Annotated in this window: 42 protein-coding genes (2 of these 42 running past the window's edge); 21 read left to right on the top strand and 21 right to left on the bottom strand. The window is 38.3% G+C overall.

Translation table 11 applies throughout. From position 1 onward, the window contains the following. The 4 genes from H5115_RS00920 to H5115_RS00905 form a co-directional block, all read right to left on the bottom strand. Window positions 1–906, bottom strand: partial view of a lysine N(6)-hydroxylase/L-ornithine N(5)-oxygenase family protein gene (locus H5115_RS00920; protein ID WP_182753133.1) — the 5' portion only. 414 nt of this gene lie to the left of the window's left edge; the window shows 906 of its 1,320 coding nt (coding positions 1–906); its start codon is at window positions 904–906; its stop codon lies off the left edge, out of view. Next, window positions 906–2,444, bottom strand: coding sequence for an aspartate aminotransferase family protein (locus H5115_RS00915; RefSeq protein WP_182753131.1), 1,539 nt, complete (start codon window positions 2,442–2,444; stop codon window positions 906–908). The genes H5115_RS00920 and H5115_RS00915 overlap by 1 nt, the downstream gene beginning before the upstream one ends. 340 nt (window positions 2,445–2,784) lie before the next feature. Next, a complete protein-coding gene (locus tag H5115_RS00910) occupies window positions 2,785–3,462 on the bottom strand; it encodes a haloacid dehalogenase type II (protein WP_182753129.1) in 678 nt (225 codons plus the stop codon). An 80-nt stretch (window positions 3,463–3,542) separates the two neighbouring features. Next, window positions 3,543–4,319, bottom strand: coding sequence for a class III extradiol ring-cleavage dioxygenase (locus H5115_RS00905; protein ID WP_182753127.1), 777 nt, complete (start codon window positions 4,317–4,319; stop codon window positions 3,543–3,545). A 105-nt stretch (window positions 4,320–4,424) separates the two neighbouring features. Between H5115_RS00905 and H5115_RS00900 the strand changes: the two genes are divergently transcribed. Both H5115_RS00900 and H5115_RS00895 read left to right on the top strand, forming a co-directional pair. Continuing rightward, window positions 4,425–5,330: a LysR family transcriptional regulator gene (locus tag H5115_RS00900; RefSeq protein ID WP_182753125.1), complete on the top strand. Its 906-nt coding sequence runs from the start codon at window positions 4,425–4,427 to the stop codon at window positions 5,328–5,330. A gap of 1 nt (window position 5,331) precedes the next feature. Further along, a complete protein-coding gene (locus H5115_RS00895) occupies window positions 5,332–5,505 on the top strand; it encodes a LysR family transcriptional regulator (RefSeq protein WP_259396301.1) in 174 nt (57 codons plus the stop codon). Between the two features lie 86 nt (window positions 5,506–5,591). On the opposite strand, the gene H5115_RS00890 is transcribed toward H5115_RS00895, so the two are convergent. Continuing rightward, entirely contained in the window at window positions 5,592–6,473 is an 882-nt protein-coding gene (locus H5115_RS00890) for a LysR family transcriptional regulator (protein WP_182753123.1), read from the bottom strand. 115 nt (window positions 6,474–6,588) lie between these two features. Here H5115_RS00890 and H5115_RS00885 point away from each other — a divergent pair, with 115 nt between their 5' ends. Continuing rightward, window positions 6,589–7,320, top strand: coding sequence for an aspartate/glutamate racemase family protein (locus H5115_RS00885; protein ID WP_182753121.1), 732 nt, complete (start codon window positions 6,589–6,591; stop codon window positions 7,318–7,320). 727 nt (window positions 7,321–8,047) lie between these two features. Here H5115_RS00885 and H5115_RS00880 read toward each other — a convergent pair. From H5115_RS00880 to H5115_RS00860, 5 genes are all read right to left on the bottom strand, one after another. Beyond that, the gene (locus H5115_RS00880; protein WP_024596528.1) at window positions 8,048–8,239 is read right to left on the bottom strand and encodes a DUF3185 family protein; all 192 of its coding nucleotides are present in this window, start codon (window positions 8,237–8,239) and stop codon (window positions 8,048–8,050) included. A gap of 50 nt (window positions 8,240–8,289) precedes the next feature. Continuing rightward, window positions 8,290–9,756, bottom strand: a complete 1,467-nt coding sequence (rmuC, locus tag H5115_RS00875) for a DNA recombination protein RmuC (protein WP_182753119.1) — start codon at window positions 9,754–9,756, stop codon at window positions 8,290–8,292. A gap of 878 nt (window positions 9,757–10,634) precedes the next feature. After that, window positions 10,635–13,781, bottom strand: coding sequence for a DEAD/DEAH box helicase (locus H5115_RS00870; RefSeq protein WP_182753117.1), 3,147 nt, complete (start codon window positions 13,779–13,781; stop codon window positions 10,635–10,637). A gap of 406 nt (window positions 13,782–14,187) precedes the next feature. Continuing rightward, window positions 14,188–15,150, bottom strand: coding sequence for a transcriptional regulator (locus H5115_RS00865; RefSeq protein ID WP_182753115.1), 963 nt, complete (start codon window positions 15,148–15,150; stop codon window positions 14,188–14,190). A gap of 15 nt (window positions 15,151–15,165) precedes the next feature. After that, window positions 15,166–16,404, bottom strand: a complete 1,239-nt coding sequence (locus H5115_RS00860; protein WP_182674620.1) for an AAA family ATPase — start codon at window positions 16,402–16,404, stop codon at window positions 15,166–15,168. A gap of 773 nt (window positions 16,405–17,177) precedes the next feature. Here H5115_RS00860 and H5115_RS00855 point away from each other — a divergent pair. Further along, window positions 17,178–18,392 carry a hypothetical protein gene (locus H5115_RS00855; RefSeq protein WP_024596523.1) on the top strand — a complete coding sequence of 405 codons (1,215 nt, stop codon included), beginning with the start codon at window positions 17,178–17,180 and terminating at the stop codon, window positions 18,390–18,392. A gap of 72 nt (window positions 18,393–18,464) precedes the next feature. Here the strand turns inward: H5115_RS00855 and H5115_RS00850 are convergent, their stop codons facing one another. Continuing rightward, window positions 18,465–19,340 carry a DNA replication terminus site-binding protein gene (locus H5115_RS00850; protein WP_182753113.1) on the bottom strand — a complete coding sequence of 292 codons (876 nt, stop codon included), beginning with the start codon at window positions 19,338–19,340 and terminating at the stop codon, window positions 18,465–18,467. A gap of 943 nt (window positions 19,341–20,283) precedes the next feature. On the opposite strand from H5115_RS00850, the gene H5115_RS00845 reads away from it, so the two are divergent. Beyond that, the gene (locus H5115_RS00845) at window positions 20,284–21,633 is read left to right on the top strand and encodes a class II 3-deoxy-7-phosphoheptulonate synthase (RefSeq protein ID WP_024596521.1); all 1,350 of its coding nucleotides are present in this window, start codon (window positions 20,284–20,286) and stop codon (window positions 21,631–21,633) included. Between the two features lie 62 nt (window positions 21,634–21,695). Here H5115_RS00845 and H5115_RS00840 read toward each other — a convergent pair whose 3' ends face one another. Next, complete coding sequence (locus tag H5115_RS00840) at window positions 21,696–22,505, bottom strand: pyruvate, water dikinase regulatory protein (RefSeq protein WP_182753111.1); 810 nt, start codon at window positions 22,503–22,505, stop codon at window positions 21,696–21,698. A 156-nt stretch (window positions 22,506–22,661) separates the two neighbouring features. On the opposite strand from H5115_RS00840, the gene ppsA reads away from it, so the two are divergent. Then, window positions 22,662–25,037, top strand: a complete 2,376-nt coding sequence (gene ppsA, locus H5115_RS00835; protein WP_182753110.1) for a phosphoenolpyruvate synthase — start codon at window positions 22,662–22,664, stop codon at window positions 25,035–25,037. Between the two features lie 70 nt (window positions 25,038–25,107). Here ppsA and H5115_RS00830 read toward each other — a convergent pair whose 3' ends face one another. After that, window positions 25,108–25,317: a PGPGW domain-containing protein gene (locus tag H5115_RS00830; RefSeq protein WP_165723774.1), complete on the bottom strand. Its 210-nt coding sequence runs from the start codon at window positions 25,315–25,317 to the stop codon at window positions 25,108–25,110. Window positions 25,318–25,462: 145 nt separating this feature from the next. Here H5115_RS00830 and H5115_RS00825 point away from each other — a divergent pair, with 145 nt between their 5' ends. Further along, window positions 25,463–28,510: an FAD-binding and (Fe-S)-binding domain-containing protein gene (locus tag H5115_RS00825; protein WP_182753108.1), complete on the top strand. Its 3,048-nt coding sequence runs from the start codon at window positions 25,463–25,465 to the stop codon at window positions 28,508–28,510. Between the two features lie 142 nt (window positions 28,511–28,652). On the opposite strand, the gene H5115_RS00820 is transcribed toward H5115_RS00825, so the two are convergent. Next, the gene (locus tag H5115_RS00820) at window positions 28,653–29,852 is read right to left on the bottom strand and encodes a sodium:proton antiporter (protein ID WP_182753106.1); all 1,200 of its coding nucleotides are present in this window, start codon (window positions 29,850–29,852) and stop codon (window positions 28,653–28,655) included. Further along, window positions 29,852–31,063 carry a tyrosine-type recombinase/integrase gene (locus tag H5115_RS00815; protein ID WP_007377559.1) on the bottom strand — a complete coding sequence of 404 codons (1,212 nt, stop codon included), beginning with the start codon at window positions 31,061–31,063 and terminating at the stop codon, window positions 29,852–29,854. The genes H5115_RS00820 and H5115_RS00815 overlap by 1 nt, the downstream gene beginning before the upstream one ends. 149 nt (window positions 31,064–31,212) lie before the next feature. Here H5115_RS00815 and H5115_RS00810 point away from each other — a divergent pair, with 149 nt between their 5' ends. Together H5115_RS00810 and H5115_RS00805 are read left to right on the top strand one after the other, a co-directional pair. Continuing rightward, on the top strand, window positions 31,213–31,776 hold the full coding sequence (locus H5115_RS00810) for a YSC84-related protein (RefSeq protein ID WP_024605345.1): 564 nt from the start codon (window positions 31,213–31,215) through the stop codon (window positions 31,774–31,776). A gap of 218 nt (window positions 31,777–31,994) precedes the next feature. After that, window positions 31,995–33,215, top strand: a complete 1,221-nt coding sequence (locus tag H5115_RS00805) for a hypothetical protein (protein WP_182753104.1) — start codon at window positions 31,995–31,997, stop codon at window positions 33,213–33,215. A 114-nt stretch (window positions 33,216–33,329) separates the two neighbouring features. Here H5115_RS00805 and H5115_RS00800 read toward each other — a convergent pair whose 3' ends face one another. From H5115_RS00800 to H5115_RS00780, 5 genes are all read right to left on the bottom strand, one after another. Next, a complete protein-coding gene (locus H5115_RS00800; protein WP_182753102.1) occupies window positions 33,330–34,373 on the bottom strand; it encodes a patatin-like phospholipase family protein in 1,044 nt (347 codons plus the stop codon). A gap of 138 nt (window positions 34,374–34,511) precedes the next feature. Further along, window positions 34,512–35,918, bottom strand: a complete 1,407-nt coding sequence (locus tag H5115_RS00795; RefSeq protein WP_182753100.1) for a sodium:alanine symporter family protein — start codon at window positions 35,916–35,918, stop codon at window positions 34,512–34,514. A gap of 440 nt (window positions 35,919–36,358) precedes the next feature. Further along, window positions 36,359–37,372, bottom strand: a complete 1,014-nt coding sequence (locus H5115_RS00790) for a patatin family protein (protein ID WP_182753098.1) — start codon at window positions 37,370–37,372, stop codon at window positions 36,359–36,361. A 283-nt stretch (window positions 37,373–37,655) separates the two neighbouring features. Further along, window positions 37,656–38,651 (bottom strand): LLM class flavin-dependent oxidoreductase, encoded by a 996-nt coding sequence (locus H5115_RS00785; RefSeq protein ID WP_182753096.1) that lies wholly within the window; start codon window positions 38,649–38,651, stop codon window positions 37,656–37,658. Window positions 38,652–38,908: 257 nt separating this feature from the next. Then, window positions 38,909–39,667 carry a rhamnogalacturonan acetylesterase gene (locus H5115_RS00780; protein WP_004334891.1) on the bottom strand — a complete coding sequence of 253 codons (759 nt, stop codon included), beginning with the start codon at window positions 39,665–39,667 and terminating at the stop codon, window positions 38,909–38,911. Between the two features lie 414 nt (window positions 39,668–40,081). Between H5115_RS00780 and H5115_RS00775 the strand changes: the two genes are divergently transcribed. The 11 genes from H5115_RS00775 (at window position 40,082) to H5115_RS00730 (ending at window position 54,004) form a co-directional block, all read left to right on the top strand. Beyond that, window positions 40,082–42,796, top strand: a complete 2,715-nt coding sequence (locus H5115_RS00775) for a TonB-dependent receptor (protein WP_182753094.1) — start codon at window positions 40,082–40,084, stop codon at window positions 42,794–42,796. A gap of 562 nt (window positions 42,797–43,358) precedes the next feature. Then, window positions 43,359–43,838 (top strand): TonB-dependent receptor plug domain-containing protein, encoded by a 480-nt coding sequence (locus tag H5115_RS00770; protein ID WP_259396300.1) that lies wholly within the window; start codon window positions 43,359–43,361, stop codon window positions 43,836–43,838. Window positions 43,839–43,846: 8 nt separating this feature from the next. Next, entirely contained in the window at window positions 43,847–43,981 is a 135-nt protein-coding gene (locus tag H5115_RS20100; RefSeq protein ID WP_259396299.1) for a hypothetical protein, read from the top strand. A gap of 242 nt (window positions 43,982–44,223) precedes the next feature. Further along, the gene (locus H5115_RS00765; RefSeq protein WP_182753092.1) at window positions 44,224–45,696 is read left to right on the top strand and encodes a glycoside hydrolase family 28 protein; all 1,473 of its coding nucleotides are present in this window, start codon (window positions 44,224–44,226) and stop codon (window positions 45,694–45,696) included. Window positions 45,697–45,709: 13 nt separating this feature from the next. Next, entirely contained in the window at window positions 45,710–46,333 is a 624-nt protein-coding gene (eda, locus tag H5115_RS00760; RefSeq protein WP_182753091.1) for a bifunctional 4-hydroxy-2-oxoglutarate aldolase/2-dehydro-3-deoxy-phosphogluconate aldolase, read from the top strand. A gap of 91 nt (window positions 46,334–46,424) precedes the next feature. Further along, the gene (gene uxaC, locus H5115_RS00755) at window positions 46,425–47,873 is read left to right on the top strand and encodes a glucuronate isomerase (protein ID WP_182753089.1); all 1,449 of its coding nucleotides are present in this window, start codon (window positions 46,425–46,427) and stop codon (window positions 47,871–47,873) included. A gap of 49 nt (window positions 47,874–47,922) precedes the next feature. Continuing rightward, on the top strand, window positions 47,923–50,472 hold the full coding sequence (locus tag H5115_RS00750) for a glycoside hydrolase family 88 protein (protein ID WP_182753087.1): 2,550 nt from the start codon (window positions 47,923–47,925) through the stop codon (window positions 50,470–50,472). A 110-nt stretch (window positions 50,473–50,582) separates the two neighbouring features. Continuing rightward, window positions 50,583–51,794, top strand: a complete 1,212-nt coding sequence (locus tag H5115_RS00745) for a glycoside hydrolase family 105 protein (RefSeq protein ID WP_182753085.1) — start codon at window positions 50,583–50,585, stop codon at window positions 51,792–51,794. 3 nt (window positions 51,795–51,797) lie between these two features. Next, the gene (locus H5115_RS00740) at window positions 51,798–52,664 is read left to right on the top strand and encodes a glycoside hydrolase 43 family protein (RefSeq protein WP_182753083.1); all 867 of its coding nucleotides are present in this window, start codon (window positions 51,798–51,800) and stop codon (window positions 52,662–52,664) included. Between the two features lie 47 nt (window positions 52,665–52,711). Continuing rightward, on the top strand, window positions 52,712–53,041 hold the full coding sequence (locus H5115_RS20095) for a hypothetical protein (protein ID WP_182753082.1): 330 nt from the start codon (window positions 52,712–52,714) through the stop codon (window positions 53,039–53,041). A gap of 6 nt (window positions 53,042–53,047) precedes the next feature. Next, window positions 53,048–54,004, top strand: coding sequence for an alpha/beta hydrolase (locus H5115_RS00730; RefSeq protein WP_182753080.1), 957 nt, complete (start codon window positions 53,048–53,050; stop codon window positions 54,002–54,004). 41 nt (window positions 54,005–54,045) lie between these two features. Here the strand turns inward: H5115_RS00730 and H5115_RS00725 are convergent, their stop codons facing one another. Then, complete coding sequence (locus H5115_RS00725) at window positions 54,046–55,503, bottom strand: polysaccharide lyase family 1 protein (RefSeq protein WP_182753078.1); 1,458 nt, start codon at window positions 55,501–55,503, stop codon at window positions 54,046–54,048. 191 nt (window positions 55,504–55,694) lie between these two features. Between H5115_RS00725 and H5115_RS00720 the strand changes: the two genes are divergently transcribed. Next, window positions 55,695–57,671, top strand: partial view of a TonB-dependent receptor gene (locus H5115_RS00720; protein WP_182753076.1) — the 5' portion only. It continues 993 nt past the right edge of the window; the window shows 1,977 of its 2,970 coding nt (coding positions 1–1,977); it begins with the start codon at window positions 55,695–55,697; its stop codon lies beyond the right edge, outside the window.

Genomic DNA, 57,671 nt, shown 5'->3' with positions numbered 1-57,671 from the left:
AGTCAGTTTGCTGTTCGTTTTAAATGTGGTAGAAATGGGCCCATCTAAGCTTTGCGCGTAAAGGGTGTCAAAAATGCCGTTAATTAAATCGCCATTTATGCCTTTAAATAAGTTTTTTTGATTTTGGTTAAGCCAATCTCGTTGCTCAGTTTTTAAATTATAAAAGTAATCAACATATTCAGGTGAGGTCATCTCAAGAGTGAGTTTGGTGTACTCCAGCGGAAAATAACGCGGCGAGCGAGCTATCCAATCTAGTTGCAAACCTTGCGGCACGGCTTGTTGTAATAAGGTGTGATAAATTTCGGCGGCACTTTGCCCAGCTCCTACAACCGTAACTCGTTTAGCGGATTTTAGCTCATCAAGGCGGTGGCAAAAGTCGCTACTGTGCATTACGTTATTAGAATTACTTTGCACTGCACAATCAGGAATATATGGGGCAGGGCCGGTGCCAAGCACTATGTGGCGCGTAACATAGTGTTGCTCCCCATTTGGGGTATTACAGGTAACGGTATAGCACTGAGTTTGCTGGCAAAATTCAACCTTAGTTACACTTTGCTCAAAGCTTACGTTACTCAACTGCGAGCACACCCATTGGCAATATAGGTTGTATTCTTTACGCAGTAAAAAAAAGCTCTCGCGAATATAAAATGGGTATAAGCGATTATTAAGCTTGGCATAATTTAAAAAACTGTACTGGCTAGTAGGATCGGCAAGGGTCACCAAGTCAGACATAAACGGCGTTTGCAAAGTAACACCTTCTAGCATCATGCCTGGGTGCCAATCAAATTGGCTACGTTGCTCTAAAAATAAGCTTTTAACGCCTTCTAGTGGTTCACTTAAACACGCTAACGATAAATTAAACGGGCCAAGGCCAATGGCTATAAAATCATAAGGTTGGTTACTCATTATTTTTGCTCCTTATACATTTGCCACGCAATAGTGCTAATTTGTTCAAGCACGGCGCGCACATCGCTCAATTGGCACTGCGCATTGAGTAACGTAAATTTAAGGTAGTGACGGCCGTTAATTTTGGTGCGCGCAATCATGGCTTCACCGGTATTTAAAAATGTTTGGCGAACATGTAGGTTTAGGGAGTCGAGTATATAGGGGTTATTTCTTAACCCCTCTGGTGCAAAGCGAAATACCAGCGCGCTAAGCTCTGGGTAATTTATAACTTCAAAATCAGGGTGGTCGTTAAGCACAATATGGGTTTGACGAGCAAGCCCAATTACTTTATCAAACGCTCGGCCAAGAGGCGCCTCGCCCATAGTACGCAGTGTTAACCAAAGTTTTAAGGCATCAAAACGGCGTGTGGTTTGTAAGCTTTTATCAACTAAATTTGGCGTGCCATTGCCGGCTTCAGCTAATGGGTTTAGATAGTCGGCGTAAAGGGTAATATGGCTAAAGTGGCGTTTTTCACTTAATAAAAAAGCACTACAGCTAACCGGCTGCATAAATGATTTATGGTAATCAATGGTAATTGAATCTACTTGTTCTATACCGTTTAAGGCACTACGGTGATGCTCGCTTACTAGTAACCCGCCGCCGTATGCGCCATCAACATGGCACCAAAGCTGCTCTTTTTTAGCAAGTTTTGCTATCTCTTCAATCGGGTCAATTGAGCCGAAATCGGTTGTACCTGCGGTAATTACCACAGCGATAGGTAAATCGCCCTTAGCTTTAGAATCTGCAATTGCGTGGTTAAGTGCGTCCATATCCATTTGCATTTTATTGTTTGTAGCCACGGGCACTACCGCGTTATAACCAAGGCCCAGTAATGCCGCTGCCTTTTGAATACTAAAATGCGCCACCTCAGAGCAATAAATACGAAATCGCGAGGCTACATCCGGCAAACCTTGCAGTTTTACTTCGTGATTTGGTGCATAACGGCTCACTGCGACTTCGCGTGCAACTAGCATTGCCATTAAGTTCGATTGCGTACCACCGCTAGTAAAAACGCCATCAGCAGTGCTAGGTAATTTTGCCTTTTCACAGCTCCAATCAATTAGTTTTTGTTCAATAAGGGTCGCGCCAGCGCTTTGATCCCAAGTATCTACCGAGGTATTAATTGCGCCAATGATGTGCTCTGCTACAACTGCAGGGTATGTAACAGGGCAATTTAAATGCGCCATATAACGCGGGTGATGAAAATATACAGCGTGATCTAAATACACACTTTTAAGCTCGTTTAATACCGCAGGAAAATCAGCAAGAGGTTTGGCTAAATCTACATTATTAACAGTGGCGGCAAGCGTATTAACCGACACACCAGAAAACGGCTTTTGCGCTTTAGCCATGGCTTGTTGTACAGCCGAAAGCCCCTGCAGCGACGCTATTTGATAATTAATAAACTGATCGAGATTAAATTGCGGCGGTAGGCCATTTTGCTCAAATAAAGATTGGTTTTGGATAGGGCTGAGCTGTGCAGTTTGTAATTGTGACATATTTCGCTCCTTGGTGCTTATTTGGGTTCAAGGATCTTAATGGCAATAATTTGCATTATCAATAATGATTAAGGACTAAATATAGGGTTATTATCGTACTTAAGGGAAAGTAATTAGTTATAAGGGATTACTTTTAAAACTACCGATGTATATAAATGAGTTATGCAAATATTTAAAGCGCATACTATTTAATTAGGTTTTTAATAATGTGATATTTTAAAAAAGTGAGGAGAGGTAAGTTACAACAGGCATATTATAAGTGGCTAACAAATTTAAAAAGTGGACCCCATTTACAGCTAGGTTTACACCTAAAACTGTAAATTGGGTATAAAAGTACGGCTTAGTTAACGCTTTCTAATTTTGCTTTTAAATCGAGTAAATCGGTTGCGATTCTATTTGGCTGTATTTCCCACGGATCAAAAATAGATTCTTTAGATCGTTGAATCCACGCCGCGCGCATACCGTGCGATATAGCACCGGTTACATCAAACGGGTTACTTGATACAAGCCACGTGTTTGCTCCTGTTGAATTAGTTTCGCGTAAAAAGTGGCTATAAACGCCTGGGTTTGGTTTAAAGGTTTTAACGTCGTCAGCACTTACTACCCCTTCAAAAAGCTCACTAATGCCAGCGGTTTCTAATAAAGTATGAACTGCGTCGGCAGCGCCGTTTGAAAATGCAAACAAACGGTAATCTTTTGCTTTTAGTTGCTCAAGGCCTGCTTTTACATCATCGAACGCAGGAAGCGTTTTATAAAGCTCTAGCAGTTGCCCCTTTTGCTCTTCACTTAGCTCGGTTTTGTGCGCTAAGCAGGCGTAATCGAGTGCGTGTTTTGTACATAGCGAGAAAGGAATATAATTTTGCATTAATCCACGTCTAAATGAATACTCTAATTGCTTTTCGCGCCATGTATTTGAAAATGCTTGGGCGTTATCGCCAATCATGTCGTCGAGTAAGGACAGTACGCCGTGAGTGTTTATTAGCGTACCGTATACGTCAAATGCAAGTGTAGTTGCCATGTTTGCTCCGCAATAAAATAAATTAAGTTGGTTTTAAAGTACTTGCTTACAGCTTAACTTGATTTGAACGAACGCTCAAATTAATAAAACTTGTATGCATCAAGCGCTAAAATATCCATTTCTATACCTTCATGTATTTTTTCGGCTTTACCGTCACCACTACCAAGCGCTGCAAAAAGAGGTAAAAAGTGCTCCTGGGTAGGGTGATTAAATAAAGCATGGGGTGCTTCATCTAAATAGTTAAGTAACGCTTGGGTGTTTTGCGCTATTAATTTTTGCTCAACCCAATGGGTAAACTCATTAACCATTTGAACACGGTTAGGTGTAGCAGGGCTTTTAAATATTTCACGTAGATTGTGACTAATACCGCCTGAGCCAATAATTAATACGTTATCGCTGCGCAGTGGTGCAAGTAACTGCCCGTACTTATACATCGCCTGAGCGCCCAAACGCGTGTTAATAGACACCTGAACAATGGGAATATTAGCTGCTGGATACATTAAGCGCAGCGGGATCCACACACCATGATCCCACCCTTGATCTGCACTTTGCACCGTTTTAATACCCGCTTTGTAAAAGTACTCACTAATAGTATTAGCTAGCTTAGGGTCTCCTGGTGCTGGGTATTGAATTTCATACAGGGGCTTGGGGAAGTTATAAAAGTCGTGAATAGTATGCGGCGCATCTCCTGATGTAATAACTATATCGTGCGCTTCATCAAAGTGGGCAGAAAACACCACAATAGCTCGTGGTTTACTAAGCGTTTGACCTATTGATGCAAGAAAATTTGACGTAGCCGATTGCTGTACAGCCATCATTGGCGAACCGTGAGATATAAATAAAGCAGGCTGAGTCATACTAAAACCTTAAACAAATAGACGTGTTATAAACACTATATAAGTTTCTAATTTGACGATAAATATGATACTTATTTATACATTATCAACAAAGTATTGTTAAAGATGGATAAACTCACCACCATGAAGACCTTTTTAGCCGTCGTGCAAGAAGGATCATTTTCAAAAGCAGCCGATAAACTCGATATTTCGCCGCAGTTAGTCAGCAAATATATTTCTGCGCTGGAAGATAATCTACGCACGCGTTTATTACACCGTACAACGCGAAAAGTAAGTGTTACAGAGGCTGGAAATCAATATTATCAGCGTTGTCAGCAAGTGATTATTGATATTGAAGACATGGAAAACTCACTAAACAACTTAAGCGAAAGTGTATCGGGTGTGCTTAGTATTAGTGCGCCTATGTCGTTTGGTACTAAGCATTTAGCAGGTTTGTTGGTTGATTTTCAAAAGCAGTATCCAAATTTAAAGTTAGATTTACGGCTCACCGACCAATATGTAGATATAGTAGAGCAGGGTATTGATATTGCTCTACGTATTGGCGTATTAAAAAACTCAACGCTCATAGCTAAAAAAATTGCCCCTATACGTTTAGCTGTATTTGCGTCACCCGACTATTTAGAACGCCATGGCACGCCACAAACGCTTTTAGATTTACAGTCACATAATTATTTACGCTATTCCCACAGCGAACCCACAAAGCGATTATTTGGGGTTAATGAGTTAAAAAGCGAGCTAAAGCTTGAAAGTAACTTTGTGGCTAACAATGGTGATTTGCTACTAAATACAGCCATTGCGGGTGGTGGTATTGCTATGCAGCCCACATTTATAGCAGGGGAAGCACTGGCTCAAAGTAAAGTAGTGCGCATTTTAAATGACTACGAACCCGAGCCAATGGGGCTTTACATGGTGTATGCAAACAGACAGTTTTTACCCAGTAAAGTACGTGCGTTTGTTGATTTTGCAAATGGCTATTATGGCGATACACCTTACTGGGATTTAGGAGAGTGATATGTCGATAATTAATCAATTAACGTTATTTGTAGATGTAGTGCAACAAGGCTCATTTGCCAAAGCCGCAGCACTGCATGATATGGATAATTCGTCACTATCTAAGCAAATTAAAAAAGGGACAAAACACCCAATTATTATGGAAGTAAAAATCCATAATAAAATAGGAATATAATTAAAATACAGATTCATATTACTGTGAGCGCGTTAAATTAATAACGCCCATTTTACTGTAATGGGGGTTTACAGTAATTTTTTGCGTTATACATTTAGCTCTTTTAATTTATTCCAGACGCTCTCGCCGCCAGGGTGAAGCGCTGCATGGTACCGATACGCATAATATGTAATAGGTACGCAATGATGCTTTTGGCCAACCACAACTAAACTTTTCTCTTTTAGCTCTTTAGTAATGACATAGTTTGGTAACCAAGCAATGCCATTACCCTCTAAAGCCTGTATTTTTAAAAGCTCTGTCATCGACGATACAAATACTTTTTTAAGTTTAGAGCCCGATATTATCGGCTCTAACTGCCTACCCATATAAGAATCTAAACTGTAAGCTAAGTGAGGTACAAACCCATCACTTTCTAAATTGTATATTGCCTTACCGTTTGCATTGCAGGCACTCACTGGCAATAACTCTGCACTGCCTATTTTTTGATGACTAAACGGAGGTAACTTTAATCGTTCGTTATCAAAAGCAATAAGTAGGTCACATGCGCCCTGTTCGAGCGTAGCAGTGGCTTTATCAACATCAATGGCTTCTATATTGAGGACTACTTTGCGATCACTTTTACTATGAAAGTTCGACAGCTTTAGCGCTAAAAACGTAGCTAATGAGTGCGCTGCAGCAACCTTTACTGAGTGAGTTTCTTCAGAGGAGAGTTCTTCTAACATACTCACTGAGTTATTCATTTGGTTTATTAGATTACGCGCTGTTATATGAAATATTTTACCGCTTGAGGTAAGTGTAATTGGTAAGTTCTCTCTATCTATTAGCTCTGCACCTACGGCTTCTTCTAATGCTTTAATTCGTCGACTAAAAGCAGGTTGCGTTATATGCCTAAGCCTTGCGGCCTGCGAAAAGCTTTTTGTATTAGATAAGGCCAAAAAATCTTCTAACCATTTACTCTCTATATTCATAATACTCACTCAGGATATGCAATTTAAGCATGGGCAGTAAAATAATAGCATTATTCAAAACAAAAAAAACACGATAATTTTAACCCATACAGTAACAACTTATCGGAATATAACAATGCTTAGAACACTAGGAATATTAGGAGGAATGGGGCCTTTGGCTACCGCCTCATTTATGAATCAAGTAATTGCGTTATCACCTGCTAAGAATGATCAAGAGCACATAGCTATGTTTATAAGGAATATCCCGCAAATTCCTGACAGAACAAATTTTTTAATGGGTATTGAAGATGAAAATCCATTTTTTGAGCTTAAAAAGGGTTTTAACCAACTTACTAGCTTAGGTGTAAGTTGCATTGTTATACCGTGTAATACTGCGCATTATTGGTACAACACACTAACGCAAAATGCTGATGTGCATACCATTAGTATTGTACAAAGCGTTATTAAGCGCGCAAAGGCAACGGGCAAACGTAAGATAGGGATATTAGCGACCACAGCCACGCTCAATATGCGGATATATCAGACGGCATTTAGTAAGCACAATATTGAATTTATTGAGCCTAACGAGCAGCAGCAAACATTTATAATGCAAGGTATAACGGCGGTTAAGTCAGGAGATTTAACCTCAGGACATAATCTTTTAAAACAAAGTTATGAGCTAATGCTAGCCCATGGTGCCGATACAGTACTATTTGGTTGCACCGAAATACCGCTAGTTTTAAATGAACAAGTATTTAATGCACCCGATACATGTTTAGATACCATCGCGATTTTAGCGCAAGAGTGTGTTAATTGGGCTTATACAAGCACTCAACAATCAACTCACTTATTCTCAAGCGTTGCTTAAAAAATTAAGCATAGGTGTGCCAAGTAATACCAATTTGCTTAATTAAGTGATCTATTTTGAGGATGGAAAACGTGTTGATAGCTAGGCAAAAAATTCGCTATTTAGTTGTTCTCGGCAATTGCTCCTGCATTGCTCTACCTTCTGCATCCATGCAGTCGTAAATGAGATTTTTTAAACACAGGTAGCGACACGTTTAGCCCCGAAAAATGATTAAGTATTATTGCGGATTGGTATAAATGGCACACCTATTTTGTTATGCAGGTATGGGGGCGTTTTGGGCAATAAGCTGTTTAGATTTCAATTCACTCCAAAATTCGCTTGGTATGGTAACTTTCATTGAGGCTACATTAGCTTTAATTTGCTCCTATACTCATTTATACAATATAAAATGGTTACATTTATTAGATGTGTACAAATTAGTAGACAAAACCGTAATAAATTAAAGATGCACAAATAATCTCACTAGCAAAGCGATTGCAGCAACACTTAGCTAATTTAACCGAGCGTAGTTGAAATAATTGGGGTAAATATTACAAAAACGTTTATTATTAAAGGCTTGCCTTGCAATACACGGCGTATTTTACTCTTTCACAATGCAATTGCTGGCAAGCCCTGTAAGAGTTTTATCTTGCCAAGTAACACTGTGCAGTGCAGCAAATTGCAACTAAATTCAACGTAGTTAGCGCTGAAAATAGCTGCTTAAATAGATCTATTATTCAAGTTCAGGTTACTTGAGCTTTTTAATACCAATTAACACACAGATGGCACCGCCAATAATACCCGCCCATGCTTCTATTGGTGTGTCGCCACTAAATGCACGGCTAAGCTGCGAAGCCGCCGCATCATACACGTCGTATCCCCACATAATTAAAGCGATACCTATAACGATTAAAACAATTCCTACAATCTTATTATTCATAAATATCCTTAAGGTTTAACTTACATAAACTAAATAAAAATAAATCAGGGTTAATCTAATTCTAATTGAGCACGTTCTACGCTCTCACTAGGTAACTCTTTTTGTACCGATACACCTAGCTCTTTAAACTCTGATGCTTGTTTAATTAAATTACCTTTACCGCGGTATAGCTGCGAGAACGCTTTGTCGTAACTTTCTTTCGCTTTATCAAGCTGCTTACCTACGCCTTCCATACTCAATAAAAAACCATTGAGCTTGTTATAAAAACGCTCCGCTCGACTTGCCAGCTCTTTTGAATATTTGGTTTGCTCTTCAAAACGCCAAAGCTGTTTAACAATATTAAGGCTAGTAAGCAGGGTAGTGGGTGTAGCTACCAGTATATTTTTTTCGATTGCTTGTTGGTAAATATCGCTTTGATATTTGAGTGCTTCTACAAAAGCTGATTCTATTGGTACAAACATAACCACTACTTCTGGCGAGTTAATACCTGGTAAGCGGTCGTACGATTTACTCGCAAGTTCATTAATACGCGCTGTAACGGCGTTTACATGCTCTTTAATTGCTTGATTAGCATCTAGATCATTTTCAGCGTTCACGTAGCGTGTATAGGCATTTAATGAAGTTTTAGCATCAATAACTAAGTGGCGACCCTGTGGTAAGTACACAACTACATCAGGGCGCAAGCGGCCATCTTCAGTGTTAAACGACACTTCGCGCTTATAATCAACGCCTGCACGTAAGCCAGCACTATCTAATACGTTTTCGAGCATAAGCTCGCCCCAATTACCTTGGGTTTTCTTTTGCCCTTGTAGGGCGTTACTGAGCTTGTCGGCTTGATCTGTTATAGCTTGGCTTTTAGCTTGCAAATGCAGTAGCTCGGTTTTAAGTGCAGTCCGTTGTTTTATGTCTTCAACGTGCATTGATTCCATTTTTTCTCTAAAGCCTTTTAGCTCGCCTTGAACTGGTTTTAATAATTGCTCAATGCTTTCTTGATTTAAGGTTTTAAAGCTTTGTGATTTTTCTTCTAGAATTTTATTGGCTAGGTTTTCAAACTCTTTTTTGAGCGTATTTTTACTTTGCTCAATTTGCGCGAGTTGCTCGCTAAAGTTTTGCTGTTTTTGCTCAAGGGTAGTGCGCATATTATTATATTCAACATCGCGCTGATTGTATTGTTCACGAAGCGCTGCCAGCTCGCCTTCGGCTTTACGCCAAAAATGATTGTATTGAATGCTTTGTTTTTCTTGTTCGCTAAAACGCGTTTTAAAATGCTGCGCTTCATCGCGCTGCTCTTGGTGAGTATGTTCTAGCAGTTCATGATCTTCCAGCAAGGCGCTGTATTGCAGATCTTTATTATCAAATTGGTTTTGTAACAGGGAAAGCTGTTGCTGCTGTTCGCTTATTTGTAGATGTAGCTTTTTGCGAAGCCGTGTTGATACAGCGCCGTAAAATAGGGCGCCTAAAGCAACACCAGCACCAGCGCTTAGCAAATCAATATTAGTGAGTACTTGAGTGAGCATAAAATAAACTTATAAAATTTAGAGACATGCCATCATAACCAATAACCAACAACAGAAGTAGGGGAGTTAAGAAATTACAGACATAAAAAAACCAGCTTAAAATAAGCTGGTCCAATATTACTAAGTTAAGTAATCAAAGGGATAATCAACATGTGCCCGAGCAAGCTGCAACTTAAATACATAATCACCAAAATAACTAATATTATTAGGTGAGGCTATATAACAACAGACATTAGAGTAGACCAGATAACAAAATAATTAATTCAAATTAATTTGCGGAAGATCATTTATTTTTATTCGGGTTGATTTAAACAAATCAAATTATGGGCATAAAAAAAGCCAGTTCAAAATGAACTGGCTCAATCATTACTAAAATTAGTAACTAAATAGGGGGAATCAACATGAAAACTTGTATTAACTGCAATTAATCAACAAGCATAATAGTAGACGCGTCTTTTTTAATTAAGTTCAAAAAAAATAAAAAAACTTTTAAAATAAGTGCTGAACGCTAAATTTTAGATATAAAAAAAGCCAACTCAAAATGGGCTGGCTCAATCATTACTAAAATTAGTAACTAAATAGGGAATCAACATGAAAACTTGTATTAACTGCAATTAATCAACAAGCATAATAGTAGACGCGTCTTTTTGAATTAAGTTCATAAAAAAATAAAAACTTTTAAAATAAGTGCTGCACGCTAAATTTTAGACATAAAAAAAGCCAACTCAAAATGGGCTGGCTCAATCATTACTAAAATTAGTAACTAAATGGGAAATCAACATGATGCTTGTGTTAACTGCAATTAATCAACAAGCATAATGATAGACGTCCGCTTTTTAATTAAGTTCATAAAAAGATCAAAACTTTTTAGATCTTTTTTAGTTTTTAATTAATGACAACATTTGCTGCTCATCAAACTTTGTAAAGCTCATTGATTTATCAGTAAATAATGCATCAACAAGGGCTTGCTTGTCTTGCTGCATTTTAAATACTTTTTGCTCTATTGAGTTACTCATTATGAGCTTATAAACAAATACAGGATTAGTTTGACCAATACGGTAGGCTCTATCAGTCGCTTGCTTTTCTACTGCGGGATTCCACCATGGATCAAAATGAATAACGGTATCTGCTTGTGTTAAGTTAAGGCCTGTTCCACCGGCTTTTAAGCTAATTAAAAACACGGATGTTTTACCACTGGTAAACTCGTCGATTACTTTATCTCGTTGACGCGTTTGCCCTGTAAGCATACTAAAGTTAATGTTTATTTCTTCAAGGCGTTGGGCTATTAAATCGAGTGCCGATGTAAACTGACTAAATATAATAATCTTACGACCTAGGCTTAGCATAAGCGGTAAGTGTGTTGTTAACCATTCAAGCTTAGCGGAGCCTGCTTGAGTATCTGGATCTATTAATTTAGGGTGGCAACAAATTTGCCTTAACTTTAAAAGCGCCTCTAAAAATGCAAGCTTACTTTTTTGTGCGCCTTGTTCGGCAAATAAGTCTATTAGCTTCTCTTCTAATGAACGTGTAATGCCTTGGTACATTTCTTTTTGCTTAGGCTCAAACTCAAACTCTTTTGTTAGCTCTGTTTTTTCAGGTAACTCTTGCGCTACTTGTGCTTTAGTGCGGCGCATTATAAAGGGCATAATTAACGCTTTTAACTGCTCAGCCCTCTGCATATCAGCTTCACGCTCAATAGGTGTTTGAAAGTGCTGCTTAAAGTGGGCTTGAGACCCAAGTAACGATGGCATAGCAAAATCGAGTAACGATTTAAGCTCAAGTAAATTATTCTCGATTGGAGTACCACTTAAACAAAGTTTAAAGTCGGCATTTAAGCGTTTAACTAATCGTGAGACCTGTGCGGTATCGTTTTTAATGTATTGTGCTTCATCGAGGATTATATTTTCAAAATATAATGGTGAATAATATGCAATATCACGCTTTAAAAGCGGGTATGTAGTAAGAATGCATTGCGCTTGTGCTAAGTGTTGTAAAGGATCGTTACGGTTTGATCCAAAAATAGTGGTTACTTTTAAACTTTTAGCAAACTTAGTGATTTCGTTTTTCCAATTACTCACCAAGCTAGTTGGGCACACTATAAGTGTAGGGCCTGCTTGAGGGCGGTTAAATGTACTCGCTAAAAATGCAATAACTTGGAGTGTTTTACCCAACCCCATGTCGTCAGCTAAAATACCACCTAATTGATGACGTTTTAAAAAGCTAAGCCAATCAACGCCTTGCAGTTGGTACTCACGAAGTGTTACAGAGTCATTTAAGCCATGTAATGAAACCTTAGGCATTGCCTTATCGGTATTATTTAACTCTTGTAAATATAGCTCAAGTGAATCGTCGTGAAGCTCTACGTTAATAGCTGTGTGCTTTACTAGTTCAGGTAAATACGAAAGCGGAATATTAAATTCGTCACGTGTTTTTACAAATTCAAAGCGTTCTTTAAATTCGTTTAATAAGTTAATGGCAGACTTATTAATAACCCCAAATTGACGACCAAGCGGGTAGTAATAAAACAGTTCACTTTGGCGATTCAATGACTGATAAAGCGAATCAGCATTAGTAAACAACAGCGCTGCTTTTGCGTCACACAACAATACTTTGCAGTGCATTTGATGCCCTGCTGCACGGTGTACATGTAAACTCACTTCACATTGTGGATTAGGGCTTGTTACTTTACTTACACTGACTTGCCAACCACGCTGCTTAAAGCCAGGAAATACTTCGTATATTAGCCAATGCAAATGGATAGGAGATTGCTTTGTAAATACAAGCTCACTTTGTAAACCCCCTTTACAAAATTCAAACCCTAGATTGATTAGCTCGTTAGTTACGGTGTTTTCAAATGCGCTATTTATAGTACTTGCTGGGGCAGAACCAGCTAAATAGTTTTTATTTTTATACTTAAATAACAGCGAAAGTGATAAACCTTGCTCGCCCATTGTTACTTTTAAAACAGCATTACTAGATAGCTTAGGTAACGTTGGCTGCAAGTTAGTAGGGTGCGGTATAACACCTGCACCAAAGTTATCTGCAAGTTGTTTGTATATTCTGTCAAAATTAGCGTCATGCAAAGCAGGCATAGTTTGTAAATGCGCTATTTCGTCTGCACTCAATGGTGTACGAAGACGACCCGCTTTTAAATGATCTAAATCGAGGTAAGTAGGCGGTGTTGTTTTTAATAAAGCCCAGTTTTGGGTTTGCTCGAGCTTAATAACTAATTGTGATAGATCTTTATCTTGCTCCCAACTAAAACTCAATGCTTGGCCAGATTGCGCTTTAATTGGCACGCGAGAGCGCTGAAAAAACAAGCGCTCAGTAGCTATCAATTGTTGTAGGGCACTAAAGCCCCATTGGCCTTTTAGCTCAATACTTCCTACTGCATTTTGTGAACGTATCCAACTAAATAATCTAAAATCACTTTCGAGCAAATCATTTGGCGTTACGAAACTATTTAACTGTTGCTCTGTGAGATTTCGGCCTAACGTGTAATTCTTTTTAGTCTCAAAATTAGCTATTTTAGGTGTTAAAAATACTTTGTTATTTTCAATATCTAATACAAATAATAATACTTGCGACGGAGTATGTTGATCACCACTTTTAAGAGCGCTTAATTCACTAAACCAATCATTAATGAAGTAATCTTCACCGTATTCACCCGAGTGCTCTATTTTAAGCTTAAACAAAATAGCAGCTAAATGTCGGCATTTGGTTTTTGCATTACACGTACAGTGTGTATCAACAGAATAACCAGTTGGTACTTTACTGATCTCAATACGTTGGTTAAATGATGATCCGTTATCCACTTGCACGGTAGAGTCTACAACAGAAAAATTAGGGGTATGCTCTAGCCAGGTGATTTGACCTTTCTTGTAGTACTCTTTGCCTTTATCTAAGACATTTTCGCGAAAAAGTTTTTTAATAAAGCGTTCAGAAAGAGGAAACTGGGTAGCCTGCTCATTTTTAATTTCTTCAAAAATAGCCATTAAATCATTTTTTGATAAGTTAGCAGACATGTCACTCTAAGCATTAAATTTTAAAAATAATTCTGCCAGTATATGCCTTATGTGCTCTGAGCTAAAGCACTATTAACAAGATATAAACTGGTTGGAGCTGATAGCTTAGTAAAAAATCGGTTTATAGGTAAAAATGAGTATAAAATTTCGCAAAATATTAGGCACTACACACAAATATAAAGATTAAACGACACGTTATAGATCACAATTTTACTAACAATAATAATAAACCAAGAGCAAATAGCTAAAAGGGGGCGATTAGTTAGTAAAAAAGTGATCTTGAAGAGGAAATATGATTATTTAAGGTAGGATTAGGCTAGTAAAGATCAGATTTTTACTAACAAAACAATCTGTCAGATCAGTATTTAACTAAGTAGGCACGTCTGACAGATCATTATTTAACTAACTAATTAAAAGCACTTAATAGCTTAGTTAATTGTTCTAAGCGTTTGTCTGTCATCACTTTATTGTCGATTTTGATAGACACATCACCACTTTTTAAATTGCGTTGTACAGATACAAACTTATTTTCAAGCACAGCTTCACGTTTAACAGCAACTTGAGGCTCAGCAGTTAGGCATTTGGTGATTGCCATTGCACGCTTGTCGTCACTTGTAATGGCGTTTAGCTCTTCATCACTAGCTAGGTCACTAACAAGTTGATTAAACGCGTCTTGGTCTCTCTCCTTTGCGCTCATGAGCTTTTTAGCCACTTCGCGACCCACGTGATTCGCAGTAGGGTAGAGTGCAATAACTTCAGCAGGTATTTGTTCATACGCTTTAACAGCATCTGCAATGGCGGTGTGTGATACACCTTCAATTGCAGCAATCTCTCTGTAAGATCCTTTTTTACCTTGTTCAATAAGCTCATTTTTAGTTTGCTGGTAAGCTTGTCCCAGCTCCCATAAACTTGGAGCGATATATTGATCTGAAGATACAGCTAAAATTTTAGCGTCTTGCTCAGTAAAGTCACTTGAACTAAGTACTAAATAATCAGCGTTACCTAAAATACAGGCCATACGACGGCGAGAACCCGCTAAGACTAAGCTTTTATCACCCTGATCCCAAAGTAACGCAGGGTGCTGATTACGGCCATCCTCTGAAATGGCAGGTAAAATATCCGATACTGACTTTTCGTTAAGAAGTGCTTGTACACGGCGGTTTTTACCGTATACACCAGTTGTAGATTCAATGTCAGCGTGTGCGATCACTTTGCAAATAAGTGTAATTTGGCGCTCAGGATCGCTCGGTGCTGGCATGCGAATTACATCACCAGCATTTGCTTGTTCAAGTAATGCGTCAAGGCTACTACTTCCTACAGCTGTTGCAAAAGGATCTAAGCGGGTGTCATTTTTACGTTTTTTAGCCATTTTTATTTAACATCCTTACTTAGGGGTATTGAGTGTTGATTGAGTTGACTGCCAATTTGAACGAATAAGCATTTCTAGCTCATCGACCACATCTTTAATATTTTCTTGAGCGCGCATTAGTGATTCACGGCTTGCTAAGCTGTCTGACGCTTTTTGATCAAAAATAGTATTAAAAGACGAAGAGCTAGCAGTAATCGCCGAGCTGTGGTTGATTGGATAACTCATAACTTGGCGACCGAATGCACTACGAACATCTTTAACAATATCGCGCTGTGAGTGATTACCTTTTACATAGTTGGTAACTAAAAACTGCATAAAGTCCCACCCCTCATGGCCAAGTGCCGCAACGGTATGGTAAATCTCACCTAGTCGTTTTAAATATTTATTATTAGCATCAAAGTCTACAGCTTCTGGATGAACAGGGATAAGCATCGCAGTAGAAGCCATTAATGCATTATAAAACATAAAGTTAAGAGTTGGAGCTGTATCTATTAATATAATATCAAACTCGTCTTTAACAGGGTTAATTACTTTTTCAAGTAACTTATGGTAATGACGAGTTTGCTCATAATTTGAGGTGTCTTTGAGTAATGTTGCAGTTTCGTGCTCAAAATAAAAATCGTCCATACCTGATGGCAGTACACGAATATTTGGGATATGCGTTGGTAAAAATGAGTTTGAAACAAATTCAGGCCATGTTTCGCCCTCATCTAAATCTATACAATCACGCATTAAATCACCAACAGTAATTGGGTCATGCTCGCTTGAAGGAAAAAAGCTTGAAGAAGAACCTTGAGGATCTAAATCAATTATACCAATGCGATAGCGCTTAATATTTGTAGTTGCCAGGGCTGCTGCAATATTAACCATGCTGGTTGTTTTGCCACAGCCACCTTTGAGAGAATTAATGACAATAACTTGCAGTTTGTCATCATCAGTACGATGATCTGGTTTAATATCCATAATATCAGCCATAGCAAAAATGTTTACTAATGTGTAAGCATAATGACCATTCGCGCCGCGTTTTATGTTTAAATCATCAAAGTCACCGTTGTCATGACGTCTTTTTAAAGTACGATTATTACAACCTAATAAATCGGCAGCTGCTTTTTGCGTATAAGTTCTTAATTCTTTTTCTTCTGATTTAAGATGAGCACGATAGTGCTGAATACGACCTTCTAATGATTTTTCAGCTACTTCGGCGGTTGCTTTTAAAAGCCGGTAGGTACTTAACGCGTTATTATTGATAGACATACTTTCTTCCTCAAAGTTAGGTAGTTAGTATAATGTCCATTCAAATTGCTGTAAACAACTATTTAAGACGACATGCATTTTAAAAAGAAGACATTTAAAAATACTTCTACACTTTTAATATTGCTTAGTATAAATAAAGAAGTTTAAAGGTGGTTAAATATATAAGGTATTAAAGGTTAAGGACCTTAAATTAACACATAACATTATGATTAATATAAACAATATAAAAAAAAGCAGATCAGCGTTATACTTGGTTAAGATCAGATCTTTATCTACCTGCAGATCACCTTTTTACTAAGCCTTATTTTTTAAATCAAGTTATGCACAGGTTGTGCATAAGGTTATGAACAAAAAGAGCCCTTGAGATCAATTTTTTACTAAGTAAATTATAAAGTTATGCACTAACCTTAGCGTCAATAGGTTCGTTTAATTAGTATAGATCTGATCTGTACTTGGTACAGATCAGATCTATGCTAACTCGATAAGCCTTTATCCACAGGGATATTAATTTTCGTATGAATTTGTCGTGCTAAATTTTAAAATAAAGCCATTGTGATGGACAAAATAACAGCTGAGTTAGTAAAAATCCGATTTGAGATGACCTAGTTAGTAAAAATATGATCTGAAATCGCAAGTTATGTACATTACTTAGTATAATAGTGATCTAAACATTTTATTTAAAGTCAGATCACTTTTATACTAACTTAAACATTTAACTTTTGTTGATTAATGTGTTGTTATTAGATGTCGCAATAAAAATGGAAATAAGAACAATGAGCCGAAAGGTCAACATCTCGGTAGATAATTTGCCCGATACACTCAGGGGCCAAATCCACGGGGTGGAAAGTGCAATTGATAACGAAAGTTTAGCACTATTTACAGACAACAAAGACGTGCGAATTTCTATTGAAAATGCAGCTCATGGTTTACGTGCATATTCAAACACGTTTAATCATTATGATTTGTGGGGCCGTTTTGTTCGCTCTGGCTATAAAAAATTGCCACTTGAAGAAGCGCCTAAAAAAACAATCATTACGCGTAAAATATCAGAGAAAGTAGATGGTATTTTATACGACGGTGAGATAAAAATTACCCCTGCTGTTGTCAGTACTCGTAAAGATGGTGAAGATATTGAGTATCTTGTTTGGCCATCAGACAGAGAAGAAAAAGTAGAACGAGCACTTATTCGTTTAGCTTCTAAAGGCAAAATAGTTAAAATTAATTTTAAGTCCGGTATTCAATACGCAGTTGTTTTTTCTATGAACGAATTAGCGCAAGAGCTCAAAGCGGTAGGGCAGTCAATGCCATATCCTGCAATTAAAGAGTCACTTGAAGCATTGCAAGGTTCTAAACTTTCATTTAAATATTCAGCAACCGATACTAAAAACTCCGATATAGATGATTCGTTTTACGAGTCAAATATGAACTTTTTATCGTCACTTCACTTTAGTGGTAAAAAGGGTCAAGGTGGCAATGTAAAGTGTGTGGCCTGTTTAAATGCGTTTGTTCATAACATGATTGATAACCTTGAATACAAAGGATATTACTTTAACAGTGCACAAGAATTAAAACGGGGATTGTCGCGTTGGATGATGCTTCGTTTGTATCACCTTTGGCGTTATGCAGCTCCAGGTAAAACGTATCATTTTAGATTACTTTCTATTATGGAAAAATACGGATCTATTTATTCAACTGATGATATTACGGAAAATAAATTAAAAGCGCTTCGTCGTGATATGACCACCACAATGAAAGATTTGATTGAAAAAGGTGCTATATCAGAATACAGCATTACAAACGTCAAAGATGACAAAACTGGTAACATTATTGATTACACATACGAAATGCACCCCTCTGATCAGTTTTGCGATGAAATACTTACATTGAACAAACACAACAAACGCATTGAGATTCAAGGCGGTAAACGTATTGTTGAAAATGCAGTGTTAATTGATGAAGATAAAATAGAAGAGATAGTAGAAAAATAATAAACGTTATTTTAAATACTGTACATATATTTACTAAAAAGGCCACATATTGTGGCCTTTTTAACATAATAGCTATCGGTCAACTTGTTCTAAATATAGCCTATCAACTAAAAAATCATACTCACGTTTTCGAGGATGAGCTTCGGGTTTTTTATAATCAGGCAAGATACCTAGTTTAACGTCTGGTTCTGGATTAATCAGAATAAATGGTAATGCGGCGCTCACATGATAGCGGTTTTGTGCTGTGTATCTCACATTAACTTGAGGGCTTACGCGAGTAGGGCGACGAATTCTTAATTTTTCCTTTTCACCTAAACTAGCAACCCGTAATTGTTCTTGAGCTACAAGTGATTGCCATTTTTGTTGATCTATCATTCTTGGATTTCGATAACTGGCCGATTTGTCGAGCATTTCGAGGGCCATTTTTTTAGTCAACGTTTTAGTTGCGTGCTTGTGCATCCAAGTAAACCTAACGGAAAATGGTGATTCGCTCTCACTGTGAATCTTACGATAAGCAGCAAGTGTTATTAAATTTGGTATTGCATTATGAACAGCCTCAAATCGTGCATCGTTATTATCAATTGCCAATATACACTCTTTGAAACTAGCTTTAGCTTTGTTAACTTGTGCTATACGATTATTTAAACCTTGTTTATCTGCATTTTTAATAACAAGTAAACCAGGGTGCCTTTTTAACACGCGACTGCTTAAACCCGATTTTTTATAAATGTCAGAAAAGGAGTTTAAAATTGCCTTTTGAGCCGGCGCTCCACTTATTTTAGAGACAGGTATGGACTCAGGAACCTTATTTTCATCTAAATTACTTACATCAGGTAACTGATAGTACTCTGCTCTGGAAAACTCACATTCGTTTAATTCCTCAATTAACCTCAAAGTTAATTCGTTCATTAAATCAAACTGACTCCTAATTTGAACTTTAGTAACCACGGCACACCTCAAAGAACACATCTTACCAATTCGATATTATTGCATGCACTTCGCATTGAGTAAATATTAAATAAAATTATGCTTTATGTTCAGATAACATATAAATCAATATAAGTATGATGTGTTCTTGCTGGGTGCGTGGTTCTACCTATTCCTGTAATTTAGTACTGTTTTATTGATTAAAGAGTTAGTCCGCTTAGAGCTTAATTGCCTAATAAATGAGGTATGTAATATGAACTTGGTGCGGTTGTGTTCTAAATAATAGTGTTAGTTTTGGTTGATTCTCTAATTAGTGATTAATATTATAACGTGTTTTAACTATGGGTTTATCATCCAAAAGCTTAGAATGTCATACATGATTTTTGCATGAGAGCCATTTAAGGCATCACTGGCAGTTAAGTTTTTAGTTATGACAACTTGCTAAATAACGTTGGCGGCAGGGTGGGAAGATGAGTGGTGAATCAGCAGATTACCTGGTGTCAGTTGTAAGTATATTCTGGCATCAGAATAATCAACAGCGCTATTCTACTAGGCTTAAAGTACATATAAATGAGCAACACAAAATGCTATATCATATATTCAGTCCTGCATATAGTCCCTGTTAGTTAATAATTAATTTAGCGCGTAAAGTTAAGATTACATTTGATGCAATTTAAGTATGATGTGTTCTTGGGTAAAATACATATAATATACCCTTGTGCTTTATTTATTCTCAATGTGTTAAAATTGAAACTAATTAACTCTAATTGTATGTTTTTAATCACTTTAGTTTATTTTAAATAAAACTAAAGTGATTGTTATATAATCACCTGAGTTAAGTAAAATTACTTTTATACTTAACTCATAACTAAATAATTGGAAAATAGTGAATTTAGTCCTTGAACATAGGGGTCTGCATACGTTAATTTCTTCTTATCAGGTAATGTAGGAATGAGGAAAAATTATGTCATCGTGGAACCCAAATAGCTGGAGAGAGCTGCCAATACTGCAGCAGCCACAGTACCCAGATCAAGAAATACTTAAATCAGTAGAAGGCCAATTAAAAACGGCTCCGCCTCTAGTTTTTGCTGAAGAAACAAGAAGCCTATTCAAACAACTTGAAGACGTGTGCGAAGGTCGTGCATTTTTACTCCAAGGTGGTGACTGTGCCGAGTCGTTTAGCGATTTTAATGCCGCTAATATTCGCGATACATTCAAAACAATTTTACAAATGGCTGTTGTATTAACTTACGGCGGTAAATGCCCTGTAGTTAAAATAGCGCGTATGGCTGGTCAATACGCTAAACCTCGTTCAGCAGACTTAGAAACAATTAATGGCGTGTCTTTACCATCTTACCGTGGCGACATCATTAATAATATTGAGTTTACAGAAGAAGCGCGCATTCCAGACCCACAACGTTTAATGACTGCATACCATCATAGTGCTGCTACATTAAACTTATTACGTGCATTTGCACAAGGTGGCCTAGCCGATCTTCATCAGGTTAACCGCTGGAACATGGGCTTTGTTGCTGCAAATCCACTTAAAGAAAAATACCAACAACTTGCAGATAAAATTCAAGACGCACTAGAGTTTATGGAAGTGTGCGGAATTAACTCTACAATTGCGCCAAGCTTAAAAGAAACCGATTTATACACTTCTCACGAAGCTTTACTACTTGGTTACGAAGAGGCACTAACACGTCGCGACCATTTATCGGGTGACTGGTACGATTGTTCTGCTCACTTTGTTTGGATAGGTGAACGTACACGCCAACTAGACCATGCACATATTGAATTCTTTAAAGGCATTAAAAACCCAATTGGTGTTAAAGTAGGCCCAGGTATGGACCCAGACGACCTAATTCGTTTAATTGACGCATTAAACCCAGATAACATTCCTGGTCGTTTAACGCTAATTACACGTATGGGTGCAGACGTACTGCCAGAAAAACTCCCAGCACTAGTAAGAAGGGTTCAACAAGAAGGCCGTAAAGTAATTTGGAGTTCTGATCCAATGCACGGTAATACTGAAAAAGCGACATCGGGTTACAAAACGCGTAACTTCGATAATATCATGCGCGAAATCAGTCAATTCTTCGCTGTACACAAAGCTGAAGGTTCATACGCAGGTGGTGTTCACCTAGAAATGACAGGTCAGCACGTAACAGAATGTACAGGCGGTGCTTACGGTTTATCTGACGATGACTTAGCACAGCGTTACAAAACGCAGTGTGATCCACGCCTTAACGCCGACCAAGTATTAGAGTTAGGCTTTTTAGTAGCTGATTTACTAAAAGACGCACGTAAATAATATTTATTGATACAAAAAAAACCGCTTAGTTGCGGTTTTTTATTACAAATTTGATGAGTAAGTTAGTACTTACGTCGCTCCAAGTCTGTTTCTATCAGTATTTTTGCAGAAATTTCTTCAACAGAATGATGCGTAGAATTAAAGTAAGCTATTTTGTGACGCTTATACAACATTTCCACTTCGCGCACCTCAATACGGCACTGTTTAATTGAAGCATACTTAGAGTTAGCCATACGTCGATGCCTTATAGCCGCAAGCCTCTCAGGGTCAATCGTCAGTCCAAATAACTTATGTTTATAAGGGACTAAACACTTAGGCAAACCTTCATTATCTAAATCTTCTTCTGTAATAGGATAGTTAGCTGCTTTAATGCCGTACTGCAGTGCTAAGTATAAGCTTGTCGGTGTTTTACCACTTCTGCTAACGCCAATTAAAATGATGTCTGCTTCGGAAAAGTTTTTAATATTTCCGCCATCATCATTCATAAGAGCATAGTTAACCGCATCAATTCTAAAATCATAACTTTTTTCGTGGATAGAATGCGTACGATGCATTTTTGGCACAGGAGCTACGTTGAGTTCTTTTTCTATTTTTTCGCTATACGTAGTTAAAAAATCATACGTAACTGCATCAGCCGATTTTATAATTTCACTTAAATTGTGATTCACAAAAGTAAAAAACACGAAAGGCTTTTCACCTGTTTTTGAAGCGGTTGCATTAATTAAAGCTTTAATTTCGTGCGCTTTTTCTTCAGTTTCTACAAATGGAATTGTTTTATGATTAAAATCGATAGGAAACAACGACAAAGTCGCATGCCCAAATACCTCTGAAGTAATTGCTGTTCCATCTGATATATAAAAAGCAGTTCTCATAATTAACCTTTTTATTGCGTTTAAATCCCTAAAATGGGTTTCCCACGGTTTACGTGAGGACTGTTGCCAGTGTAGAATGATGACGACCTTTATAAAAGGTTTTCTTTCTTAACTCTCACAGTTAGACCTACAATTTGTTTTTTTGGAGAAAGATCCGTGCAAGAATACGTTCTCTGGTATCAAGAGCTTGGTATGCAAGATGTTCCTCGAGTTGGCGGTAAAAACGCGTCACTTGGCGAAATGATTTCAAACCTCGCAAACGCAGGTGTACAAGTACCGGGTGGTTTTGCAACTACCGCAGATGCTTTTAATGAGTTTCTAGATCAATCAGGACTCACCGCCAAAATTCATGACATCCTAGATACACTTGATGTTGATGATGTAAATACACTCGCTAAAGTCGGTGCCGATATCCGCCAATGGATAATCGACACACCATTCCAACCAAACCTAGATCAAGCCATTCGCGACGCATATAGCCAACTCCATGGCGATACTGCAGCAGATGTTTCATTTGCAGTACGTTCATCAGCTACCGCTGAAGATATGCCAGATGCATCATTCGCAGGCCAACAAGAAACTTTCCTTAACGTTGTCGGTATCGATTCAGTCATGGTCGCTATTAAACACGTATTTGCTTCATTATTTAACGACCGCGCAATCTCATATCGTGTTCACCAAGGTTACGATCATCGTGGTGTAGCGTTATCAGCAGGTATACAGCGCATGGTACGTTCAGATAAGTCAGCATCTGGCGTAATGTTTAGTATTGATACAGAGTCTGGTTTTGAAGACGTTGTATTTATTACATCAAGCTATGGCTTAGGTGAAATGGTTGTACAGGGCGCGGTTAACCCTGATGAATTTTATGTTCATAAACCAACACTCCTTAAAAACAAACCTTCAGTAGTACGTCGTAATATTGGTTCTAAAGCCATACAAATGATTTACTCTGAAGACAAAGCACATGGTAAGCAAGTAGACATCGTTGATGTTGACCCTGAGCTTTCTAATAAATTTTCGATTACAGATGAAGAAGTGCAAGAACTTGCCAAGCAAGCTGTAATCATTGAAAAACATTACGGTCGTCCTATGGACATCGAATGGGCAAAAGACGGAAACGACGGCAAACTATATATAGTTCAAGCACGTCCAGAAACTGTCCGCTCAAACGAAGACTCAAACGTAATGGAACGTTTTCAATTAAATGGCACAAGTAATGTACTTGTTGAAGGCCGTGCAATTGGTCACAAAATTGGTAGCGGTGTTGTACGTGTTCTTGATTCAATCAAAGAAATGGACCAGGTACAAGTAGGCGATATTTTAGTTACCGATATGACCGACCCTGATTGGGAACCAATCATGAAACGTGCAGCAGCGATTGTTACAAATCGTGGTGGCCGTACGTGTCACGCGGCAATAATTGCACGCGAACTTGGTATTCCGGCAGTTGTTGGTTGTGGTAATGCAACTGATTTAATTAAAGCGGGACAAGAAGTAACAGTATCGTGCGCCGAAGGCGATACCGGCTTTATTTACGAAGGTATTTTAGATTTTGAAATACTAACGTCACGCGTTGATAAAATGCCAGAACTACCAATGAAAGTCATGATGAACGTGGGTAATCCCGATCGCGCCTTTGACTTTGCACGCTTACCGCATGCAGGTGTTGGCCTTGCGCGAGTTGAATTTATTATCAACCGTATGATTGGCGTTCACCCTAAAGCGTTATTAAATTTTGATGCGCAAACAGATGCATTAAAAGCAGAAATTACTGACATGATTGCCGGTTACGAATCACCAGTAGAATTTTACATAACAAAACTGGTTGAAGGTATTTCAACGCTTGGTTGTGCTTTTGCACCGGAGCGTGTAATTGTGCGTATGTCTGATTTTAAATCAAACGAATACGCAAACCTAGTTGGTGGCCAGCAATACGAGCCAGAAGAAGAAAACCCAATGATTGGTTTTCGTGGCGCCGCACGTTATATTTCTGAAGACTTCCGCGATTGTTTTGCACTAGAATGTGAAGCTATAAAACGCGTAAGAAACGACATGGATATGGCAAACATAGAAATCATGATCCCATTCGTACGTACCCTTGAAGAAGGTAAACGCGTAATTGAACTACTAGAAGAGCATGGCCTTAAACGTGGTGAAAATGGTCTTAAAGTAATCATGATGTGTGAGCTGCCTTCAAATGCATTACTTGCTGATGAATTTTTAGAAATGTTTGATGGTTTTTCTATCGGCTCTAACGATTTAACACAGTTAACGCTTGGTCTTGATCGTGATTCTGGTTTAATCGCACATTTGTTTGATGAACGTAACCCAGCAATTAAAAAACTACTTTCTATGGCAATTAAAACAGCTAAAGAAAAAGGCAAGTACGTAGGTATTTGTGGTCAAGGTCCTTCAGATCACGAAGACTTTGCAGCATGGTTAGTAGAGCAGGGCATTGACTCTGTTTCACTAAACCCAGACACAGTAATAGAAACATGGTTATACCTAGCTAAAAAATTAGCAAAGTAATAAATAGGTAAGCTATAAAAAATGCCAGCAATGTATTGCTGGCATTTTTTTATACCCAATTAAAAGTAAGTTAACGGGCTAATTTTTTATCTAAATAAGCACATGATTTAGTTAACGCCTTTTGACAAAGTGATAAGTAATGTCGCGCTTTAGGATAGTAAAACGAAAAACACAATAAACCCGCCATAAAAAATATAATCGATGGGCCAGGGACGATCGCGAAAAATAATCCTAGCAAAATAAATAGCACGCCACTGATCTGTAGTAGTAATTTTTTCATATAACACACCTCATTACTCGTTAACTTGAGTATAATTTAAGCTGCATTAAAATCGACTAAAAGAGTGTTACAAACTGTAAAATCTTCAATTTCTATTCGCCATCACCATGATATAATTAGTCAAATGCCCTAAAATATCGCCGTCATGATAGCAACAATTACACAGCAAGATGCCGCGACAGAACTTGTCGCAAATTACCTAAATACCATTGCAAGCCAAGGTTTTAGTGGAGATACCGATGCCAGTTATGCAACGCGTATTACTGCTTCAACTGATAACAGTGTGTATCAGGAAATACCGCAAGGTGTTATTTTTCCAAAAAATGAAAAAGATATTCAACTCGCACTGCAAACTGCATCTCGCGACCCATTTTTATCATTAACTTTTGGCCCTCGTGGTGGCGGAACAGGTACTAACGGTCAATCGTTAACACCAGGTATTGTTGTAGATTTGTCTCGCTATATGCGCGAAATCCTCGAAATAAATGTAGAAGAAGGCTGGGTACGCGTTCAAACTGGCGTAATAAAAGATCAACTTAATGACTTTTTAAAACCTTATGGTTTTTTCTTCTCACCCGATTTATCTACTAGTAACAGGGCAACTATTGGTGGCATGATAAGTACTGACGCCTCTGGGCAAGGTTCGTTAGTTTACGGAAAAACAAGCGATCATGTTTTAGGGCTTACAACTTATTTAGTCGATGGTACACCTATGTGTACCTCACCAATAAACATCGACAAAGCAAAAATTATAGCCGAGCAAGACTCTTTAATTGGTAGTTTATATAAAACAGTTTTAGATATTTCAGTTAATGAACGCGCAGCTATTTTAGCTAAGTTTCCACGGTTAAATAGGTTTTTAACCGGTTACGACCTAGAGCATGTTCTAAGTGATGACTTACTTATTTTTGACATGAGCCGACTAATAACAGGTTCAGAAGGCTCATTGGGTATAGTAACTGAAGCTAAATTAAACCTAACGCCTATTGCCGAATTTAAAACCCTTATAAATATCAAATACGATAGCTTTGATTCAGCACTTCGTCATTCACCGTTTTTAGTTGATGCACGCGCAACATCGGTAGAAACCGTAGATAGCAAAGTTTTAAACTTAGCGCGTGAAGACATCATTTGGAATTTAGTATCGGACTTAATAACCGATGTACCAAATAAAGATATGCAAGGCCTTAACATGGTCGAGTTTAATGCAGTATCAAACGATGATATAAAAGACAAAGTAGACACACTTTGTAAGCTTCTAGATGAATGCGTAGCAAATCAAACTAATGGCGTTATTGGTTATCAGTTAACCAGTGATAAAAGCGATATACTAAAAATTTACGCAATGCGTAAAAAGTCTGTGGGTTTATTAGGTAATGTGAAAGGCAGTCAAAAACCACTCGCCTTTGCAGAAGACACCGCTGTACCGCCTGAAAACTTAGCAGATTATATTGTCGAATTTAGAGCATTACTCGACAGCCATAATTTACAGTATGGTATGTTTGGCCATGTTGATGCTGGGGTTTTACATGTGCGGCCGGCACTTGATATGTGTGACCCAGAACAAGAAAAACTACTGCGAACTATTTCAGATCAGGTAGTAAAACTAACCGCTAAGTACGGCGGTTTAATGTGGGGCGAGCACGGTAAAGGTTACCGAAGTGAATATAGTCCTGAATTTTTTGGTGAGCATTTATATACGCAACTTCGTAAAATAAAGACAGCTTTCGATCCTAATAATCGTATTAACCCTGGTAAAATATGTACTCCTATCGATAGTGAAGACTCACTAGTTAGTGTTGATGGACAAAAGAGATCGCACTTCGATAAGCAAATATCAATAGAAGTTAAAACCAGTTTTAACAATGCAATGACCTGTAATGGTAATGGCATATGCTTTAATTACGATGAAAATTCACCTATGTGTCCATCGTATAAAGTAACTGGCGATCGTCGTAATTCACCAAAAGGTCGCGCAAGTTTAATGCGCGAATGGCTTCGATTACAAGAGTCAAAAAATGTAGATTTACTCGAAGTAGAAAAGCAGCTTAACAAAGGTGAAGTAATCACCTGGTGGGAACGTTTCGTTCATAGCCGCGAAAAACGAAAAGGTATTTACGATTTTTCTCACGAAGTAAAAGCGTCAATGGATGAATGTTTAGCATGTAAAGCATGTACAACTGCTTGCCCTATTAAAGTAGATGTTCCTACTTTTCGTTCGCGCTTTTTAAATTATTATCATAGTTATTATGCGCGTCCGCTAAAAGATTACCTTGTTGGTAACATAGAAAGCAGCGCGCCATTAATGGCAAAGTTTGCAAAAGTTATAAACCCAATTGTTAAAACATCATTAGTAAGCAATGTTATTAAAAAAACAGTTGGCTATGTTGATACACCACAGTTAAGTATTCCTGCACTTTCAAAGCGTATTACTAAAACACAAAAATTTGATTTTGATTTATTAAATAAATTAAATGCAGAGCAACAAAGTGAATATGTATTAATAGTACAAGACCCATTTACGAGCTTTTACGAAGCAGAACTAGTAGAAAGTTTTATTACTTTAATAACCCAACTTGGCAAAAAACCAATGCTATTACCTTTTAAACCAAATGGTAAACCGCAACACGTAAAAGGTTTTTTGCATGAATTTAAAGTTACAGCTAAAAATGCAGCTGAGTTTTTAAATAAATTAAATGATATTAATGCACCGCTAGTCGGTTTAGATGCGTCACTCGTTATGTGTTACCGCGATGAATATAATACAATTTTAGAAAATAACCGTGGTGAATTTAATGTGCAACTTGCTCATGAGTGGTTAGAAACACAATCGTTTAAATCACTAAGCGCAAAGCAAGATACAGATACCGAATTTACATTATTGAGTCACTGTACTGAAACAACTTCACTGCCAAAAGCAGCAAATGTTTGGCAAACAATTTTCAGTGATATTGGTTTAACATTAAAAACAACAAATACAGGTTGTTGTGGAATGGCGGGAACTTATGGCCACGAAGCACAAAATCAAGATAACTCACGTGCACTTTACGAAATGAGTTGGAAACCAATTGTAGATAAAAATAAACCAGAGCAACTTTTATCTACGGGCTTTTCTTGTCGCAGCCAAGTTAAACGTTTTGAGAAATTTAAACCAAAACACCCAATTGAATTACTCGCACAGGTACTTAGCTAATAAAAGTTAAAAAAAAGGCGTAACTTAAAAATAAGTTACGCCTTTTTTTATTAATACCCATTCGCTTAATTAAATGATCGTTTTTGAGGCTGGAAAAACGCCTTGATACCTTCGGCAAAAAATTCACTAATTTTTATAAAAGCTATTTAGATTTTTTAGCGAAACTGTCTGCAATTGGCTTTGTACTTATACCGTGAATAAATACACTAAACAAAATAGTCGTCATTGCTATTGTCGCAATTTGATATTTGTTTTCTATTTGCGTATCAATCACCATCAATGTAAAAACAATTGATGCTAATCCTCTTGGTCCAAACCACGCAAATGTAAAACGCTCTTTAATATTCAATGCCGTAAACTGCAGTGACAACATAACAGGAATTATTCTAATTAATGTTGTACTTAATAAAGCGTAAATTATAATTTCAGTATTTAATTTCGGGATAACTAAGTAAGCACAAACAAACCCAAACAAACACCAAATCATTAGCGATGTAAAATCTGCGATGTGCTCTGAGTCTTCAATTAATTCTGTTCTAACTTCTTCAGTCGAAAATTTATCAAATAGTAAACCTGCAATAAACACCGCAATAAATCCACTGCCATGAAAATACTGAGTGACAGAAAACACAGCCATAGCAAAACCAAGTAATAAAAATGGACTGGTATTTTGTGCAAAGTAATGACGTTTCATTGCAAAGTTTAAACTCGGTATAAAAACAGCGATACTTGTAATAGCTATTAATAGAGCCAGGCCAAGCTCTCGGACAAACACACTTAATGTTTGTGTTGTAGTAATAGCTGAGTCAGGATTTTTAGCGAGTAATATAAATATTAAAAATATGGGCACACATAATCCATCGTTCAAACCACTTTCAGTATTTATTCCTTCGCGTATTTTTTCAGGCACTTGTGTACTTGCTAGTAACCCTTTACTTAATGCCGCATCAGTAGGTGTTAAAATAATAGCGAGCAACGCCGCTTGAATAAGTGAAAGCTCAGCAAAGAAAAATAAAGCAACAGCAATACCGAGTAATAAAGTTAAGGGTAGGGCAACAAACAACAGTAAACTAGGATACTGAAAACTATGCCTTAATACACTTAACTTTGATTTAGCTGCATCAGAAAATAAAAATATACTTAGCGTAAGCTCTATAAATGGTAATAAAAGATCAACGCCTTCTTTTATTTTATCCCCTTCGTTGGGTAGCATTAAAGCTAAACATATTCCCCCAACAACAAAAAACATTGGGCCTGTTACTTCTGTTTTTTCTAACTGGCGAAGTGTTAAAGAATAAATTAAAAATAGTCCGCCTATAAATGATATTACTAAATACTCCATTAAATTTTCCTTTTAAGTCCAGATTTTGCTCGCTCTTTAATATTTGTTTGAATATAAATTTGATCGGTAGTAGCAATTTTAGAATGGCCTAAATCTTCTGATAAATGTTTGAGCGGTCTGGTTTGCGCATCATGTGTAGCACCAGTATGACGAAGCCAATGTGCAGTTGCAGCGCCAAGTTGTTCAGCGTCATCTTTAAAACCATCATCAAGTAATGATTGCTGAGCATAATCAAAACTTTGTTGAACTAAACGCCTAATTTGCCTTACGGTCATACCACCTTGACCGCGAATTTTATGAACTAACGGCTCAGATTCATCAACCCGAGGAAGGGCAGGTAGACCTCGATATAATCTGTATCGTTTTAAATATTCAACAAAATCATCACTTAAGGTTACATCTCGTAATTTATTACCTTTACCCATTATACGTAAAAACCAAAATCCATCATTATCTTGCCAAAAATGAGACATCACCGGCGACCATTGTGGGCGCTCAGATAATTCTGAAATTCGTAAATAAAGACCTTTTAAGCAGGCAAGCGTAAACAAATTTCGCTCTAAATCAGGGTTATGTTCGCATAAATCACGCGTTACACCAAAAACGTATTCCCATTGAATATCACTTAATGTATCAGGAATTTGAATTTGTGATTGAACAACTAAATACGGGCTATTTTTTTTAACAACAGGGACAAAGTTCGCGAATGTTTTTTCTTCGAGTAGGGCAAACTTATAAAATACATTTAAGGCAGTAAACATGGCCGATAAAGTTTGTTGGCTGGCAGTCGATTCTTTTAGCATAAAAGGGCGCCAATTTTGATTTAATCTACGAATTCCTTGCTCATCTTTATAACGCCATTGCACTGAAGTTGCAGCCCATTCTTTATCAGGTTCAACCATAAAATCAACGTAAGCTTCGATATCTTCACGTTTTAAATCGAATACTGATTTTTCTGCTATTAACCATGACCATAAATAAAAGCGTTCAAGCTCATTTCGAAAACGGCTATAAGTGGCTTCCGATTTTCGGCCATAAACATATAAAAACTGATATAAGAATGTCAGATCGGCTTTTGATTCAGTTACAGTCAAGCCAACTTCCTGTATAAAAGATGCAAGTTCTGGGTATTCTGAATTTAGAGTACCGTCATCTAGATGGGCAATTTGATATCTTAATTGTTTTAACGTATCAACCAAAGCAACAAGCATAATGTATAAATATTCAATTAAATAATAGGCTTACAGAATAACGTTAAAGTCCGATACTGTCTAGTATTGGACATAGTAAAGCTCTAATTATTTTAATACTGTGATTATTCTATGGTTGTTGGTTGCTATATCTTATTAAGGAAAAAATTATGAAAAAACTAATTATACTAAGCGTACTGGCTTTAACTGTTGCGTTAACTGGGTGTGCTACTACAGGTAGTGCATCACCAAGCGAAAAACGTTCACTTGTACAAAGTATGAAAACAAACACATTAGATAAATTATACGCTGAAAAACCTGACGTTAAAAAACAAATTGCTAATTCGGCTGGTTACGCTGTTTTTGATAACGCGAACGTAAATGTTGTTTTAGCCAGTTTTGGTGGCGGTTACGGCGTGGTTAAAAATAACCTTACTGGTAAATCGACTTACATGAATATGGGTGAAGCAGGTTTAGGGCTTGGTTTAGGTGTAAAAGATTTTAACGTTGTAATGGTTTTTCATAATCAAGCTGCACTAAATAGATTTATTGAACATGGTTGGGCGTTTGGCGGAAACGCTGATGCAGCAGCTAAATATGAAGATAAAGGCGGTGCATTGGTTGCCGAAGCAATTGCAGATCAAGTAACTGTATATTCTGTAACCGAAAATGGCCTTGCACTACAAGCTGTATTAAAAGGAACTAAGTTTTGGGTTGATTCAGAGCTTAATTAACCCCCAAATTACTCTCCTAAAAGCGAGCTGGTTTGTATAATCACGCTCGCTTTATTAAAACCCAACCAATTTAACATAACGTAATTTATGGGTTGAAATAATAAAATATTAAAAACAACAATCTCCTTCCAATTAAGATCAATATTTTATTGATTTACAGTAATAATTGCTGGATATTACAGTTGAGCTATCCAGTTATTCTGGATAAGTAATTATTCATGACACGCCTTCTGATGCGTAAAAAATCTAAGTTATTTATGCCAATTTTCAATTTTAAAAACGAATACGACGAGATCATATCTTTTATAAAAGATAATGATTATTACTTTAAGAATGTAACATTCCTAAAAAATTTTAACTCTATCCCTAAAATGATAGAAACAGATTTGTACTTTGAAAATTGTTCATTTTCGACAAAGAATTTTGAAATCGGAGACTCAGAATCTTTTAAACACTTAAACCTTCCATCCGGACAATCAATATCATTTAGGTATTGCCAATTTAAAAATTTGAGCTTTAAAGATATTTCAAATATAGATGATATAACCTTTGAATATTCTAAAATAAAGAAAATTGAAATTGATGCCTCATCCCAGTTGCCTGCTTCTCTTAATTTCATCGCGGAAACAGAAATTAATACCGTACTTTTGCTTTCTCTAAATTTAACTACGAATATTATATTTAGAATCGACAGGCTTGATTATTTAGAAATATCGCAGCTTCATAACTCTGGCTTCTTGAGTATAGCTACCTATAATGGAGTTAGGATTATATATATAGAAGAGTTCTTAAACTTTGATTACTTTGAAATGGATCATATAGGTAACAAATCTCCTGATGCTGGCCGTTTATATATGGGTCATAATCGTTTTGGAAAGAGCAATTTTAATGATTCAGATTTTTCAACTTATAATGAATTCATTTATTTAAACAATAACATTTCAGAATTAACGTGTTCTGATTGCAAGTGGAAATCTAAAGCTCTTAATATGACAGCTAGTGAGCGTTTAGATTATTTTAGAGATATAACAAATCTAATTACGAATGGTTCAGCTGAGTTTCAAAAATTTAACAGATCTTTTTTAGATAGTTTATTAAAGTACTCAAATCTCTCAGACAAGCTTATTATTATTTTTAGTAAGCTAATATCAAATCATTGTACAAATTGGTTACTTCCGGTATTTTGGCTAGTCGTTATAAATCTCACAACAGTTCATTTATTAAATTTGTCACTTCCGGCAAAATTAATACCCCTTCACGATATAACTGTTTTACTAAACCCATTACACCTAAACACACATTATTCTAATTGGGGTGTTATTAAAGGTAATTTAACTAGTAATTTTATAGCTCTTGATATTATATCAAGAGCTTTTAACGCCTCAGCTTTGTACCATTTAGTCAAAACTTTCAGAAGGTTTCATTCTAAATCACAATAGTTTTACACCTTGAAACATAAAATTATCAAAACCAAACTCATATATTGATAAATAGTGTTTTGCGCTCTTGAAACTATACCACTAGAGGTAATTACTTGGATTTCATAAAGATTCCTAATAAAATTTTAAATCTAAGTTTTTATTATTGAGTTCTTTATCAAATGCTTCAGCCAATTTCTCAGTTTCACTAAAAACGGTATTCCAATATTTAATACGCGTGTCTGCATCAAGATCGGTAAAATCGTTTCTGTCTGGAATTTTTCCGTACGGCAAGCTTGCTACAAAATTTTTGGATGGGGCTAGCATTACCACGTTGTCGTAATTAAGTGGCGATACTTTACGCTTTAGGTTTTTATCAAACCACCCTGCTTTTGGCTCTGAATTGAAATGCGGATACAAAATGAGTCCTGGATTATTAATTTTTAAATCAAAGTGGTAATCAATAATTCCACCATCGCGATATATTCCTTGCGGCGAGCCTGCAATATTTTTTATGCCTTGCATAACAAGTGGTATAGAGCCCGATGCAAGTAACGCGTCTTTTAAATTATTTTGAGTAAGCGCTATGTTTTGCGTTTTAAAATTGTAGCTGTCGGTAATTGATAAGTCACTTGTTGCTGGGCCAAATATAAAGCGCTCATACTGTGATCCTAATAATTTTCGGTTAACGCGGTTTAACATATAACTTTTTGATAAACCCATTAACTGTATTAATTTATTTTCGCTGGCAATAAAGCCATTCGATTTTGCTACTATAAAGTGCGCTTTAAATGTTAGGTTATTTATAATTTCGGTGACGCCGTTATCGCCAAAAACATCTTCAAGTAATGCGCGCGCTTTTATTGTAATTTCAGCGGGCGTTGGTTTATTACTTGAGTATCGGGTTTGCGAATACGATTTTGCTAAGCGCTCAATGGCAGCAACGGGATCGTTTTGTGCAAAACACGCAGAGCGAAAAGCGCCGGCAGATGAGCCAATTAAATTAAGTGGCCGGGTTCGGTTTTTAAAAAATTCACCAAAAATATACTTATCCAACCCAAATAAGGTAAACCATTTAGGACCGCCACTTGCACCTAAAAAAGAGGTGAAAAGTTCAGGTTTAAAGCCCTGTTCGTTAATAATTTTAGCCGCTGTTTTCCCTGCGTGAATCTCGATCATCTAAAAAATTGTGCCTTTTATTTTGGTTGCTTCTGTTATTTCTACAACACTGAAAGTGAATACTTATGCAAAACAAAAAGCGATTTTATGTTGCCATAAAACCGCTTTTTATAGTTAAGTGTGCTTAAAGTACGTGAATTAATCCCAAATGCCGTCTTCGCATTTGCCCTGTACTTTTACATCTTTTACTTTAAATTTGGGCTCTAAACCTTTGTCTCTTTGTGCGTGGTAATCGCTCGTAACAGACAAAATAGTCGGCGTTAACAGTATAATAGCGATAACGTTAACCACTGTCATTAACCCTAAGGCAATATCGGCTAAATCCCAGACTTCTTTTAATGTGGCCGACGCGCCCCACAACATCATTGATAAATAAAGCAAAGTGTAAATGCCGCGCCCTACTTTGTTGTCGAGTTTAAATAAGTGCAAGTTACTCTCTGCATAGGCGTAGTTTGCCACCACCGATGTAAAAGCAAATAAGGTAATAGCAGCTGCGACAAAGTAAACACCACCTTGTGCTAAGTGAGCGGTCATCGCGCTTTGTGTTAAACGAATGCCTTCCATTTCACCGCTTATGTCTATATCGGCTAATAAAATGATCACAGCGGTACAGCTACACAGTACGATTGTATCGAAAAATACGCCTAGCATTTGTATGTAACCTTGCGTTACAGGGTGATTAGGAATTGGGCTGGCACTTGCTGAAGCATGCGGCACACTACCTGCACCGGCCTCATTAGAATATAAACCACGTTGAATACCGTTTTTAATAGCTGCGCCCATTGCACCCGCTCCGGCTTCTTGTAAACCAAACGCCGATAAAAATATATCTTTAAGCATGGCGGGTACTTGCGTGAAATTTATAATCGTAATAATAACGGCGGCAAGTACAAACACAACGCCCATTATTGGCACAACACGCTCTGCAAATCGGGCAATTGCTTTAAAGCCACCGAGTATAATTGAGCCTGCTAGTACGGTAATAACCAGACCTGAATAAAATGTAGGAACTTCAAACGCGTAGTTAAGTGCGTCGGTAATTGTGTTCGTTTGCATTGCGCTAAACGTAAAGCCGTAACCTAAAAATAAACACGCGGCAAACACAATTGCAAACGCCCGGCTACCCAAACCTTGTTGAATATAATACGCAGGGCCGCCTCTAAACTCGCCACCACTATCGCGTACTTTATATACTTGCCCAAGTACGCTTTCGGCAAAGCCTGTAGCCATACCCAATATGGCTATTACCCACATCCAAAATATAGCTCCGCTGCCGCCAAGTGAAATTGCCACTGCCACACCGGCTAAATTACCGGTACCTACTCGTGCGCAAAGCCCTGTACACAACGCTTGGAATGAGGAAATGTCGTTTTTTTTACATTTACTACTGCCTTTTAAAAGGCTAAACATATGTTTAAATTTAAGTATTTGAATTGCTTTTAGTCGTACTGAAAACCATACTCCCGTAAACAAGAGTATATAAATAAGTACCTGACCTTCTCCCCATAAAAGGTTGTTTACGCTTTTGACGACGGTATCGAACATTACTAATCCCTTTTTATTTTATACTTTTACTTTATGTTAGCACCGACTTTAAACTCTGCATGTAGCGCTACTTAACTTAAAAACTCCGGCAGCTCATTATGCATTAAACATAATAGTGTTTAAGTTTGGCTTTACCCCATATTTAAGTGTGTATTGGTGTTTAATAATCTGTAAGCAAGCACATTTAATACTGAATTTTATTTCTATAAATGTGAATAATAAATCACAACCACACTTTATATTGATTAGTTAAAAAATCAATAATATCTTTTTAAAATTCAGTATTTTGTTTTGCGTATGCGTATGCGTGCGGGATGCAATAGTTTTTATTTTGATGCAGTAAGGTTTAGGCGTAATGAGGATTAAGAATGGCAAAAAAATAGCGCATGAAGTTATGCGCTTTTTTTTAAATTATATTTAATTGGCTATCGCTGTATTACTTAGTTATAGCTGTATTGTGTAGGTGCACTGTAATGGTTGTTGCTGTTAATCTGTAAATTTTGCATTGCTAAGTATGAGCGACCGGCATCTAAGCCTAATTTATGATCAAAACGTAAATCGTTATTTGAACTACCTAATAATTTGCTATGCAGTTTTTCGTCTGCAAAAATTTGTATTATTTCTACATCACTTGGTGGGTTTGCAATAAACTCAAGCTCATCTAAATACGCTTTCTCGTGCTGTATTAAGTAGTCCAATGTTTTTGGACAATAGCCTGATGCTATAGCAAATGCTCTTAGCTTTTGTACCCATGCAGATTGAGCTTGAAAATTAGCGTCAACCGTTCTTATTACAACAATTTTACGAGCGCCTCGGTTGTAAGCTTCACGCACTGGTAATGGAGCGGCTAAACCACCGTCTAGATAAAAATCGTTCTGTGCTTGTTCTTCAACAAGATGTGTTTCATTCGCTGCTTTTGCGTTTAACCAAGGTGTTAACTTTACACCTTGTTTGTATAAAAACGGGAGCGCGCTAGAAGCCTTTAACAAATCACGCCATTGGCCACTCTCACCTGTAGGCGATAAGTAATAAGCTTTTCTGTCCCGTGCATTAGTGGCTGTTATAAGTAGTTCACGCGCGCCTAAACTCGTTTTAGCTGTTTTAAAATCTATGGCTCTTTTTACCTCGGTGGTTTTGTCAAAGTACCAATCTAAATCAACTATGTGTTTACCCACTAATCCGCGACCAAGCTGAAAAAAACGCTTATTACGCGAAAGTCCTCTAATTAGGCGTTTAGCGTAGCCTTTTTGACGCGCTAAGTAGCTAGTTAAGTTTTGTGAACCCGCTGAAGTACCAATGAATAAATCAAAAGGGTCATAGCTTTGCTCTAACCACGCATCAAGTACGCCAGCTGTGAATATCCCTCGCTGCCCGCCACCTTCAGCAATCAGAGCAACTTTTGGCTGCGCTGTTTTGTTAACTGAATTAGCTGTTGCGGTGTTTAGAGAGTTCACGGTGTACCTGCCTTTAATTTTATGATGTCTGGTTTAATAGCTACATTATAAAAAACAAAAGTGATATCTTAAAATTGATTGTTTAAATCAGTTCAATTGAAAAAACAGAACGGTATATAAAGCAAAATATATACTAAAAATAGCAATCAAATTTACTTTGAATATTTAAATAACAAATACAGACATCACTTAAAGTTAATAAAATGAGTTAAAAAAGTTTAACTTTTGATGATGTCTGTATGTTAACAAGCCCAGAGTGTACGCTTGCTTAACTAACTATATTTTAGTGCTTTATTTCCATTAAAATTTCGAGTGCACGGTGGCGTTTTTCACTATCGAATACATCATTGGTAAATATAAACTCATCAACTTCTAGCTGTTTCGCTATCATCTCTAACTTGTGTTTAATACTTACATGTCCGCCTACTACGCTTAGGCTTAAAAAATTCTCTACATGGGCGCGCTCTTGTTCGCTCCACAACCCGTCCATGCTTTCAACAGGTGGTTTTAGCCACAGCTCGTTACCGCGTATAAGTTCGAGTACACGTTGCTTAGAAGTAGTCGACAAGTATTGCGCTTCATCGTCGGTGTCTGCTGCCACTAAAGGCAGTGCAAGCATTACGTATGGCTTATCAATTACGCTTGATGCTTTAAATTCGCGCTTATACAATGCTATTGCATCGTGCACGAAGCGCGGTGCAAAATGCCCTGCAAATACATACGGTAACCCTTTTTGCGCCGCTAGTTGCGCGCTAAATAAACTCGAGCCTAATAACCAAATAGGAACGTTTGTGTTCTCACCAGGAATAGCGCGAACAGGGTGACTACCATCGTAAGGGCCTAATAAAGTTTGCAGTTCAGTGACTTCATCGGCAAAGTTTTCAGCGCGTCGTTCATCTCGGCGCAGAGCACGACTGGTTATATGATCGCTACCTGGTGCGCGGCCTAAACCTAAATCAATACGCCCAGGGTATAAACTCTCTAATGTGCCGTATTGCTCTGCAACAATCAGTGGCGGGTGATTTGGTAACATAACGCCACCAGCACCTACTCGTATAGTTTTAGTTTGCCCTGCTATGTGGCCAATTAATACAGAGGTTGCCGCACAGACAATTCCCGGCATATTATGATGTTCAGCCATCCAAAATCGGTTAAAACCGAGTTCATCAGCTTTTTGTGCATAAGCGACACTATTTGCAAGAGTACTTGAGACGGTGGCATCTTCTTTCATTGGGCTAAGCTCAAGTAAAGAAAACGGTATTGCAGATAACCCAGACATGCGTACTCCTCATTGCCTTTAATTAAGTGATGAAGATAGTCAAAATAATTTAACCATCATTCCATTAATGGGTCTGCTGGGTGGTTAATTCAATCATTGATTTTAACTAATCAATTGATCCTGTCTATTAAGCTAAGTGCAGAGTGATTATTGCATTAGATGCACTTACACTCATTCAATGCAATTACAATACATAAATAAACTACACACGTTATTAGCTGTATCAAACATAACAATATGATTTATAAAAATTATTTTTATTTTAAATGTTTTGGATCAGGTATGCGTAATTGCTTAACGAGTGGATGATTTATTTTTTTCATTTCTATTAATACTAATTGAGCAACTTCTCGAGCACCGAGTTCATTGAAATGGGTATTGTCTTCTACGCCCATAGGGTAATTTGGATGCAAGTTAGGTGCTATATGCATAAAACGTAAGCGTGAGTTGATCCCACCAAGCTTTTGAAAATACTTTTGGGTCACTCGTTCCATGTCAATAAAATCGACCTCAGTCTGTTTAGCTACATCTCTTACTATATCAGCGTAAATAGGATGGGTGTCTTTGATCTGACCTTTTTCATCAAAATTACGACGCGTTACCGGAGTCATCAGTAATGGCTGTGCCTGCTTTGCTCTTACTGCAGCAATAAAATTAACTAGGTTTTGCTTATATTGCTCTGGTGTAGTGTAACGGTCCACTTTGTGTTTTGACTGATCGTTATGACCAAATTGAATGATCACAAAATCATCTTTATTAAGTTCATTTATAATCCCTGCCCACAAGCCTTCACTGATAAAGGTGCGTGTACTACGACCATTTTTAGCACGATTTTTAACGTCGATGCTGTCATTAAAAAAGATACTAAAGGGCATTCCCCAACCTGTTTCAGGGTAATCCTTCACTTCTTTAATTGACATGGTTGAATCCCCTGCCATAAAAAGCTGAACTTTAGTAGTTGCTGACATACTTGAAAAACTCATCATGGTAAATATTGCTGCAATTAATTTTCCCATTCTACTCGCTCTTTGTTGTTTTTAAAAAATCAGTTTAGCTCTTTATTAAATTATCTTTTGTAATTAAGTGAAAAATAAATTTACTTAATTGTCATTATAAACATACTATCATTTGCCACCGGTGGCAAATAACAAGTTAAATCATGGTGCTGAATAAAATTAAACCAGTCCTTAATGTACTTTTACTGCAAAAAATGTAAATGAAGTATGAAAAATGTAATTTATTAGGTTTGACAATACGCTTTTTTAGATATAACTTGATTTTTATGCCACCGGTAGCAATTTTATTTCCCTGATATCGCTACCGATTAAAATAATAGTTTTATGAATTTTAATCATAGACTTACATTTTACTGGCTAGATAAAGTGATAAAAATAAAAGCTCAAATCAACAGCATAAAAAAGGAACACACAATGAAGACTGCAAATAAGTTCGTTCTCAAACCACTTAACTGCATTGTTAGTGCCTTACTACTGGGCACAACATCGTATGCAATCGCAGCCGATGAACAGCCACAAACAGATACTAAAGCCCAAAATGACATAGAGTTAATTCAAGTAACTGGATTTAGATCATCATTAAATAAATCCTTAGCAACTAAACGTTTTGAAGTAAATACCACTGAATCCATCGCGGCTGAAGATATTGGTAAATTCCCTGATCTGAATATCGCAGAATCATTACAACGTATTCCTGGGGTAGCTATTTCTCGTGAAGGTGGTGAAGGACGTCAAATTACGTTGCGTGGCTTAGGTCCGGCTTTTACCCGCACAACACTTAATGGTATGGAAGTACCTGCTAGTACCGATGGCACCGACTCTGGTGGCGGCGTAAACGGTGGCCGTGCATTTGACTTTAATATATTTGCATCCGAACTATTTAATCGTGTTGATATCCAAAAAACGCCCACGGCCTCAACTGAAGAAGGTGGTATAGCGGGTACTGTTGATATGTATTCTGCACGTCCTTTTGACACAACAGGCTTTCATGTTGCAGCGTCCGCGCAAGCCGGTTATAACGACCTCACTGAAGAAGTCGACCCACGGATGGTATTTATGATCAGCAACACATTTGCTGATGATACAATCGGGGCTTTATTCTCTGTCGCAAAATCTGAACGCACCGTACGCCAAGAAGGCTTTGGTACAGTTCGCTGGACCACCCCCGTACTCGATGGTGGCGGTATCTATGCTGACACCTCTAATACTGAAGTTATTGGCACACCCAATACAGGGGACTGTGAGTTCGAAGGTCAAACAGTCGATGCTGTGAACTGCTTATATACGCCTCGCCTGCCTCGCCCTGATTTTTTTGGTAATGAACAAGAACGTTTAGGCTTTACCGGTTCATTACAATATGCTCCTTACGATGATCTGGTCCTTACACTAGATACATTACATTCAACTCTTGATAATGACCGTACTATGTACAACTTTTTCGAGATGTTTAGAAACACATTCAGCGAAATTACTCCTGAATCGATTACGATTTCTGACAATGGAAAACAGGTCCAAGCAGCGACATTTAACGGCGTTAAATCTCGAGTAGAAAGCCGTCAGCAGATTTCAAAAACAAAATTTCAACAATACGTATTCTCAGCTAAATATCATTTATCTGATTACCTTCGATTAGACGCTATGGTGGGCACTGCTGAATCGGATGCTCGCTCTGAACAGTATCGTTATAACATGACTAATAACACACCTCATAGAGTATCGATGGATTTTGGCACCAGCAATAATACCGCTGTAATGAATTATGATTACGATACTCTAGATGCCAACTCTTTTGATTTAGCCGATGGGCGCTTACGTGCAACAGATGTACTGCGCGAAAATGACACCGCTAAAATTGATTTATCATACGAGATGGATATGATGAATATCAAAGGCGGTATAGCCTATAACGACAGAACGGTTAGTTACGATGAATCACAAATAAACGGTTTTCCTGATCAAGATTCTGCAGCTGGATTTTCTCAGCTAATACCCTACGATGATTTTGGCACCGGTTATGACGGCACGTTATCACCCTTTCTAGTGGCTGATTTTGATGCAATAAATTCACAGCTTTTACTTAAAGAGTGGGTGCCACGCAGTGCGCAGAGCTGGAAAGTTGAAGAAGAAACAATGGCTGCCTACATCGAAACAAATTTTGAGTATGAAATTTCAAGTATGCTGCTCAGAACTAATGCAGGTGTTCGTTATGTAAAAACTGAAACCACATCAACAGGTTTTATTCAAACTGATGCGGTATCAATCGACAATAGCTATGACAATATTTTACCAGTGCTAAATTTAGCCCTTGATGCAACCGATGATGTGATTGTAAGGCTGGGTTTATCTAAAACCATGACCCGCCCGAGTTTGAGTTCACTCAACCCTGGTAATCCATCGTTTTCTTATTTAAACGGCACTGTTAGTGCGGGTAACCCATTCTTAGACCCATTCACCTCTACCAATACAGACGTTGGTGTTGAATGGTACTTTGCAGAAGAGTCGCTATTAGCAGCAACAGCGTTTTACAAAGATATTGGCTCTTTTATAAAAAGTGATAGTGAAGAAAAACTCGTCGATCCTGCTTATTTACCCTTTATTGATAATGATCCGCAATATGATCCATCAAGTGCACTCGATCCTAGAACTACCCCTTACACACATTTCGTCCCTGTAAATGGTCAAGGAACTGTGATTAAAGGGCTTGAACTTATTTATCAGCAACCTTTTTCATTCCTACCTGGGTTGTTAAAAAATATGGGGTTAGTGTCTAACTATACGTATGTCTCTGCAGGTGAAATTACGGGTCTTTCTAAAAATTCTTATAACTTTACCCTGTATTATGAAGAAGAAAACTATGGCGCTCGTGCTTCAGTGAATAAACGCGACAATTACATCACTGATTACACAGGTAACAATGGTAATGCTGAAGAAGCGACATCTGGTCCAACACATTTTGACCTATCAGCCTTTTATAATATTAATGAAAATGTAACCGTAACATTTGAAGCAATTAACCTTACCGATGAGTATGAACGCCTGTATACCACGGGTGATGGTAGTTTAGATTTACCTCGTGAATATAATCATACCGGTCGACAGTACTTTTTAGGAATACGCTACAACTTATAAAGCAATGCTTAAACTTTAAATTCCCCTAAAGTAAACAGCTTAATTAACATTTTAATTAAGCTGTTTTTCTATGACTAAGGTAGTGCACCAGTTATTTATAATTAAAACGTAGTGCACCAGTTATTTATAATTAAAACGTAGTGCAGCCGATGGCTAATAATCAGTTAAATCACAGTGCTTATAGATAATGTTGCACTTGAATGGTATTCGCACGCCATTGAAAATGTAAATTAAAGATGAATTATATTATTTTTTTCGTTTGACATCACATCAATAACATTATATTTCTCACTTATACCACCTGTAGCAAAAATAATTAATCAATACTTCGCTACATACTTTCTCGCTTTTTTCCCATTATGAATTATTAGGTTAGGTGTAATAAGAATCAGAACAAGTACATGACAAACACACTAATTCAAGTCATGTTAACTTAATAACAATAAGTAGAACGTGGAACCACTATGACAACCAGCACACACAATTTTAAACTTAGTAAGTTGATGATCAACTTGAAGTGATCGAAGTAAAAGGTTTTCGCAGTAGTATCAATGCCGCTTTAATGACTAAGCGTGAAGCCGTTGGTACACGTGAGACTATCATAGCTCAAGATATTGGTAAATTTCCTTACTTAAATGTTGCTGACTCACTTTCGCGTGTACCTGGTATCTCTATTGAAGAGGATGCAGGTGAAGGTCGTCAAATTACCATTCGCGGTTTGGGTTCTCGTTACGTCAAAACCACAATTAATGGTATGGAGTCGGCATCTGCTGGTGCTGCAACAGACGCTGCGGGTGGTTCAAATACATCTCGTGCATTTAATTTTAATGTATTTGCCTCTGAACTGTTTACCCAAATAGATATTAATAAAACCGTTTCTGCTGAACTTGAAGACGGTGGCATCTCAGGCAGTGTTAACTTACAAACGGCGCGTCCATTTCAATATGATGGCTTTAAAGGGGCTTACAATGTCAATACTCGTTATAGTGATGTTGATGAGGATGTATCGCCTCGTGCTTCTTTTATGCTCGCTACAAGTTAACAGAAAAAATGAGTGTTTCATTTGAAGCCGTTAATTTAATAGATGAAAAACAAGATATGTGGAATGATATTTATACCCCTAGCCCTTATGAAAATCTGTCATCAGGTCGCCAGTTTTTAGTGGGTGTAAGGGGCACTTTCTAAACTTAATCAACACATAGCCTCGTTAATTGAAGCGATGTCTGCAATATAATACTCCCCCCCGTGCATAATCGATGGTTTTTACTGTCGATTATTTTATTAGTTACTAATTTTAAATAACTTTTTCAAAAACAATAAATCTTTGATAATTTAAACTAAGTAGTAAAATGACATTGCCACCGGTGGCAATAACTGCTAATGTTAGCCTATTATAATAATTCCAATTTCAGCAGCAGGATACAAAAATGAACAATCAACGACGGTATTTTCTTAAAGCATTGGCTTCTAGCACGTTGGTAACTGCAACCTTAGTTGGCTGTAAGTCAGCCCCTTTGCTCAATATTTTTGACGCACCCATTAGCGCTGATGATTGGCAAATGGCTGCACAAATCAAATCAGCGATTATAGTACCGACCTTCCCTGCTAAACAATTTAATATTAAAGACTTTGGCGCAAAAGAAAATGGCCAATATGATTGCACACAGGCCATTAAAAGCGCCATTGAAGCCTGTCACGCACAAGGAGGTGGTCAGGTCTATATTCCAGATGGTACCTACCTCACTGGTGCGATTCATTTATTATCAAACGTTAACTTGCACCTCAGTGATAACGCAATAGTGAGCTTTAGCACTGATCCCACTCATTACTTACCAGAAGTATTTACTCGCTGGGAAGGCTTAGAAATGATGGGGTACTCACCACTGATTTATGCTTTTGAGCAAGAAAACATTGCCATCACAGGTAAAGGAACACTCCAAGGAAATGGCGATAACCAAACATGGTGGCCTTGGAAGGGACCACACAAGGAAGGCCATTGGGATTTAATTAAAAATAGCCAAGGTAAAGTATTGCACCAGCGTGAAGCACGCGATCAGTTGATGGTTGATGCCGAAGCTGGTGTGCCAGTAAGCGAACGTATATACAGTACCGGCGCCTATTTACGTCCCCCTTTTATTCAACCGTATAAATGTAAAAATATTTTAATCCAAGGTGTAACAATTAAAAACTCGCCATTTTGGTTAGTGAACCCGGTTTTATGCAAAAGTGTTACGGTTGATAAGGTTAATTTTTCAAGCCACGGGCCAAACTCTGATGGTTGTGACCCAGAAAGCTGCGATCATGTACATATCAAAAACTGTGTATTTGATACCGGTGATGACTGTATCGCGATTAAATCAGGGCGAAATGCAGACGGAAGACGTGTCGGTGTACCCTCACAAAACATTGTTATTGAAAACTGCCATATGAAAGAAGGCCACGGTGGAGTGGTTATAGGTAGCGAAATATCAGGTGGTGTAAACAATGTCTTTGTGCAAAATTGTACTATGGACAGCCCGCATCTAGAACGCGCTATTCGTATCAAAACTAACTCAGTACGTGGCGGTTTGATCGAGCATATACGCATTCGTAATGTTGACGTTGGCACCGTTAAAAACGCTGTTGTGATCAACTTCTATTATGAAGAAGGCGATGCAGGACAATTCGATCCAACAGTTCGTGATATTCAAATTGAAAACTTACATTGTAAAAATGTACTCAGTAAAGCGTTTTATCTTAATGGCTTTGAACGCGCACCAATTAACGATATTCATTTTAAAAACTGCCATTTTGACCAAGTAGGCAGTCAGTCAATCGTAGCTCATGTAAATAATATGAGTTTAGATAATGTCACTTTAAACAAACAGCCACTGACAATGGCGCAATTACAGCAATCATGATAGGAACCGATGTATGAACGCGTTTTCAACATTATTAGGCACGCAACCAATCCTGCCTATAATACAAGCAAATAGTAGTGAAGAAGGTATCGCTATTGCAACCGCGATGCATAAGGCGGGTATCCAATTAGTGGAAGTTGTGCTGCGCACGCCAGCGTCACTTGACGCATTAATCGCGATTAAAAAAGCACTGCCCGATTTATGTGTAGGTGCAGGCACCATTACCGATCAAACGTTACTTGCAAAAAGCCTTGCCGCAGGCAGTGATTTTATTGTTACGCCTGCTATATCGCCACGGTTACTCGATGCCCTTAGCCAATCGTCGGTCCCTGTTGTGCCGGGTGTTTCAAACACCGCAGATATTTTACTTGCTAAAGAATATGGCTTTACTGAGCAAAAATTGTTTCCTGCTTCTTTGTGTGGTGGCGAACAGTTTTTAAAAGCAGTCAGCAGCGTATTTGCTGATATTCGCTTTTGCCCTACAGGCGGCATTAATGAGCAAAACTTTAAAAACTATTTAGCACTTAGCAATGTGATGGCCGTAGGCGGTACATGGATTGCACAACCACAATGGGTGCAAAGTAAAGACTATGAAAAAATCACTCAAGCCTGCCTTCAGGTACTAAACAACAACTAATTAACATATTGACTGCCATACGTTGACAGTGTAATTTACCCTTATATGCCACCGGTAGCAAAATATAAACAGAACAGTTAAGGAATCTTCAATGCCGAGCAATATCGAACCTTTAGAGTTGCACCCAGATCGTTTATTTTCAAGTGATCCTAGCGTCGTTGCTATCGCTAGAAAGTTATATGAATTAATTAAAGACTTACCGATTGTTAGTCCACACGGTCACACTGATCCACGTTGGTTTAATGAAAATGAAAACTTCGGCAATGCAACTGAGCTATTTATAAAACCCGATCACTACGTATTTAGAATGCTATATAGTCAAGGGATACCAATGACTGATTTAGGCGTGCCAGAACATGGTCTGCAAGGCGATATGGCACGTTCAAAAGCAGTAGCTCCTGAAAAAGTATGGCAAATCTTTGCTGACAACTATCACCTGTATGCAGGTACGCCAAGTGGCTATTGGTTAGATGCGGTATTTAGTGATGTGTTTGGTTTTACAGAAAAACTTTGCTCTGAAAATGGTCAGCACTATTATCAAAAAATTACAGCTGCGTTAGCAACACCCGAGTTCAAGCCTCATGCACTGATGGACCGCTTTAATATTGAACTAATTGCGACAACAGAGGGGGCACTTGATCAGCTCCCGCACCACCGCGCAATTGCAAGTTCTGCAATGGCAAAACGTGTTATCACCACCTTTAGACCTGATGATGTGGTTGATGCTAGCCGTGAAGATTTTATCGACAACGTATTTAAACTTGGTGAGATAACCGACCAAGATACATCAACTTGGCAAGGTTATTTAGCAGCAATTCAAATACGTCGTGATTACTTCCGTATTGAAGGCCGTGCAACAGCAACCGATCATGGCCACCCTACTGCATTAACTGCTGACTTATCTACAGCTGAGTGTGAAGCATTATTTGAAAAATGCCGAACAGGCAATTCATCTGAGCAAGAGCAAGAGTTATTCCGAGGTCAAATGCTTACTGAACTTGCAGGTATGAGCATTAAAGACGGCTTAGTGATGCAAATTCACCCTGGTGCCCATCGTAATCATAACCAAGCGGTATTTGATCAATTTGGCCGTGATAAAGGCTGTGATATTCCAAGCCAAACTGAATACGTAAATGCGTTAAAACCACTATTGAGTAAATACGGGAATCACCCGGATCTTAAAATCATCTTATTTACGTTAGATGAAACTACCTATAGTCGTGAACTTGCGCCACTAGCAGGTCACTACCCTAGCCTAAAATTAGGCCCAGCATGGTGGTTCCATGACAGCCCAGCAGGTATGCTACGTTTTAGACAGCAAACAACTGAAACAGCAGGTTTTTACAATACAGTTGGCTTTAATGACGACACCCGTGCATTTTTATCTATCCCCGCTCGCCATGATGTTGCACGCCGCGTTGACTGCCGATACTTGGCTGAATTAGTAGCTAATCATCAAATTAGTGAAAGCACTGCGCAGACACTGGCTTACCAACTAACCTATGGGCTAGTGAAAAAAGCATATAATCTCGATAAATAACAATAATAGAGCCACTTAATTTAAGTGGCTCAACCATTGAGGACACACCATGACTTTAAAAACATCACTGTTATCAAAGCGCATTATGATGGTAACAGCTCTAGGCTCTGGCCTTTTACTGGCTGCCTGCCAAGAACAAGCTGACCTTAAAAAACCATTGCAAGCAAGTGAGACTAACTCTCTCAGTAGCGCACTAGTTGCTAAAGTGGACATTGTTAATCCATCTTCGTTTAAGCGCCCTAATGAGCCAATCTATCTTAGCTATTACGATTTAGGCCTAAGCCAAACTCCTGCTTTAACTGTAAAAACAGCGCAGCAAGTGTTACCTAGCCAAGCTGTAGATATTAACTCAGACGGTGAACTTGATGGTGTGTATTTTATTGTCGATTTAAATGATAAACCGATTGAAGTCACCATTACACAGCAAAGTAAACCAGTAATCACAGAACAAACAAAACGTGTTCAAGCTGATCTTGCCCATAAGCAAGGTGGTCAATGGCAGCCTCATTCTCGTCCGCCAAAACACCAAATTGGCACAGGCAAAAAAGAATATGTTGGTGGCAACTTCATAAATGTTCAAGAACTTTCCCCACCAGATTATTACACCGATCATTCAAACTGGATCCGATACGAAGGCCCAGGTATTGAGTCAGATAAAGTGGGCTATCGTTTTTACCTTGATTGGCGCAATGGCTTTGACATTTTTGGTAAATTAAGCGCAGCCCCCGTGTTACATACTGTTGGCCTTGATGGTTATGACTCTTATCATGACAAACAAGATTGGGGAATGGACATTCTCAAAGTCGGTAAGTCTTTAGGGGCTGGCGGATTTGGTTTGCTGGGTAGTAATGATGAGCTGGAACATGTCGCTGATGTGAACCAACGCACAGCGCGGATTATTGAGAATGGTGATTTACGCGCCAGTATCCAAATTGAGTATCAAGGCTGGCAAAACAGTTATCAACAGCAAGATTTAACCGCCAATATTAGTATGCATGGCGGCTCACGTTTAGCACATGTAGAACTGAGCACTGATAAAGACTTGTCTAATTTAGTGGCCGGTGTGGTCAAACACCCTGAGACTGAGTTTATTCAAGGTGATCTCGATGCAATGAGTAATTATGGCTACAGTTATATTGCCAGTTGGGGCAATCAAAGTTTAGATAAATCAGCTTTAGGTATGGCGGTTTTCTTTAAAAAAGGCGATGTTATTGACGTACGCCAAGATAGAAATAACTACCTTGCAGTACTAAAACCAAAAGGACAAAGTACACAGCATGCAGATTACTATTTTGCCTCAGTGTGGCAACCTGAAAGTGGTATCAACGATAAAGAAAGCTTTATTGAGTACCTTGAACAACAAGCTGAAAGATTGACTATTAAACCACGCATTACTTTGCATACCACAGTTACAGCAAAAAAAACGACGCAACCGCTTAATGATAAATTAGCCCTTGAATGGGCCCGCGCCCTTGCCGATTCAGAGCTGAAAAGAAAAACACTAGGCTACCATGACAATGGCTGGGATGTTAACCGTAAGCGCAGCCCAAAGTTTGAATACGACATTATCGGTTTACAACCTTATGCTTATTATCAATTAGGGCTGGCAACTGATGAGCAAGCTTATAAGGATGTGATTGCCAAAGTTACTGGCAGCTTTATTGATCAGCAAGGGAAAATCAGCGCCTATAAACAAAGCAATTTTAATATTGATAATATTCCACCCGGTCGCAACCTTATTCAGCTATACCAAGATACCCAGCAGCAACAATACTTATTGGCTGCAAAAGCTTTACGAGCACAATTACAGTTACAGCCACGTACCTCACAAGGCGCATTTTGGCACAAAAACAAATATCAACATCAAGTGTGGCTAGATGGCGTTTACATGGGTATGCCTTTTTTAGCCCAGTACGGTAGCTTATTTGAAACGGGCCACCAGCAACAAGAAACCTTTTCAGAAGTTGTAAACGAATTTAAGCTCACTCGCGAAGCACTACGCGATCCAAAGACAGGGTTGTACTATCACGGTTGGGATGAATCTAGACAGCAAGCATGGGCGAATAAACAAACCGGTGTTTCCGCAGAGTTTTGGGGCCGTGGTATGGGTTGGCTCGCTATGGCAGTGGTTGATGTACTCGATTACATCCCAGCAAAAAACACAGAGCAACGCGATACCTTACTCGCCATGGTAAAAGAGTTGGCCACTGATATAGCCAAAGTTCAAGATACTGATACCGGCACATGGTGGCAAGTTTTAGACAAACCAACGGCTTTAGGTAACTACCAAGAGTCAACTGCAACAGCAATGTTCGCTTACTTTTATGCAAAAGCACTTAATAATGGCTATATCGATGCTGATTATCAAGGCACCGCGCTTGCAGCGTATCAAGGTTTACTTAACCAATTTACATTAGTCCATAGTGATGGCACGGTGAGTATGACCAACCAATGCTATGTTGCAGGCCTTGGCTTTGGCCGTGATGGTAGTTATCACTATTATATGAGCGAGCCGGTCAGCAATAATGATCCTAAAGGAAATGGTCCCTTCATTCTAGCAAGCCTTGAAGTAGCTAAGCTTCTAGCTGGTAACAACTAACCAGTCATAGATTAGTCAGCCGGTAAGCAAAGTTCATCGCATTTTTGCTTACCGGCTAACACTCACTTCCCTTCAACAACATCAGCACACTAAGCTCATAAGGATTTATGATGCGTATAATTAAAACCAATAAAGACAGCGCAAATAAAAATATTATTTCATTTTTTATCTGCTGCTTATTCTGCTCAATAATGAATGTGTCTGCGCAAAATAATAACAACTCACTGAGCTATGCCGTGCAAATGGCTAACTCTGAGATGACTCGTAATCCACAGGCGTACACCATTGATTGGCGCACTGAACCGCGCTGGGACTACACCCATGGCTTAGTGTTACTGTCATTTGCTAAGCTCTATCAGCATCAACCAGAGCAACGCTATTTCAATTACATTAAAGAATATGTAGACACTTTAGTAATGGAAGATGGCAGTATTAAAACCTACGTAATGAGTAAATATAATCTCGACATGCTCAATGCCGGCAAGTTACTGTTTTTTATGTTTGATGAAACAAAAGACCGTAAATATCGCCTTGCCCTCGATACTTTATATGCACAGTTCAAATTACAACCTCGCACAGTTGATGGTGGCTTTTGGCATAAAAAACGCTATACCTCGCAAATGTGGCTTGATGGTTTATATATGGCAGCGCCCTTTTATGCCGAATATATCCGCCGTTTTAGAACAGTAGATCAGTATGATGATGTTATAAAACAGTTTGAATTAATTGAACAACATACTTATCGCAGTGACACCGCGCTACCTGTACATGGCTGGGATGAATCTAAACAACAGCGATGGGCAGATAAAAAAACCGGACAATCACCTAATCATTGGTCGCGCTCTATCGGTTGGTACGTTATGGCAATGGTTGATGTATTAGATCAACTACCGAATGATTACCCTAAAAAAGTGTGGCTATCACAGCGCTTTAATACATTAATTGATAACATGTTAAAACTTCGTTCTGACTCCGGTGTATGGTATCAAGTTACAGATAAAGGTGAATTACACGGCAATTATTTAGAGTCATCAGGCAGTGCTATGCTCAGCTATGCGATTGCAAGAGGTGTTAATCAAGGTTGCTTGTCTGATAGCTACCAAGCGATTGCAAAAAACACCTTTAATGCAGTAGTTAGCAACTTTATTAAACCTGAAGCAGATAACACCTTATCAATCCAACAAGTATGTGAAGTAGCAGGACTTGGCGGAAAACCCTATCGAGATGGCAGCTTTGCTTATTACATTAGTGAAAATGTACGTGCGAACGATCCTAAAGCAGTCGGGTCTTTTATTCTTGCTAGTTTAGAAATGGAGAAATAACCGATGTTAAGCAACAAATACTATTTCTATTTAGCACTGTTGGTTGTTTGCTTAAGTGGCAGCCAATGTTATGCAAAAGAGTCGCAATTACTATCGCCAACACACACTCAAAGTCCGTGGCAAACAGATCTAGGTAATGGCGAATATAAAAACCCAATCTTGCATGCCAATTATTCCGACCCAGATGTGGTTGCTGTTAATGGCGATTATTACATGACAGCATCTAGCTTCAACTCTGCACCTGGCTTGCCTATTTTACACTCTACCGATTTAGTCAACTGGCGCATAATTAATTATGCGCTGCCAATACAGCTGCCACAAGCCCACTTTGCAAAAGTACAACATGGCAACGGCGTATGGGCGCCCACAATCCGTTTTCATGATAATAAATTTTGGATTTTTTACCCTGATCCTGATTTTGGTATTTATGTAACCACAACAGATGATCCTGCTGGAACTTGGTCAACACCACAGCTTATTTTAGCGGGTAAAGGATTGATCGACCCGGCACCTTTATGGGACGACAATGGTAAAACCTACTTAATACATGTATGGGCAAAAAGTCGTGCTGGCTTTAATAATGTACTCACGCTACGTGAAATGAAAGATGACGCAAGTTGGGTCAGTGACAAATTCACACACATTGTCGATGGTACAAATCACCCTGGATATCGCACCATTGAAGATCCTAAATTTTATAAACGTAACGGTTATTACTATATTTTTGCGCCTGCTGGTGGCGTAGATTTAGGTTGGCAATCGGTATTTAGAGCAAAAAAAATTACCGGTCCCTATGAAGCCAAAATTGTCATGGCCCAAGGTAATTCAGTGATCAACGGTCCTCATCAAGGTGCGTGGGTTCACACCTAATTTGATGAGGACTGGTTTATTCACTTTCAAAGCAAACAAGCGTATGGATGGGTATCAAAACATCTTCTACTGGCGAGCAACAGCTAGTCTATGTGCACTGTTTTAATACGAGAAAAGGCTGTAAAGAAAGTATCGTAGGGCAACAACCACTGACACAACCTTATCTTGAACTAAAAGTCGTTCTACAACCAGGCGCCACAGCCATTTTTAGTTATAGCACCGCTACAAGTGCTGAGTTTCAAATTATTGGTGAACACTTCCAAGCTAAAAAAGGCCGCTGGGTAGGAGCTAAGTTAGGCTTATTTAGCCTGTCGCAAACTCCTGGCGCTAGCAGCTATACCGATTTTGACTATGCCCGTTACGACACTTTGGATTAAATGAATATGTTTAAACATCAAAAGTTGAACTTTATTGTCATATTATTGCTATGTGTTCAGCCCTGCATAGCAGCTGATTACACCGTTGCAAATACTTATAAAAAACTAATCAAACACTATCCACACATGCAGGTGCCCGCAACGACACTTCCTGACTCTGTCATCGCTCATAAAGCATTGGTTTACAAGCAAACTAAAAACAGTGCACAGACTTTAGATATTTATCAGCAAAAGCTGCAAACACAAACAGCGCCTTTGATCATATTGATCCACGGGGGAGGCTGGCAATCAGGCACCCCCGCATTAATGATAGCACTTGCAATTGCGCTGGTAGAACGCGGTTATATTGTTGCTGCGCCCAGTTACCGCCTCAGCGAGGAAGCGCCTTATCCTGCAGCAGTTGAGGATTTAGTAAGTGCGTTTCATTGGCTTAATAATAATGCTGCTCAGTATAATATAGACAGCACTAAGATTGCTTTATCGGGCGGCTCTGCAGGTGGCCAATTAGCCGCGCTGTTAGCTTACAGCGGCGGAATTGTGGGTAGCAGCGACACTAACTCGAAGCGATTTAATGTCCAAGCGCTGATCAATATAGATGGCTTAAGTGACTTCACGTCTTCTGAAGCACTACCTTTTGAAAACAACCCAGCCAAAGCCGTCACTTCAGCCAGCAAGTGGTTGGGGGGTAGGTATGAAACTATCCCACAGCGTTGGCGCGGCGCATCGCCTATTTTCTATATTGATAAAAACGCGCCTGCAACACTTTTCATTAATAGCTCAGTGCCACGCTTTCGTGCAGGTCGAGACAGCGCAATACAAAAGTTGCAAAAGTTACATATACCCAGTGAAGTTTACCAGTTCGATGATGCGCCGCATTCATTTTGGTTATTCCAGCCGTGGTTAACGCCTACAACCACCGTTATTGATGACTTTTTAACAGTACAATTTGCTAAAACTCATTGATCATTATTGTTGTTAAAATTAAAGTATTGATGGCTTAATGGTTATTTTAAGTCATCAAAGCTTTTACTTTCTTTGTTGCTAAGTGAATTTAAGTACTGCTGCAAAACCTGTGCTGTAGTTGCATTTTTTAATTGCGGCTGATGCTGTTTGAACCAGTCATCCGCAACACCATCTTCATTAGCATCAACGATTGCGGGAGCCCCTGTAAATTCCTGTTTATATGCATCCCAATTACCAATTAGCTCAAACTCATGATCAATCAAACCATTTTTCTTTATCGTGACACTATCAGTGAGCTGTTGATAAACAAGCGTATCAATACTGTCATGGAAATAGCCATGTGCATTACGACTTGCACCTATATGTTGCCCTTTAATGGCATCACTAAATGCTTGCTTTGCACTAACATAAACCATCGTTGTTTGCATGGGTGATGTAATAATTGCTTGATCACTTAACCACTGGCTATTTTCATCACGAATAGTGCGTTTTGCTTTAACCGCTTTGCGATAATTTACACCTAAATAATTATGCTCAGTCAGTTGTGGGTTATTCTCAAGTACATTACCCATAATATATGCCTGATTTTCTTTGATCTCTGGGGAATACCAAATATCAGCAAACTGCATGATCTTACTTGCTTTACCCGGCTTATAGTAATTATTGATCAAGTTAAAGCGACCATTTTCTGATCCATAAACATTATTATGTCCCCAGTTAAAAATAATATTATTGATAAGCTCAACAAACTCTTCATTTTGTGAATACGGTGATTTTAGCCTATGACCATTGAGCCTAGGAGTTCTACTGGCATGATTGGCAATTATATTATTAATAAAGCTCGCATTTGCCCCGCCCCAAATGCCACCATAACCATGATCGCCTTTAGGGTGAATTGAATGGCTTAAACTATGTGAAATAATTGAATCTTGTAACGTAAAGTTATGGTTATTATAAAAGCTCGCGGCTTCATCCACCGACCAACTCAATGAACAATGATCAATAATGACATTCTCACTATTACGCACCGTTAATGAATCATCAGCATAGCTAAATGTGCCTAAGCGAAAGCGCATATAGCGGATAATCACATTATCTGCGGATGAGACCGTCACAGGAGCACCAACAATGGCAATCCCACCTGGCGAACTTTGCCCCGCGATTGTTATATTACCATGAGATATTTTAAGTTCCCCTTCCAATTTGATCACACCCGATACCGCAAATACGACAGTGCGAGGATGTTTTTGCACAATTGCATAGCGAAGGCTGCCTGGTTGCGGCTTTTCTAAATTATCTTCCAATGTAGTCACTCTATAAAGCGTGCCATTAACTCCTCCTGTTGCGTATTTACCAAATCCTTTTGCCGTTGGAAAAGCCAATGTTGTATTGACTTGTGCAGAGTATAAATTAGTCGAAACAAAAACCGTCAACACAGTAATGATGCTTAGTATTACGATATTGAGATAGTTTAAATTATTATTCTTCAGAACTTGCATAATGTTCCTTGGCTATTTCGTTTTTAATGCTGGTTAAAATAAAAAATTGTCAATATGTAAATTGACAGTTTTATTAATACAGTGTTAACTTCATGTTATTCCACTTTGCCACCGGTGGCAAGCTTGGGATTTAAATCAACGGGAATCGCATATCTTGCACACACAATTAAAAGCCTGGAAAAGGAACAAAGATGAAGAGCATGAGACTAAGCACGATCGCAGCAGCATTAATGGTAGCTATGCCACTTTATGCACAAACGGCCGATCCTGTACAGCCAAAGGTAGAAAATAATACACAAAAAACCACAACCAATGCTGAACAAGAACCAACCAAATCAGCACAAATTGTTGAAGACGATATAGAAATAATAGCTGTAACGGGTGTTTACCAAGCTGATTTAAAAGCACGCGCTATGGAACGTGACAGCAAAGCGTTTAGCTCTGTGATTGCCACGGATGACATGGGTAACTTTGTTGACCAAAATGTTGCTGAGTCACTGCGTCGGATACCAGGTGTCACTTTAGAGCGCAGTGAAGGTGAAGGTAAATATATTGCAGTTCGGGGCTTAGGCCCTAAATTCGTATCGGTGAGCATGAATGGTGCAGAACTATCTGGTGCGGGTGATGAACGTAAAATTGGCCTTGATGGCATCACTAGTGATTCATTAGGAGCCATTGAAGTATTTAAAACCCTTACCCCTGATATGAATCTAAATTCGATAGGTGGAGCAGTAAACGTCAAAGCTATCTCAGCATATGACCGTGGTAAAAACACCCTAAAAATGAAGCTGCAAAATTCATACAGTGAACTCAGAGAAGAACACTCGCCGAAGTTTAGCCTTGATGGCACACAGCTATTCTTAGAAGAAAAAATAGGCGTTGGTTTTGCACTTTCTTATGAAGATAGGAAAAATCAAGTAGATGAGGTACGCCATCATAGCACTCGAGAATTAAACTTTTTACAAGGTGGCATTGGCCTCAGTGAAGAGCAATTAGGTGTGGCACCTGAAATATTGATCCCCGCGCAACTCGAAAACCGCCGTGAAATAGCTGACCGAACACGTACCACCGCAACTCTAAATGTTGAGTTTAAGCCAACCGCAAACAGTTTTTATTACATACGAGGTAACTACTCTAATTACACTGATGATGACGTCGCACAAAGAGAGTTTTATAACTTTTATAATGGCGACCAAGCAGATGAAATTATTTATGTAAATGCTGATACAAAAGAGTTTGTCCTGTCTGATATCGATATTTACAACCAATTTTTCATTCAGGAAGGTGAAACGACTACAACCAATTACAGTATCGGTGGTGAAAACTATATTACCGACACTTTACGCGTAGATTATGAATATGCGTATTCAAAAACAGATGATAAATCTGTGGGTGATCGTCGCGTGCAATTTCGTGAGCGTGAGAATATCGTCTACGGTCAAGCAACTAAAAATAATATTGTTGCACAGGTGCTTACTCCTGAAGAAGCTGCTGCCCTAGGTGGTTTTGCGTTAGATCCAGACAATGATGTTTTTGCCGGTGAAGCCGATGGTGATATCAGCGATTTATCAAATATGAAATACGACAACTTATTTATGGAAGACAGTGTACGCACTGATGAAGTCACAAGTATCAAGCTAAACTTGCAAAAAGACTTTGATATTGAGTATCTTAATTTTATTAAAATTGGTGGTACTTACAACGAACGCGAACATTTCCGCGATAAAGATCGCTGGAGCTATGCAATAAACCCACTCGATTGTGGAACGGATGAAACCTGTATTACCGTCGCCAACTCAAATGTTACTGATTATAACTTTGCGGTTCCTGAAGGTGGCTTATTTAGCTATCCTTTTGTTAGCAACGAAGACCTTGAGTACATAGTTGACTCAACTAAAATTACGCGCGACAGTGCCACCGGTGGCGAGGTGTCAATTGACAGCACCAAAGAAGACTATACCTTATACGAAGATACCTACGCAGCTTATATTATGACTGAGCTGCAGCTATCAGAGCAAGTCAGTGTTATTACCGGTGTACGCTATGCGCATACTGAGTTTTCTTCAACTGGTTTTATGTCGCTTGAAAACGATGACTGGGATTTTGGCAATGACAAAATGCTTGATTTAGCAATCCCACTACCTGAATCGTCAATTACCTATAGTGAG

Origin of the sequence: Pseudoalteromonas sp. SR44-2, from assembly GCF_014163745.1 — a bacterium.
In the GTDB taxonomy this organism is placed as follows: domain Bacteria; phylum Pseudomonadota; class Gammaproteobacteria; order Enterobacterales; family Alteromonadaceae; genus Pseudoalteromonas; species Pseudoalteromonas distincta.
The sequence above is the reverse complement of the archived record's forward strand: the minus strand, read 5'-3'. Positions and strand labels throughout refer to the sequence as shown.

Coding starts and splice junctions, on each gene's coding strand:
- H5115_RS00820 (WP_182753106.1), bottom strand. CDS start 29,852: ATGGAGTATTTAGTAATATCATTTATAGGCGGACTATTTTTAATTTAT.
- H5115_RS20095 (WP_182753082.1), top strand. CDS start 52,712: ATGGGTATCAAAACATCTTCTACTGGCGAGCAACAGCTAGTCTATGTG.
- H5115_RS00840 (WP_182753111.1), bottom strand. CDS start 22,505: ATGAGAACTGCTTTTTATATATCAGATGGAACAGCAATTACTTCAGAG.
- eda (WP_182753091.1), top strand. CDS start 45,710: ATGAACGCGTTTTCAACATTATTAGGCACGCAACCAATCCTGCCTATA.
- H5115_RS00910 (WP_182753129.1), bottom strand. CDS start 3,462: ATGGCAACTACACTTGCATTTGACGTATACGGTACGCTAATAAACACT.
- H5115_RS00745 (WP_182753085.1), top strand. CDS start 50,583: ATGCGTATAATTAAAACCAATAAAGACAGCGCAAATAAAAATATTATT.
- uxaC (WP_182753089.1), top strand. CDS start 46,425: ATGCCGAGCAATATCGAACCTTTAGAGTTGCACCCAGATCGTTTATTT.
- H5115_RS00795 (WP_182753100.1), bottom strand. CDS start 35,918: ATGTTCGATACCGTCGTCAAAAGCGTAAACAACCTTTTATGGGGAGAA.
- H5115_RS00785 (WP_182753096.1), bottom strand. CDS start 38,651: ATGTCTGGGTTATCTGCAATACCGTTTTCTTTACTTGAGCTTAGCCCA.
- H5115_RS00880 (WP_024596528.1), bottom strand. CDS start 8,239: ATGAATAATAAGATTGTAGGAATTGTTTTAATCGTTATAGGTATCGCT.
- H5115_RS00830 (WP_165723774.1), bottom strand. CDS start 25,317: ATGAAAAAATTACTACTACAGATCAGTGGCGTGCTATTTATTTTGCTA.
- H5115_RS00860 (WP_182674620.1), bottom strand. CDS start 16,404: ATGTCTATCAATAATAACGCGTTAAGTACCTACCGGCTTTTAAAAGCA.
- H5115_RS00750 (WP_182753087.1), top strand. CDS start 47,923: ATGACTTTAAAAACATCACTGTTATCAAAGCGCATTATGATGGTAACA.
- H5115_RS00890 (WP_182753123.1), bottom strand. CDS start 6,473: ATGAATATAGAGAGTAAATGGTTAGAAGATTTTTTGGCCTTATCTAAT.
- H5115_RS00870 (WP_182753117.1), bottom strand. CDS start 13,781: ATGTCTGCTAACTTATCAAAAAATGATTTAATGGCTATTTTTGAAGAA.
- H5115_RS00825 (WP_182753108.1), top strand. CDS start 25,463: ATGATAGCAACAATTACACAGCAAGATGCCGCGACAGAACTTGTCGCA.
- H5115_RS00800 (WP_182753102.1), bottom strand. CDS start 34,373: ATGATCGAGATTCACGCAGGGAAAACAGCGGCTAAAATTATTAACGAA.
- H5115_RS00895 (WP_259396301.1), top strand. CDS start 5,332: ATGTCGATAATTAATCAATTAACGTTATTTGTAGATGTAGTGCAACAA.
- H5115_RS00740 (WP_182753083.1), top strand. CDS start 51,798: ATGTTAAGCAACAAATACTATTTCTATTTAGCACTGTTGGTTGTTTGC.
- H5115_RS00865 (WP_182753115.1), bottom strand. CDS start 15,150: ATGGCTAAAAAACGTAAAAATGACACCCGCTTAGATCCTTTTGCAACA.
- H5115_RS00810 (WP_024605345.1), top strand. CDS start 31,213: ATGAAAAAACTAATTATACTAAGCGTACTGGCTTTAACTGTTGCGTTA.
- H5115_RS00765 (WP_182753092.1), top strand. CDS start 44,224: ATGAACAATCAACGACGGTATTTTCTTAAAGCATTGGCTTCTAGCACG.
- H5115_RS00805 (WP_182753104.1), top strand. CDS start 31,995: ATGACACGCCTTCTGATGCGTAAAAAATCTAAGTTATTTATGCCAATT.
- H5115_RS00855 (WP_024596523.1), top strand. CDS start 17,178: ATGAGCCGAAAGGTCAACATCTCGGTAGATAATTTGCCCGATACACTC.
- H5115_RS00815 (WP_007377559.1), bottom strand. CDS start 31,063: ATGCTTGTTGCTTTGGTTGATACGTTAAAACAATTAAGATATCAAATT.
- H5115_RS00775 (WP_182753094.1), top strand. CDS start 40,082: ATGAAGACTGCAAATAAGTTCGTTCTCAAACCACTTAACTGCATTGTT.
- H5115_RS00730 (WP_182753080.1), top strand. CDS start 53,048: ATGTTTAAACATCAAAAGTTGAACTTTATTGTCATATTATTGCTATGT.
- rmuC (WP_182753119.1), bottom strand. CDS start 9,756: ATGCTCACTCAAGTACTCACTAATATTGATTTGCTAAGCGCTGGTGCT.
- H5115_RS00770 (WP_259396300.1), top strand. CDS start 43,359: ATGACTAAGCGTGAAGCCGTTGGTACACGTGAGACTATCATAGCTCAA.
- H5115_RS00905 (WP_182753127.1), bottom strand. CDS start 4,319: ATGACTCAGCCTGCTTTATTTATATCTCACGGTTCGCCAATGATGGCT.
- H5115_RS20100 (WP_259396299.1), top strand. CDS start 43,847: ATGAGTGTTTCATTTGAAGCCGTTAATTTAATAGATGAAAAACAAGAT.
- H5115_RS00725 (WP_182753078.1), bottom strand. CDS start 55,503: ATGCAAGTTCTGAAGAATAATAATTTAAACTATCTCAATATCGTAATA.
- H5115_RS00900 (WP_182753125.1), top strand. CDS start 4,425: ATGGATAAACTCACCACCATGAAGACCTTTTTAGCCGTCGTGCAAGAA.
- H5115_RS00885 (WP_182753121.1), top strand. CDS start 6,589: ATGCTTAGAACACTAGGAATATTAGGAGGAATGGGGCCTTTGGCTACC.
- H5115_RS00780 (WP_004334891.1), bottom strand. CDS start 39,667: ATGGGAAAATTAATTGCAGCAATATTTACCATGATGAGTTTTTCAAGT.
- H5115_RS00915 (WP_182753131.1), bottom strand. CDS start 2,444: ATGTCACAATTACAAACTGCACAGCTCAGCCCTATCCAAAACCAATCT.
- H5115_RS00845 (WP_024596521.1), top strand. CDS start 20,284: ATGTCATCGTGGAACCCAAATAGCTGGAGAGAGCTGCCAATACTGCAG.